37 protein-coding genes and 1 riboswitch are annotated in these 44629 nt (G+C 71.9%); of the genes, 16 read left to right on the top strand and 21 right to left on the bottom strand.

The features are described from left to right. Nucleotides 1–173: 173 nt before the first annotated feature. From ACIO5E_RS17475 to ACIO5E_RS17450, 6 genes are all read left to right on the top strand, one after another. Complete coding sequence (locus ACIO5E_RS17475) at nucleotides 174–1202, top strand: carbohydrate ABC transporter permease (protein ID WP_400668314.1); 1029 nt, start codon at nucleotides 174–176, stop codon at nucleotides 1200–1202. After that, nucleotides 1199–2026, top strand: a complete 828-nt coding sequence (locus tag ACIO5E_RS17470) for a carbohydrate ABC transporter permease (RefSeq protein WP_400668312.1) — start codon at nucleotides 1199–1201, stop codon at nucleotides 2024–2026. Before ACIO5E_RS17475 ends, ACIO5E_RS17470 begins: the two co-directional genes overlap by 4 nt. A 6-nt stretch (nucleotides 2027–2032) precedes the next feature. Beyond that, complete coding sequence (locus ACIO5E_RS17465; protein ID WP_400668308.1) at nucleotides 2033–3586, top strand: glycoside hydrolase family 3 protein; 1554 nt, start codon at nucleotides 2033–2035, stop codon at nucleotides 3584–3586. Nucleotides 3587–4016: 430 nt separating this feature from the next. Beyond that, entirely contained in the window at nucleotides 4017–5312 is a 1296-nt protein-coding gene (locus ACIO5E_RS17460) for an extracellular solute-binding protein (protein ID WP_400668305.1), read from the top strand. Between the two features lie 192 nt (nucleotides 5313–5504). Continuing rightward, complete coding sequence (locus ACIO5E_RS17455; protein WP_400668302.1) at nucleotides 5505–6563, top strand: SIS domain-containing protein; 1059 nt, start codon at nucleotides 5505–5507, stop codon at nucleotides 6561–6563. Between the two features lie 473 nt (nucleotides 6564–7036). Continuing rightward, nucleotides 7037–8557, top strand: a complete 1521-nt coding sequence (locus ACIO5E_RS17450; protein ID WP_280676162.1) for a PAS domain-containing sensor histidine kinase — start codon at nucleotides 7037–7039, stop codon at nucleotides 8555–8557. Nucleotides 8558–9005: 448 nt separating this feature from the next. Here ACIO5E_RS17450 and ACIO5E_RS17445 read toward each other — a convergent pair whose 3' ends face one another. Further along, nucleotides 9006–9257: a WhiB family transcriptional regulator gene (locus ACIO5E_RS17445; RefSeq protein ID WP_014138019.1), complete on the bottom strand. Its 252-nt coding sequence runs from the start codon at nucleotides 9255–9257 to the stop codon at nucleotides 9006–9008. 369 nt (nucleotides 9258–9626) lie between these two features. Beyond that, complete coding sequence (locus ACIO5E_RS17440; protein ID WP_400668298.1) at nucleotides 9627–10598, bottom strand: diacylglycerol/lipid kinase family protein; 972 nt, start codon at nucleotides 10596–10598, stop codon at nucleotides 9627–9629. Between the two features lie 50 nt (nucleotides 10599–10648). On the opposite strand from ACIO5E_RS17440, the gene ACIO5E_RS17435 reads away from it, so the two are divergent. Beyond that, a complete protein-coding gene (locus ACIO5E_RS17435; protein ID WP_400668296.1) occupies nucleotides 10649–11077 on the top strand; it encodes a hypothetical protein in 429 nt (142 codons plus the stop codon). A gap of 47 nt (nucleotides 11078–11124) precedes the next feature. Here ACIO5E_RS17435 and ACIO5E_RS17430 read toward each other — a convergent pair whose 3' ends face one another. From ACIO5E_RS17430 to sodN, 7 genes are all read right to left on the bottom strand, one after another. After that, nucleotides 11125–12003, bottom strand: a complete 879-nt coding sequence (locus tag ACIO5E_RS17430; RefSeq protein ID WP_400668740.1) for an RNA polymerase sigma factor SigF — start codon at nucleotides 12001–12003, stop codon at nucleotides 11125–11127. Nucleotides 12004–12278: 275 nt separating this feature from the next. Beyond that, nucleotides 12279–12689, bottom strand: coding sequence for an anti-sigma regulatory factor (locus tag ACIO5E_RS17425; protein ID WP_400668293.1), 411 nt, complete (start codon nucleotides 12687–12689; stop codon nucleotides 12279–12281). Nucleotides 12690–12939: 250 nt separating this feature from the next. Continuing rightward, entirely contained in the window at nucleotides 12940–13416 is a 477-nt protein-coding gene (locus ACIO5E_RS17420) for a GNAT family N-acetyltransferase (protein WP_400668292.1), read from the bottom strand. Between the two features lie 86 nt (nucleotides 13417–13502). Next, entirely contained in the window at nucleotides 13503–14498 is a 996-nt protein-coding gene (locus ACIO5E_RS17415; protein ID WP_400668289.1) for an ABC transporter substrate-binding protein, read from the bottom strand. Nucleotides 14499–14552: 54 nt separating this feature from the next. Further along, nucleotides 14553–15335: an ABC transporter ATP-binding protein gene (locus tag ACIO5E_RS17410; RefSeq protein ID WP_400668286.1), complete on the bottom strand. Its 783-nt coding sequence runs from the start codon at nucleotides 15333–15335 to the stop codon at nucleotides 14553–14555. Further along, nucleotides 15335–16420 carry a FecCD family ABC transporter permease gene (locus ACIO5E_RS17405; RefSeq protein ID WP_400668284.1) on the bottom strand — a complete coding sequence of 362 codons (1086 nt, stop codon included), beginning with the start codon at nucleotides 16418–16420 and terminating at the stop codon, nucleotides 15335–15337. Before ACIO5E_RS17405 ends, ACIO5E_RS17410 begins: the two co-directional genes overlap by 1 nt. A 123-nt stretch (nucleotides 16421–16543) precedes the next feature. Further along, nucleotides 16544–16682, bottom strand: a riboswitch (cobalamin riboswitch). An 89-nt stretch (nucleotides 16683–16771) separates the two neighbouring features. Further along, a complete protein-coding gene (gene sodN, locus ACIO5E_RS17400) occupies nucleotides 16772–17167 on the bottom strand; it encodes a superoxide dismutase, Ni (protein WP_280676144.1) in 396 nt (131 codons plus the stop codon). 277 nt (nucleotides 17168–17444) lie between these two features. Between sodN and sodX the strand changes: the two genes are divergently transcribed. Continuing rightward, on the top strand, nucleotides 17445–17828 hold the full coding sequence (gene sodX / locus ACIO5E_RS17395; RefSeq protein WP_400668738.1) for a nickel-type superoxide dismutase maturation protease: 384 nt from the start codon (nucleotides 17445–17447) through the stop codon (nucleotides 17826–17828). Nucleotides 17829–17837: 9 nt separating this feature from the next. On the opposite strand, the gene ACIO5E_RS17390 is transcribed toward sodX, so the two are convergent. The 4 genes from ACIO5E_RS17390 to ACIO5E_RS17375 all read right to left on the bottom strand — a co-directional run bounded on the left by ACIO5E_RS17390 (nucleotide 17838) and on the right by ACIO5E_RS17375 (nucleotide 21283). Next, nucleotides 17838–18428 carry a CGNR zinc finger domain-containing protein gene (locus tag ACIO5E_RS17390; RefSeq protein WP_280676142.1) on the bottom strand — a complete coding sequence of 197 codons (591 nt, stop codon included), beginning with the start codon at nucleotides 18426–18428 and terminating at the stop codon, nucleotides 17838–17840. A 113-nt stretch (nucleotides 18429–18541) separates the two neighbouring features. Beyond that, a complete protein-coding gene (locus tag ACIO5E_RS17385; RefSeq protein WP_400668279.1) occupies nucleotides 18542–19345 on the bottom strand; it encodes an amino acid ABC transporter ATP-binding protein in 804 nt (267 codons plus the stop codon). Further along, nucleotides 19342–20316: an amino acid ABC transporter permease gene (locus ACIO5E_RS17380; protein ID WP_400668277.1), complete on the bottom strand. Its 975-nt coding sequence runs from the start codon at nucleotides 20314–20316 to the stop codon at nucleotides 19342–19344. The genes ACIO5E_RS17385 and ACIO5E_RS17380 overlap by 4 nt, the downstream gene beginning before the upstream one ends. A gap of 37 nt (nucleotides 20317–20353) precedes the next feature. Continuing rightward, nucleotides 20354–21283: an ABC transporter substrate-binding protein gene (locus ACIO5E_RS17375; protein WP_400668275.1), complete on the bottom strand. Its 930-nt coding sequence runs from the start codon at nucleotides 21281–21283 to the stop codon at nucleotides 20354–20356. A gap of 952 nt (nucleotides 21284–22235) precedes the next feature. On the opposite strand from ACIO5E_RS17375, the gene ACIO5E_RS17370 reads away from it, so the two are divergent. Next, nucleotides 22236–23432 (top strand): NADP-dependent malic enzyme, encoded by a 1197-nt coding sequence (locus ACIO5E_RS17370; protein ID WP_280676134.1) that lies wholly within the window; start codon nucleotides 22236–22238, stop codon nucleotides 23430–23432. 91 nt (nucleotides 23433–23523) lie between these two features. After that, on the top strand, nucleotides 23524–24486 hold the full coding sequence (locus ACIO5E_RS17365; RefSeq protein ID WP_400668271.1) for a zinc-binding dehydrogenase: 963 nt from the start codon (nucleotides 23524–23526) through the stop codon (nucleotides 24484–24486). 130 nt (nucleotides 24487–24616) lie between these two features. Here the strand turns inward: ACIO5E_RS17365 and ACIO5E_RS17360 are convergent, their stop codons facing one another. The 7 genes from ACIO5E_RS17360 to ACIO5E_RS17330 all read right to left on the bottom strand — a co-directional run bounded on the left by ACIO5E_RS17360 (nucleotide 24617) and on the right by ACIO5E_RS17330 (nucleotide 35229). Further along, nucleotides 24617–25648, bottom strand: coding sequence for a PadR family transcriptional regulator (locus ACIO5E_RS17360; protein ID WP_400668268.1), 1032 nt, complete (start codon nucleotides 25646–25648; stop codon nucleotides 24617–24619). Between the two features lies 1 nt (nucleotide 25649). After that, on the bottom strand, nucleotides 25650–26558 hold the full coding sequence (locus tag ACIO5E_RS17355) for a DUF4097 family beta strand repeat-containing protein (RefSeq protein WP_400668266.1): 909 nt from the start codon (nucleotides 26556–26558) through the stop codon (nucleotides 25650–25652). Between the two features lie 210 nt (nucleotides 26559–26768). Then, entirely contained in the window at nucleotides 26769–26948 is a 180-nt protein-coding gene (locus tag ACIO5E_RS17350; RefSeq protein WP_030057990.1) for a DUF6104 family protein, read from the bottom strand. 50 nt (nucleotides 26949–26998) lie between these two features. After that, on the bottom strand, nucleotides 26999–28924 hold the full coding sequence (locus tag ACIO5E_RS17345) for a protein kinase (RefSeq protein WP_400668263.1): 1926 nt from the start codon (nucleotides 28922–28924) through the stop codon (nucleotides 26999–27001). Nucleotides 28925–29181: 257 nt separating this feature from the next. After that, entirely contained in the window at nucleotides 29182–32931 is a 3750-nt protein-coding gene (locus ACIO5E_RS17340; protein WP_400668258.1) for a multifunctional oxoglutarate decarboxylase/oxoglutarate dehydrogenase thiamine pyrophosphate-binding subunit/dihydrolipoyllysine-residue succinyltransferase subunit, read from the bottom strand. Nucleotides 32932–33267: 336 nt separating this feature from the next. Beyond that, a complete protein-coding gene (locus tag ACIO5E_RS17335) occupies nucleotides 33268–34398 on the bottom strand; it encodes a sensor histidine kinase (RefSeq protein ID WP_400668256.1) in 1131 nt (376 codons plus the stop codon). 93 nt (nucleotides 34399–34491) lie between these two features. Further along, nucleotides 34492–35229 carry a response regulator transcription factor gene (locus ACIO5E_RS17330; protein ID WP_280676118.1) on the bottom strand — a complete coding sequence of 246 codons (738 nt, stop codon included), beginning with the start codon at nucleotides 35227–35229 and terminating at the stop codon, nucleotides 34492–34494. A gap of 562 nt (nucleotides 35230–35791) precedes the next feature. Between ACIO5E_RS17330 and ACIO5E_RS17325 the strand changes: the two genes are divergently transcribed. The 4 genes from ACIO5E_RS17325 to ACIO5E_RS17310 all read left to right on the top strand — a co-directional run bounded on the left by ACIO5E_RS17325 (nucleotide 35792) and on the right by ACIO5E_RS17310 (nucleotide 41109). Then, nucleotides 35792–36577 carry a rhomboid-like protein gene (locus ACIO5E_RS17325; RefSeq protein ID WP_400668254.1) on the top strand — a complete coding sequence of 262 codons (786 nt, stop codon included), beginning with the start codon at nucleotides 35792–35794 and terminating at the stop codon, nucleotides 36575–36577. Nucleotides 36578–36723: 146 nt separating this feature from the next. Further along, nucleotides 36724–39120, top strand: a complete 2397-nt coding sequence (gene lon, locus ACIO5E_RS17320) for an endopeptidase La (RefSeq protein WP_400668252.1) — start codon at nucleotides 36724–36726, stop codon at nucleotides 39118–39120. A 148-nt stretch (nucleotides 39121–39268) separates the two neighbouring features. Beyond that, nucleotides 39269–39847, top strand: coding sequence for a GtrA family protein (locus ACIO5E_RS17315; protein ID WP_400668250.1), 579 nt, complete (start codon nucleotides 39269–39271; stop codon nucleotides 39845–39847). Between the two features lie 38 nt (nucleotides 39848–39885). Next, nucleotides 39886–41109 carry an ROK family protein gene (locus tag ACIO5E_RS17310; RefSeq protein WP_400668248.1) on the top strand — a complete coding sequence of 408 codons (1224 nt, stop codon included), beginning with the start codon at nucleotides 39886–39888 and terminating at the stop codon, nucleotides 41107–41109. Nucleotides 41110–41158: 49 nt separating this feature from the next. On the opposite strand, the gene ACIO5E_RS17305 is transcribed toward ACIO5E_RS17310, so the two are convergent. Continuing rightward, a complete protein-coding gene (locus ACIO5E_RS17305) occupies nucleotides 41159–42196 on the bottom strand; it encodes an ABC transporter permease (RefSeq protein WP_400668246.1) in 1038 nt (345 codons plus the stop codon). A gap of 112 nt (nucleotides 42197–42308) precedes the next feature. Between ACIO5E_RS17305 and ACIO5E_RS17300 the strand changes: the two genes are divergently transcribed. Together ACIO5E_RS17300 and ACIO5E_RS17295 are read left to right on the top strand one after the other, a co-directional pair. Then, nucleotides 42309–42758 carry a MarR family winged helix-turn-helix transcriptional regulator gene (locus ACIO5E_RS17300; RefSeq protein ID WP_400668244.1) on the top strand — a complete coding sequence of 150 codons (450 nt, stop codon included), beginning with the start codon at nucleotides 42309–42311 and terminating at the stop codon, nucleotides 42756–42758. A 203-nt stretch (nucleotides 42759–42961) separates the two neighbouring features. Continuing rightward, complete coding sequence (locus tag ACIO5E_RS17295) at nucleotides 42962–44515, top strand: MDR family MFS transporter (protein ID WP_400668242.1); 1554 nt, start codon at nucleotides 42962–42964, stop codon at nucleotides 44513–44515. Nucleotides 44516–44629: the final 114 nt, after the last annotated feature.

Genomic DNA, 44629 nt, shown 5'->3' with positions numbered 1-44629 from the left:
CGTGGCCGCGGGGCCCCCCCCCCCCCACACCTACACATTAACCCCCAATCCACCCCCCCCCCCCCACACCCCCCCCCCCCCCCCCCGCGGCCGCCCCCCCCCCCCCCGCCGGGGGGGGGGGCCCCCCCCCCCACGCCTGTCCGTCGTGGTCGGGTTGTGAGGAAGTGAGAACGATGGCTGTGCATTCAGAGCGGGTGCAGACACAGTCCCCGGCGTCGGGGAAGGCTGTTGTGGCCAGTATTGAGACGAGTGCCGCGGGCGGCGGTGCCAAGGGCTCCGCCCCGAAGGGCACCAGATCCGCGGACGGCCCCGGCCTGGGCTCCCGTCTCGCCCCGTACCTGCTGCTGCTGCCGGCCACCGTGGCGACCGTCGCCCTGCTGGGCTGGCCGCTGGTGAAGACCGTCCTGCTGTCGTTCCAGAACCTCAACAAGCGCCAGCTGGTCCTGCACCTGACCGAGTGGAACGGCTTCGACAACTACAAGGAGCAGCTGACCGACCCGGAGTTCTGGTCGGTCACCGGACGCACCGTCGTCTTCACCCTGGTCAACGTGGTGCTGATCATGGTCGGCGGCACCCTGATCGGCCTGCTGCTCAACCACCTCGGCAAGAAGATGCGCCTGGTGCTGTCGATCGGGCTGCTGATGGCCTGGGCCATGCCGGTGGTCGCCGCGACCACCGTCTACAGCTGGCTGTTCGACCAGCAGTGGGGTGTCGTCAACTGGGTCCTGGACCAGCTGGGTTGGCACTCGATGGCCGACTACAACTGGATGAGCGACCAGTACTCGACCTTCTTCGTCGTCATCCTGCTGATCGTCTGGCAGTCGGTGCCGTTCGTGGCGTTCAACATGTACGCCGGCCTGACCACCATCCCCAGGGAGCTCTACGAGGCCGCCCGGATGGACGGCGCCGGCTCCTTCAAGATCTTCGGCTCGGTGATCTTCCCCAGCCTGAAGCCGTTCTTCCTGGCCACGACCTTCCTGGAGATCATCTGGGTCTTCAAGGCCTTCACCCAGGTGTACGCGATCAACGCCGGCGGTCCCGAGAAGCTGACCCGCACCCTGCCCGTGCACGCCTTCCTCGAAGGCTCGTCCGGCCAGCACTACGGCGTCGGCTCCGCGATCGCGGTGCTCACCATCCTGATGCTGGGCGCGCTGATGGCGTACTACTTCCGCATCATGATCAAGCAGGAGGACGAGCTGTGAGGCGCTCTCTCTTCGGACGTACCTGGCCGAACGTGATCGCGGTCGTCCTCTTCGTCTTCTTCATCTTCCCCGTCTACTGGATGGTCGCGACTGCCTTCAAGCAGAACAACGACATCATCAGCAAGACGCCGGTCTTCATCCCGTTCAACGGCACCTTCGAGCACTTCACCACTGCGGTGAACGCGCCGAACTTCTGGACGTACGTCACCAACAGCCTCATCGCCACCGTCGGCGCGGTGCTGGCCTCGCTGGTGATCGCGACCCTGGCGGCCTTCGCCATCGCCCGGATGAAGTTCCGCGGCCGCAAGTCCTTCGTGCTGGTCGTCATGATCGCGCAGATGGCGCCGTGGGAGGTCATGACCATCGCGGTGTACATCATCTCCCGCGACAACGGCATGCTGAACAGCCTGATGCCGCTGACCTTCTTCTACATGATGATGGTCCTGCCCTTCACCATCTGGACGCTGCGCAGCTTCATCGCCGCCGTGCCGAAGGAGCTGGAGGAGTCGGCCATGGTGGACGGCTGCACCCGCACCCAGGCCTTCGTGAAGGTGATCTTCCCGCTGCTGGCCCCCGGTCTGATGTCGACCTCGCTGTTCGGCTTCATCACCGCGTGGAACGAGTTCCCGCTCGTCCTGATCCTCAACAAGGAGGAGGGCAAGACCCTCCCGCTCTGGCTGTCCTCCTTCAAGACCGCCTTCGGCAACGACTGGGGCGCCACCATGGCGGCGTCCACGATGTTCGCCATCCCCGTGCTGATCCTGTTCGTCTTCCTGCAGCGCAAGGCGGTCGGTGGACTGACCGACGGCGCCGTGAAGGGCTGAGTCATCGTGAGCATCCTCGTTCCCACCGTGCCGGACAGCGACCAGCTGCACCGCGACGCCCTGACCGTCCTGCAGCCCGGCTTCGTCGGCACCCAGGTGCCGCAGTGGCTGCGCCGCCACCTCGCCGCCGGGCTCGGCTCGGTCGCGCTGTTCGACCGCAACGTGGTCGACCTCGACCAGCTCGCCACGCTCACCAGGGCGCTGCGCGAGGAGAACCCCGACCTCCTGATCGCGATCGACGAGGAGAGCGGGGACGTCACCCGGCTGGAGGCGGGCTCCGGCTCGTCCTGGCCCGGCAACCTCGCGCTCGGCGCGATCGACGATCCGGCGCTGACCCGGGACGTCGCCCGCGAGCTGGGCCGGGCGCTGGCCGCGGCCGGCGTCAACTACAACTGGGCGCCCACCGCGGACGTCAACTCCAACCCGCGCAACCCGGTGATCGGCGTCCGCTCCTTCGGCGCCGACCCGGAGCTGTGCGCCCGGCACACCGCCGCCTGGGTGGAGGGCCTGCAGTCGGCCGGCGTGGCCGCCTGCTCCAAGCACTTCCCCGGCCACGGCGACACCGCGGTCGACTCGCACCACGGCCTGCCGGTCATCGACGTCGACCTGGACGTGCTGCGGGCCCGCGACCTGGTCCCGTTCCAGGCGGCGATCGCGGCCGGCACCAAGGCCGTGATGACCGCCCACATCATGATCCCGGCGCTCGACCCGAAGCTGCCGGCCACCCTCAGCCCCACCGTGCTGCGCGACCTGCTGCGCGCCGCCCCGGCCGACGGCGGCCTCGGCTACCAGGGCCTGATCGTCAGCGACGCGATCGAGATGGGCGCCATCGCCGACACCTTCGGGATGGGCGAGGGCACCGTGCTGGCCCTGGCGGCCGGCGCGGACGCGATCTGCGTCGGCGGCGGGCTGGCCGACGAGGAGACGGTGCTGATGCTGCGCGACGCCATCGTGGCGGGCGTGCGGGCCGGCCGGCTCTCCGAGGAGCGGCTGGCGGACGCCGCCGACCGGGTCCGCGCGCTCGGCAGCTGGGGCCGGATCTCGGCCCAGGGCGAGCGGCCGGAGCCGGACCTCGCGGTCGGCCTGCGGGCCGCCCGCCGGGCGCTGAGGGTGGTCCGGGCGCCGGGCCACGAGCCGCTGCCGGTGTCCGAGCGCCCGTTCGTGGCCTCGTTCTCGGACGAGCCGAACATCGCCGTCGGCGACGTCACCCCGTGGGGCGTGGCCGGCATGCTGGCCGACCGCTTCCCCGGCACCCGCACCCGCGCGGTCTCGGCGGCCGAGGCCGCCCCCGAGCTGCTGGACGCGCTGGTCGCCGAGCTGGTGGCCACCGCCGAGGGCCGTCGCCTGGTGCTGGTGGTCCGCGACGCGCACCGGCACGCCTGGATGTCCGCCGCGCTGGGCCGCCTGGTGGCGGCCCGGCCGGACGCCGCGGTGGTCGAGATGGGGCTGCCGCAGTCCGAGCCGGTCGGCGCGCTCTACATCGCCACCCACGGCGCCGCCCGGGTCTGCGGGCTGGCGGCCGTGGAGGTGCTCACCGGGCAGCCGGGAGCGATCGGCTGAGCCGAGGGGGAACGTCACCGGCTGTGTCCGGAGGGCGTTGGCAGACGGGCCCGTCATGCGCATGCCGCATGGCGGGCCCGTCCCGTTTTCCCCGCGTTGACCTGCGGGTTCACCAGATGACCGTGATCCCTCAAGTGAGCCTTAAATCCACCTTAAGTTCCACTGAGGGTGACGGAACGGCGACGGTTGGCCACGGGGTACAACGGCTCTGCAACGGCCTTGGCGACGAGGGCTTTTGGCCGTTGACACCACCTTTGGTCTAGGCCAGAGTCCAGTCATCCGGTTCGAACTTCAACCTCACCGGATGTGGTACCGGCCCTCCCCGAAGCTCCTCGCCCTGCCCGGACTCTCCGCTGCGGGCGCCATCACGCTGCCGGCGGGCAACACGGCTCTAGCACCCTCGGAGGATGGCGTGAAGAAGCGTCAGCTCATGTCGACGTTCGGAATCACGGCCCTGGCGGTCGGCCTGACGGCCTGTTCCTCGGCCGGCACATCGTCGACGGACGGCAAGAGCCCCGCCGCCGATCCGAAGGCCGCGACCGGCACCGTCACCGTCTGGCTGATGGACGACGCCCAGAAGAACTGGCCCGACCTGGTGCAGCAGGTCAACGACCAGTTCGCCGCGAAGTACCCGAACGTCACCCTCAAGCTCTCGTACCAGGGCTGGGCTGACAAGGTGACCAAGCTCGACAAGGCCATCGCCGAGGGCGGCGCCCCCGACGTGGTCGAGCTGGGCAACACCGAGACCATGAAGTACGTGCTCTCCGGCGCGCTGGCTCCGGTCGACCGGACCAGCTTCGACAACTCCGACAGCTGGATCAAGGCGCTCGCCAACACCTGTACGTACCAGGACAAGCTCTGGTGCGTGCCCTACTACGCCGGTGCCCGGGTCGCCATCTACAACTCCGCCGGCTTCCAACAGGCCACCGGCAGCGCGGAGTTCCCCAAGACCGAAGCCGACCTGCTGACGGCCCTGGACAAGGTCGCCGACAAGAACAAGGCCGACAAGAGCTTCTCCCCGCTCTACCTGCCCGGCCCGTACTGGTACGCCGCGATGAGCTACGTGGCCGCGTACGGCGGCAGCATCGCCAAGTTCGACAGCTCCGGCAACTGGCACGGAACCCTGCACGACGCCAAGTCCCAGCAGGGCGTCAGCCACTTCGTCGACCTGGTCCGCAAGTACAACAAGGGCGACCTGAAGGTGAACGAGCAGAACCAGTTCGAGTCGATGGCCCGAGGGCACGCCGCGTCCTTCTACGGCAACGGCTACGAGGCGGCCAGCGTGACCGCGCCGGGCACCGGAGACCCGGGACTCAAGGACGCCGTCAAGGTGGCCACCATGCCCGGCCCGGACGGCAAGCCGCTGCCCACCTTCATCGGCGGCTCCGACCTCGCCGTCACCGCCAAGTCCGCGCAGGTCGCGCTGGCCACCGACTGGGTGCGGATGTTCACCGGCACCAAGTCCCAGCAGGCGCTGGCCGACAAGGACATCCTGCCGAACAACCTCACCCAGCTGAACCCGCTGAAGAACAAGCCGAGCACCTCCGCCGCGGCCAACGCGGTGCCGGACGCCTGGTTCACCCCGCTGGCGCCCGGCTGGGGCGCGATCGAGAAGCAGAAGATCCTGCCCGACATGCTGAGCGCCATCCTCAAGGGCAAGTCGGTGGACCAGGCCACCAAGGAGGCCGACGCCGCGATCGACCAGCTGATCAACAAGCCGTCCTGACCGTCCGTCCCGTCCCCGGGCGCCGTCGCCGAGCGTCCGGTCCGGGGCGGTTCGGGTGTGCCCGCCCGGGGCGTCCACCGTAGGATTGCGGCAGGAAACCACCGCAGCGAGTGTGCGGACTCGCCGCCGTAGAGGTCCCCGCCGGGCACCTGCCCGGTCGGGGTCGAACCATCTCATCGGAGGCACATCCTGATGTCCGACCCGCAGACTGTTTCCGTCCCCGGCCGGATCATGGCGGCGGAGATGGCCGAGCAGCCGGCCGTCCTCCAGCGCATCCTCGACGAGGGCGCTCCGAAGATCCGCGAGATCGCCGCCGAGATCGCCGGCCGCAACCCTCGCTTCGTCCTGCTGACCGCGCGCGGCACGTCCGACAACGCGGCGCTGTACGCCAAGTACCTGATCGAGATCCTGCTCGGCAAGCCCGCCGGCCTGACCTCGATGTCCACCACCACCGCCTACGGTGCCAAGCCGGACCTCACCGACGTGCTGGTGATCACCGTCAGCCAGTCCGGCGGCTCGCCGGACCTGGTGGCCTCCACCAAGGCCGCCCGCGAGGCCGGTGCCATCACCCTCGCCGTCACCAACAACGCGGCCTCGCCGCTGGCCGACGTCTCCGAGTTCCACATCGACGTGCTGGCCGGGCCGGAGAAGGCGCTGCCCGCCACCAAGACCTACACCGCCGAGCTGCTGGCGCTCTACCTGCTGGTCGAGGGCCTGCGGGGCGGCGACGGGTCGGCGGCCAAGGAGCTGCCGGGCCTGGCCGCCGGCATCCTGTCCCGCCATGCCGAGGTGAAGGCGCTGGCCGAGCGCTACCGCTTCGCCCAGCGCCTGGTCATCACCTCGCGCGGCTACGGCTACCCGACCGCCCGCGAGGCGGCGCTGAAGCTCATGGAGACCACCTACATCCCGGCCTCCCCGTTCTCCGGCGCCGACCTGCTGCACGGCCCGCTGGCCATGGTGGACAACGTCTCGCCGGTCATCGCGATCGTCCCGGACGGCAAGGGCGGCGAGGCCCTGCAGCCGGTGCTGGACCGCCTGCGCGGTCGCGGCGCGGACCTGGTCGTGGTCGGCCGGCAGTCGCAGGTGGACGCCGCCTCGGCCGGCTTCGCGCTGCCGGCCGGCGTGCCCGAGGAGGTCCAGCCGATCCTGGAGATCCTGCCGCTGCAGCTGCTGGCCTACGAGGTCACCATCGCCCGTGGTCAGGACCCGGACGCCCCGCGCGCCCTGGCCAAGGTCACCGAGACCCACTGACGTACGGCGCCACGCGTCGGGCCCCCGTCCACAGCCTGTGGACGGGGCCCGACGCGTTGAGCGGCGGAACATGGCTCCGGTGGGGGAGCCCCGTGGTGCTTCGTCGTGCTTCCCGGCCGCGAACGGAACCGGCCCCGGAAAGCACTACGGGCCACGGCGCCGACACGGGACCCTCAACCCATGCGGCACCGTAGCCCGGAGCTGTCGTCGGGCACCGGAGTCAATCGAGAACTGTGCGGGGTCCTCGTTCGGCGGCGTCCGACCGAGGAAAGGCCTCGCGCGGTCAGGGCAGTTGCGCGGTGGGCCTCTCCTTGGTGCCCTTTCATTGTGGACTAGACCAATCTGGGTTGTCCAGGCCTCTCCAAAAATTGGTCTGGACAACTTCGCCCACAAGGTCCCGCCGCAGGCCCGGAGCATGATCCGCTCCCCGGTCCGCCGCGCCCCGCGCGGACCGGCGGCGCTACCCTCGCCATGTGCCCTCGCTGAACGAACTCGTCCGCCGCCACACCACCCTCACCGGGGCCGACGTGGAATGGCTCCACATGCTGGTCTCGGAGTGGCAGCTGCTCTCCGACCTCTCCTTCGCCGACCTCGTCCTGTGGATCCCCACCTGGGACGGCATCCGCTACGTCTCGGTGGCGCAGATGCGGCCCAACACCGGCCCCACCTCCTACCAGGACGACATGGTCGGCCACCTCGTCCCGCGCGGGCGCCGCCCGCTGCTGGACGCCGCCTTCGACGAGGGGCGGATCGTGCGCGAGGGCGACCCGGAGTGGCGTGAGGAGGTGCCCGTCCGGGTCGAGTCCATCCCGGTCCGGCGCGAGGGCAAGGTGCTCGGGGTGATCGCCCGCAACACCAACCTGCTGACCGTCCGCACCCCCAGCCGGCTGGAGCTCACCTACCTGCAGAGCGCCTCCGACCTGGCCCAGATGATCGCCGCCGGCAGCTTCCCGTTCCCCGGCGTCGAGCAGATCGACATGGACGCCGCCCCCCGGGTCGGCGACGGCCTGATCCGGCTCGACGCGGACGGCATCGTCACCTACGCCAGCCCCAACGCGCTCTCCGCCTACCACCGCCTCGGCCTCACCACCGACCTGGTCGGCAGCCACCTCGGCCGCGCCACCGCCGACCTCGTCCCGCCCTCCCGGGCGGCCGTGCACGAGGCGCTGGTGAAGCTGGCGAGCGGCTGGGCGCCGCGGCAGACCGAGGTCGAGGTCCAGGGGGGAGTGGTGACCCTGCGGGCGATCCCGCTCAAGCCCAAGGGCACGCTGACCGGTTCGCTGGTGCTCTGCCGGGACGTCACCGAGCTGCGCCGCCGCGACCGCGAGCTGATGACCAAGGACGCCACCATCCGGGAGATCCACCACCGGGTGAAGAACAACCTGCAGACCGTCGCGGCGCTGCTGCGGCTGCAGTCCCGCCGGATGGAGTCGGAGGCCGGCCGGGCCGCGCTGGACGAGGCGGTGCGCCGGGTCGGCTCGATCGCGATCGTGCACGAGACGCTCTCCCAGGCGCTGGACGAGCAGGTGGCCTTCGACGAGATCGCCGACCGGGTGCTGGCGATGGTGATGGAGCTGTCCCAGGACGGCCGGGTGGCGACCCGCCGCAGCGGCAGCTTCGGCATCCTGTCCGCCGAGGTCGCCACCCCGCTGTCGATGGTGCTGACCGAGCTGCTGCAGAACGCCCTGGAGCACGCCTTCGGTCCGACCGCCTCCGGGAACCTGGAGGTCAGCGCGCTGCGCGGGCGGGCGCCGGCGACCGGGATGGGCTGGTCGGACAGCTGGAACGGCGGTGCCCGCCCGGAGGAGTACCTGCTGATCACGGTGCAGGACGACGGCCGCGGCATGCCCGAGGGGTTCGACCCGCAGACGGCGGGCAACCTCGGCCTGCAGATCGTCCGCACGCTGGCCACCGGGGAGTTGGGCGGCACCTTCGACATGGTGGCCGGCCCGGACGGCGGCACCAAGGTGATCCTGGAGATCCCGGTCCGCTGACGCCGACGGCTCGGCGGATCGGTGCACCGGTGCGGATCGGTGCATCGAGGAGCGCGGCGGGGGCGTGCGCGCGGCGAAGGCGCCGGGCGCCCGCCGCGCGAGCCCCGCGCACGGCCGGTCCGCTTGGGCGCGGAAACAAAAACGAGGCCCTGTCGACCGGGGGGGGGTGGGTCGACAGGGCCTCTCAACCCGTTCCGGCCGTCGGGGGGAGTCGGCCGGAACGGGGGCTCTAGGTGGTGCGACACCTCGCCGGTGCGTTGCACACGGTGAGCGCCACAGCTCCACAATATTGCTCTAAGTGAACAGTATCAAGTGGCTGGACGGTCCGGTGTCGCGGGACCTCGCCAGGCAAGGCCCTTTGTACGGAAGGCTTCACCAGGAAGTGCAGGGAAGCCTTTGATCATGTGTTGATCGGTGCTGCGGTTACTGCTGGTACTACGGCGTGTGATCAGGCGGTGCGGGCGCGGTTGCGGGCGGCACGGCGCTTCATCGCGCGACGCTCGTCCTCGCTCATGCCGCCCCAGACGCCGGCGTCCTGGCCGGTCTCGAGAGCCCACTGCAGGCACTGCTCCATGACCGGACAGCGGCGGCACACGGCCTTGGCTTCCTCGATCTGCAGCAGAGCGGGACCGGTGTTCCCGATCGGGAAGAACAGCTCCGGGTCCTCTTCGCGGCAGACAGCGCGGTGGCGCCAGTCCATGGTCGTCCAACTCCTCCTGCCGGCGGGGGTCACCCGATCGGCATAATCGATGGCTTGTGAATGTGAACGCTTTCACGAATCCCGCAACAGCAAAAGAGACCAAAGGCCCACCGGGCCCGGGTGGTCTGTGCTGAGGAGGGATTCGGCAATTCGAGGGACGTTCCGCGGTCGGCACCCGTCAGGATCTGAGGTTGCCGTCGCTGCGATGCGTCCCGATCGCCATGTAGAGGTTCGCAAACCTCGGGCCCGGATACAACCCCCTTCAGGGAGGAATTTTTGATTCTTCGGTGTCGCCTAGCTCACAGCCAGTACTTCTATGGAGTGAAGGGGGCTTGTGCGTTCGAGAAGAAGGGTGAAACCCCCTTCCGGTCACACAATCACACGCAGTGCCCGCCGTACGCCTGTGAAACTGACGCGACTCCTGTCTCCAAGGTGATCCCCGTCAACCTGGAACGGGGCGGGTTCCTCTGAAACCAAGGTGAAGTGTCTGACGTCGTGATAGGTGACGACGTGCTTGCCGGACGGGCCGGCCGGCGGGGCGCCGTCGCCCGAAGGCGTGTACGACCGCAGGATCTGACGGATCGTTCGAGCGGTGCCGAACGCCGTCATCCGGGTGATGCCGAAGACGTCGAGATCAGTGTCGAAGGAGGCGAGCGGCGAGGGGTACACCGGACGGTTGCCGAGGAACGTCCACGGCGAGGTGTTGCTGACTATGGTCAGCGCCAGGCCCGGCAGGTCCTGGTGGCCCGGCAGTTCCAGGGTCACCGGGCCGGAACGGCGCTGCTCACGCTGAGTGACGTAGTGCCGCAGCGCCTGCCCCACGTAGAGGGCGTGGGTGGACTTGCGCCCCGCCCGGCGCTGCTCCTCGACCCGGCCGACCACCCCGGCGTCGAAGCCGAGGCCGGCGGTGAAGGTGAACCAGCGGTCCGGCAGCCCCTCGGTCATCGCCTTGCCCAGGCCGATCGGCCGCTCGCGCCCGTGCTCCAGCGCGTCCAGCAGGGCGCCGGTGGCCTCCACCGGGTCGTTGGGCAGGCCGAGCGCGCGGGCGAACACATTGGTCGAACCGCCCGGCACCACGGCCAGTCGCGGGACCTTCTCGCCCGGGCCGTGCGCCAGCAGCCCGTTCACCACCTCGTTGACGGTGCCGTCACCGCCGAGCGCGACCACCAGGTCGACCGTGCCGTCCTCGGAGGCCGCGCGGGCCAGGTCGCGCGCGTGGCCCCGGTACTGCGTCTCGGCCACGTCCAACTTGAGGTCGCTGCGCAGCGCGTGGATCAGCACGTCCCTGGTGCGGCCACTGGTGGTGGTGGCGTTGTGGTTCACGACCAGGAGAGCGCGCATGGGGAAAGCCTACGGGTCGGTACGGACCAACCGGCGGCTACCCTGCTGGAGTGACCGCAGAATCCTCCGCACCCGTACCCACGGCGGCCCCGGCCCGCCCCCTGCCGCTGACCGTGGGCGCCGCCATCACCGCCCTGGAGGGCGCCGCGCTGGCCGTCGTCGGCGTCTGGGACATGGTGTCCGCGCTGTCCGGCCAGTCCAAGCAACTCGCCCTGAACGAGTTCGGTGGCGTGGTCATCGTGCTGCTCGGCGTGCTGCCGGTGCTGGCCGCCCGCGCGCTGCTCAAGGAGCGTCGTTGGGGCCGCAGCCCGGCCGTGCTCACCAACTCGATCTGCCTGCCGATCGGGTACTACATGCTGGAGAGCGGCGGCGCGATGATCGGCGTCGGCGTGCTGGTCGGCCTGCTCGGGCTGGTGGGCATCGGCTCGCTGCTGAACCCGAAGTCGACGGCGGCCCTGTACGCTCCGCGCGAGGGCTGAGCACACAGGGCCGCCGGGACCGGCCGCCGGTTCGGCGGCCGTCGGTCCTACTCCTCCACGAGGAGCTTCTCCCGCAGCTGGGCCAGGGTCCTGGCCAGCAGGCGGGACACGTGCATCTGGGAGATCCCCACCTCGGCGGCGATCTGCGACTGGGTCATGTTCCGGAAGAACCGCAGCACCAGGATCTTCTGCTCCCGGGGCGGCAGTTGGGCCAGCAGCGGCTTGAGCGACTCGCGGTACTCGACGCCCTCCAGCGCCTCGTCGGTGGCGCCCAGGGTGTCCGCCACGGCCGGCGACTCGTCGTCGCTGTCCGGCACGTCCAGGGACAGCGTGGAGTACGCGTTGGCGGACTCCAGGCCCTCCAGGACGTCCTCCTCGGAGATGCCCAGGTGCTCGGCGAGCTCGTGCACCGTGGGGGAGCGCCCGTGCCGCTGGGAGAGCTCGCTGGTCGCCGTGGTGAGCGACAGTCGCAGCTCCTGGAGCCGGCGCGGCACCCGGACCGCCCAGCCCTTGTCGCGGAAGTGCCGTTTGATCTCGCCGACGATGGTCGGCGTGGCGTAGGTGGAGAACTCGACCCCGCGCTCGTGGTCGAAGCGGTCCACCGACTTGATCAGGCCGATGGTGGCGACCTGGGTCAGGTCGTCCAGCGGCTCGCCCCGGTTGCGGAACCGCCGGGCCAGGTGCTCGACCAGCGGGATGTGCATCCGCACCAGCTGGTTGCGCAGCTCGACGCGCTCCGGGGAGCCCTCGGGCAGCGCGGACAGCCGGACGAACAGCGCACGGGCCGCCTCCCGGTCCGGGGCGCCCGAGCGGTGCGGGGCCTGGGTGGGCACCGCGCCGCGCAGGTCCCCGGTCCCGTCCGCCGGATCGGGCGGGGGCGGGGAGGCGGGCGACGGATCAGACGTCGGCTCGGTCGGGTGGCTCATCCGGTGGGCGTCCTTCGGGTGCGCTTCGTCGTTGGCGGCGAGGCCAGGAACGCTCGCCTGGGTCGGTACGGCAGGTCCCGCCGTCGCGAGGCCGGTACGGTCCAGATCACTCACGGCCATTCCCCCGTTCCGTTCCGGGAGCACCGGGGCCTCGGGGCCCCGGCATCGTCTCGTTGGTCGTACCGCGTGGGGGCGGTACCGGGCGCCGCCCGCCCGGCCCCGGATCGGGTGCCGGGCGGACGGCCCTTGTGCGGTGCTGCTGTTCGACGTCCCGCCTAGTGGGTGGCGGGGCCGCCGCGCTTCTTGTGCAGGCTGATCGACACGGTCTTGTCCTCGGCGACCGAGGAGTCGACCTCGCCGGCCAGTGCGGAGAGCACCGTCCAGGCGAAGGTGTCCCGTTCGGGCGCCTTGCCGTCGGTGGTCGGGGCGGCGACGGTCACCTTCAGCGAGTCGCCGACCAGCCGGAACTCGCAGGACAGGACGGAGCCGGGCACCGCCTGCTGGAGCAGGATGGCGCAGGCTTCGTCCACCGCGATCCGCAGGTCCTCGATCTCGTCGAGGGTGAAGTCGAGCCGCGCCGCCAGGCCGGCCGTCGCTGTTCGCAGGACCGAGAGGTAGGCCCCCGCCGCGGGCAGCCGGACCTCCACGAAGTCCTGCACTCCGGGCTCGCCGTCGATCTGGGACACCCTCACCTCCTGGGTGACGCGCTGTGCTTCCGGGCCGGTGGCCGCGGCACTGTCTGTTGCTTGGCTCAACTGCTTCGCCCCAACTGTCCAGAGGGGTGGTGCGGTACGTACCGGTCATACCCTTCGCAGGGCGACCGGACGCCGCGTATCCGCCTGAGACCTTACCGCTTTCCGCACGCCGGCCGGGGCTCGGGAGTCACTCATGGTAAGCCATCGCGACGCAGGGTGGCAGGGGTTCAAGGCGGTCCGTTCAGCGGCCGCCGGCGGCGGCGAGGGCCTCGCCGGTGAGCCGGTAGACGCTCCAACCGTCCATCGGCACCGCGCCGAGGGACTTGTAGAAGTTGATCGAGGGCAGGTTCCAGTCGAGCACCGACCACTCCATCCGGGAGTAGCCGCGCTCGACGGCGATCCGCGCCAGTTCCAGCAGCAGCGCCTTGCCGTGGCCGCCGCCGCGGGCCTGCGGGCGGACGTACAGGTCCTCCAGGTAGATCCCGTGGGTGCCGCGCCAGGTCGAGAAGTTGAGGAACCAGATCGCGAAACCGACCGGCTCGCCCGTGGTGTCGTCCTCGGCGATCAGGCCGAACACCGCCGGGGCGGCGCCGAACAGGGCGTCGCGCAGCTGTTCCTCGGTGGCCACGGCCTCGTGCGGGGCCTTCTCGTAGTCCGCGAGCTCGCGGATCAGGGCGTGGATGACGGGAACGTCGGTCACAACGGCGGTGCGGATCATGCTGCGAGCCTACTGCGCGGGCCCCGTCCCGGCCCAGGACCGGACGGGGTCCGTTCGGCGATCCGCCGGCCCGGGCGGCGGACCGGTCAGCGGGCGGGGACGGTGCCCAGGTAGGCGGCCAGCGCGGAGATCGCGGCCGGGTTGCGCGGGCTCTCCACCAGGTCGACGTAGTCCAGCACGAAGATCCGGTCGTTCCTGATCGCGGAGACGCCGGCCAGCGGCGGGAAGGACCTGAGGAAGTTCCGCTTGGCCTCCGCACCGGTCTCGCCGTAGTTGTTGATCACGATCACCTCGGGATCGCGCTGGACAACGCTCTCCCAGCCGGTGGTGACCCAGGAGTCCGCCAGGTCGCCCATGACGTTGGTGCCGCCGGCCCTGGTGATGATCTCGTCGGCCGCGGCGAACCTGCCCGCGGTGTACGGCTTGTCCTGCCCGCTGTCGTACAGGAACACGGAGGGCCGGCGCCCGGGCTGCGGGACGGCGGCGACCTGCGCCCTGAAGTCGGCGATCAGCTTGTCGGCCCGGTCCCGGACGTCGAAGACCTCGCCGAGATTGGCCAGGTCGGTGTAGAGCGCGTCCAGCGGGGACATCACGCCGCGCTCGGTGCCCTTGCCGCTGCGGCAGGACTCGCTGAGCACGTACGAGGCGATGCCGAGGTCCTTGAGCGCCTGCGGGGTGAAGCCGCGGCCCTCGTCGAAGCCGTAGTGCCAGCCGGCGAAGACCAGGTCGGCCCTGGCGCCCAGCACGATCTCCTTGGTGATCTCCTTCTTGGAGAGCCAACCGGTCTGCTGGTAGCCGTCCTTCCAGGCGACCTGGTCGACCTTGCCCTTGTCGTCGGGCATCACGTAGCCGGCCATCCGGTCGGCGAGGCCGAGGGCGAGCATCAGCTCGGTGATGCCGACGTCGTTGGTCACCGTCCGGGCGGGCTTCTGCGGAAAGGTGAGCTTGGTGCCGCAGTTCTCCACGGTCACCGGGTAGTGGGCGGAGGCGGCGGTGGAGTCGGCGCTCGGGGCGATCTCGGCGCCGCAGGCGGTGAGTCCGAGGGCGAGCAGGGCGGTGGCGGCAACGGCCTTGGTACGCACGGGCCTTCTTTCGAGGTCGAGCAGTTTTCGGGGTCGATCGGTCCGCGGGGTCGATCAGTCTTCGGGGGTGGGCCGGATCCGGTCGAAGAGCAGTTGGGCGGCGCCGGTCACCGGGTGCCGCACGGGAGCGGCCCGGACGCCGAACACCTCGGCCAGCAGGTCGGGGCGGAGCACCTCGGCGGGCGGCCCCGAGGCGACGATCCGGCCGGCCCGCAGCACGTACAGCAGGTCGCAGTGGCCGGCCGCCAGGTTGAGGTCGTGCAGCGCGGTGAGCACCGTCGGTCCGGCCTGCCGGACCAGCGCCAGGACGTCCAACTGGTGGGCGATGTCCAGGTGGTTGGTGGGCTCGTCCAGCACCAGCAGCCGGGGCTCCTGGACCAGCGCGCGGGCGATCAGCACCCGCTGCTTCTCGCCGCCGGACAGGCTCAGGAAGCCCCGCCCGGCCAGGTGTTCGGCGCCGACCCTGCGCAGCGCCCCCGTGCAGCGCGCGTGGTCGCCCGCGCCCGGGCCGCCCAGCCCGCGCCGGTGCGGCAGCCGGCCCATGGCGACCACCTCGGCGACCGTGAAGTCGAACTCGGCGGAGTGCTCCTGGGGCAGCGCGGCCACCCGTCGGGCGGCCGCGCGCGCGGTGAGCGCGTGCAGGTCGTCGCCGTCCAGCCGGACGGCCCCGGCGGCGGGCCGCAGCGCCCGGTAGACGCAGCGCAGCAGGGTCGACTTGCCGCTGCCGTTCGGCCCGACCAGCCCGACCACCTGCCCGGCGGCGGCGTCCAGGGTGACGTCGTGGACCAGCCGGGCGCCGGCCAGTTCGACCGAGACGGAGTCCAGGGCGAGGTCCATCAGCGGCCTCCGAAGGAGTAGCCGCGACGGCGCATCAGCAGCAGGAAGCATGGCACTCCGAGGACCGCGGTGACCACCCCGACCGGCAGTTCGGCGGGCGCCAGCAGGGTGCGCGAGACGATGTCCACCCAGACCAGCAGCAGCGCCCCGGCGAGCGGCGCGACCAGCAGTACCCGGCGGTGTCCGGCGCCGACCAGCATCCGGGCCAGGTGCGGCACCATCAGCCCGACGAAGCCGATCGCCCCGCTGACGGCGACCACCGTGCCGGTGACGGCGGCGGTCACCACGAACAGCTCGCGGCGCAGCCGGTCCGGGTCCACGCCGAGCGAGGCGGCCGTCTCGTCGCCCATGGCGAGCGCGTCCAGCCGGCCGGCCGCGCAGGCCAGGTACGCCAGACCGGCCAGCACGGTGGCGGCGGCGATCGGCACCGAGCCCCAGGTGGCGCCGCCGAGGCTGCCGAGCAGCCACATCATGGCGTCCCGGGCGGCCTCGCCGCGGGCGGCCGCGAAGACCATCAGCGCGGTGAGCGCGGAGAAGCCGTAGGAGAGCGCGGTGCCGGTGAGCACCAGCCGCAGCGGGGTGAGCCCGTAGGCCGTCCGCGCCGCGAGGTAGACCAGCACCATGGCGAGCAGCGCGGAGCCGAACGCGGAGACCGAGATGGCCCACACCCCGAGCGAGGCGAAGGCGCCGAGCAGCAGGACGGCGTTGGCGCCGACGGCCGCGCCGGAGGAGACGCCGAGCACGAAGGGGTCGGCCAGCGCGTTGCGCACCAGGGCCTGGACGGCGACCCCGGTGGCGGCCAGCCCGGCGCCGACCACGGCGGCCAGCACGGTGCGCGGCAGCCGGATCTCCCAGACGATCGCGTAGGCGGCGGCCTCGCCCGCCTCCAGCCGTCCGCCCGTCAGTCCGGCGGCCAGCAGCCGCAGGGCGCGGGGCAGGCCGATCCCGGCGGCGCCCAGTGCGACCCCGCAGACCAGTGAGAGCAGCAGGGCGGCGGCCAGACCGACGGTGAGGGGTGCGGCGGGTATGCGACGGGCGGGCGGGCTCACCGCGCCGCCGCCCACGGGTGCGGTGCTCACGCGCACCTCCGGGTGGTTCTCTCGCTCCGCTCGTCCACGGGTGCGCCTTGCCTCGGGCCGCGGGTGTGCGGGGGCGGGCGCCGGACGGGCGCGGGCCCGGGCGCCGTCCCCTCGCAGTCCACGGCGAGTTGTCGGGAGGTCGGCGGCCGAGGGCGATCGGGCTGGCACGGCCGACGGGCCGCGCTCACCGTTGCGGGTCAGCGCCGGATTCACACCGGACTTCCCCCTCGGACGCCCTGGCAGCATAACAGCCACTCAGGCCAGGCAACCCTTACCTGGGCCGCGATCGGGCGTGGACGCACGACCGCCCCCGTCCGGCGCTGCGGACGGGGGCGGTCGGGTGGCGACGCGTCAGGCTCAGGCCTGCTTGGTCTCCCAGAAGATCTTGTCGACCTCGGCGATCAGGTCCAGCAGGGCCTGGCCGGTGGCCGGGTCGGTGGACGCCTTGGCGGCCGAGGCGGCCTTCAGGGTGTCGTTGACCAGCTGGTGCAGCTGCGGGTACTTCTCGAAGTGCGGGGCCTTGAAGTAGTCGCTCCACAGCACCGAGATGTGGTGCTTGACGGCCTCGGCGCGCTGCTCCTTGATGATGATGGCGCGGGCGCGGAAGTGCGGGTCCTCGTTGGCCTGGTACTTCTCCTGGGTGGCCTTGACCGACTCGGCCTCGAGCCGCGCCTGCGCCGGGTCGTACACGCCGCAGGGCAGGTCGCAGTGGGCGTGGGCGGTGGCGCGCGGTGCAAACAGACGAGAGAACATGGGAGTCCTTCCTTAGATCGTCTTCCCGCGCCCGAGATTACCCTTCCGCCCCCGTCGTTTCGCGATCGGGCGGTGGGCCTAGGGCAAAAGGCGGACCCGCAACCGGGGTATTCCGGACATCGAACAGGGTGACGGTCCGTACGGCAGACTGGGACCGGGTGGTCCGGGAGGAGGAGTCGTGGCGCGGAGCACGGAACCGGAGGGCACGGAACCCCAGGGGCGGGGCCGGCGCGGCGGCGCGGTGCCGTTCGGGCTGGTCGACGTGGCGGGCCCGTCGATGGTCCCGACCCTGCGCGAGGGCGACCAGCTGCTGGTGCGCTACGGCGCGCCGATCCGGCCCGGCGCGGTGGTGCTCTTCCGGCACCCCTTCCAGCAGGACCTGCTGGTGGTGAAGCGGGCCGCCGAACGGCGCCCGGGGGGCTGGTGGTTGCTGTCCGACAACCGGCCGGTGGACAGCGACAGCCGCAGCTACGGCCCGGTGCCGGACGAACTGGTGCTCGGCCGGGTGCTGCTGCGGCTGCGCCCGCGCCCGGCCTGGCTGGCGCCGGGGCGCCGGCTGGAGCGGCTGCTGCTGACCACCCGGCTGGCCCGGGTGCCGGGCCTGGCCCGCCGCCTGGGCGTCTGGGCGGAGGAGCTCCAGGGCGTGTCGGACAAGCCCTAGAACGGGCGCCTACCCTGCGGCGCCGAGGGCCGCGGCCTCCGCCTCCTGGCGCTTGCGGGCCCGGTACGCGGCGACGTTGGCGCGGGTCGCGCAGCGGTCCGAGCAGTACCGGCGGGAGCGGTTGGTCGAGGTGTCCAGGTAGGCGTTGCGGCAGGGCGCGGCCTGGCAGATGCCGAGCCGGTCGGCGCCCAGCTCGGTCAGGTGGACGGCCAGGCCCATGCAGGCGACCGCGCTGAAGTGCGCGGTGGCGGTCGGGGAGTTGTCGGCCAGGTGCAGGTGCCAGCGCGGCCGGCCGGCGTCGTCCAGGAAGTCGTGCCCGGAGACCAGCGGGCTGACCGGGTACTCCATCAGCAGGCTGTTCAGCAGGTCGACGCCCCGGATCTCGTCGCCCTCGGCGGCGGCCTCGAAGACCCCGCGCAGCCTGGTGCGCACCGCCCGCAGCCGGGGCAGGTCGGATTCGTCGGCCTGCGCGGCGGCCCGTGAGGAGTCGGAGAACAGGGCGCGCACCGCGTCCACGGACGTCAGCGCGTCGGTGCCGCGCTCGGGCTCCTCGGTGTTCACCAGCCGAACGGCGAGATCGGCGTACGAGGCGAGCTCCACGGAGGTCCTTCCAGAAGGTCGGTAACGGGCTGACTGCGTCCAGCCTATTACCTGGGTGGGGAAAACGTCGGCGCCCGGCAGGAGCAGCCTGCCGGGCGCCGACGGTACGGGCTCTACAGCACCTTGGAGAGGAACGCCCGGGTGCGCTCGTGCTGGGGGTCGGTGAGTACCTCGCGGGGGTTGCCGGACTCGACCACCACGCCACCGTCCATGAACACCAGCGCGTCGCCGACCTCGCGGGCGAAGCCCATCTCGTGGGTGACGACCACCATGGTCATGCCCTCCTCGGCGAGGCCGCGCATGACGTCCAGGACGTCGCCGACCAGCTCGGGGTCGAGCGCCGAGGTCGGCTCGTCGAAGAGCATCAGCTTGGGCTTCATGGCCAGCGCGCGGGCGATCGCGACGCGCTGCTGCTGGCCGCCGGAGAGCTGGGAGGGGTAGTTCCTCGCCTTGTCGGCGAGACCGACCCGCTCCAGCAGGCCCATCGCCCGCTCCCGGGCGACGGCCTTGCTCTCGCCCTTGACCTGGACCGGGGCCTCCATGACGTTCTCGACGGCCGTCATGTGCGGGAACAGGTTGAAGCGCTGGAAGACCATGCCGATGTCGCGCCGCTTGACGGCGACCTCGCGGTCCTTGAGCTCGTGGAGCTTGTCGCCCTTCTGCTGGTAGCCGACCAGTTCGCCGTCCACCCAGAGGCGGCCGGCGTTGATCTTCTCCAGGTGGTTGATGCACCGCAGGAAGGTCGACTTGCCGGAGCCGGACGGGCCGATCAGGCAGAACACCTCGCCCTGCCGGACCTCCAGGTCGATGCCCTTCAGCACGTGCACGGCGCCGTAGGACTTGTGGACGTTCTCGGCACGGACCATCGGGTGGCCGGTGGCGGTGGCGTCGGCCGGGGTCTTGCTCAGATCGGTCATACGTGACCACCTCCCTCAAGCCCCGGGACGACGTCGGCGCCGGTCTTCGGGGTGGGCCTTCCGGCGAACAGGCCCCGCAGCCGCTGCAGCGGGGTGGGCGGGAGGGTCCGGTTGGAGCCGCGGGCGTAGTAGCGCTCGATGTAGTACTGGCCGATGGTCAGCACCGAGGTGAAGAACAGGTACCAGAGGCTGACCACGATCAGCAGCGGGATGTTCTGGTAGTTCCGAGAGTAGATGACCTGGCCGGCCCGGAAGATCTCCTCCAGGGAGATCACGCTGACCAGCGAGGTGGTCTTGAGCATCGAGATGGTCTCGTTGCCGGTCGGCGGGATGATCACCCGCATGGCCTGCGGCAGGACGATCCGCCGCATGGTCTGGAACCGGCTCATGCCCAGCGCGTGGGCGGCCTCGGTCTGCCCCTCGTCCACCGACTGGATGCCGCCGCGGACGATCTCCGCCATGTAGGCGGCCTCGTTGAGGCCGAGGCCCAGCAGGGCGGCGACGAAGGTCGGGATCAGCACGTTGGTGGACTCGGACCAGAACTCCGGTCCCCACGGGACGCCGATCGACAGCTTGGCCCAGATCAGGCCGAGGAAGTTCCAGAACACCAGCTGCACCAGCACCGGGGTCCCGCGGAAGATCCAGATGTAGAGCCAGGCGGTGCCGGAGAGCAGCGGGTTCGGGGACAGGCGCATGACGGCGAGGACGATGCCGCCGACCACGCCCATCAGCATGGCGAGGACGGTCAGTTCCAGGGTGACGATCATGCCGTGCACGATGCTGTCGTGGAACAGGTACTGCCCGACGATGTCCCACTTGAAGGCGGGATTGGTGAAGAGGGCGCTCAGCAGCATCGCCGCGAGCAGGGCGATGACGACGGCGCCCGCCCAACGTCCGGGGTGGCGGACCGGGATGGCCTTGATGGTCTCAGGCCGTCCCTCCTCCGCCCGCCCCTTGTCCAGAGAGTTCACGGTGTGGCCTCGGGTGAGAGATGAAGCGGGGGGACGGTCAGCTCGCGGCGCCGTTGATGACCGACTTGTCGAGGGCGCCGGCGTCGACGCCCCACTTGGTGAGGATCTGCTTGTAGGTGCCGTCGTCGATCAGCGACTGGACGGCGCCCTGGATCGCGGGGGTGAGCTTGGAGCCCTTGGCGACGGCGACGCCGTAGGGGGCCACGCCGTAGGTGGAGCCGAGCTTCTCCAGCTGGCCGCCGGACTGCTTGATCGCGTAGTCGACGACCTGGGAGTCGGCCATCAGGGCCTGGTCGCGGCCGGAGACGACGGCGTTGGTGACGTCCGTCTGGAGGTCGAACTTGTCGCCGTCGTTCTGGATGCCCGGCTTCCCGGCCTTGGCGCACTCCGGGTTGCGGGTGTCCTTGATCTCGTCGGCCTGGGTGGTGCCGGTCTGGACGGCGACCTTCTTGCCGCAGAGGTCGTTGGGGTCGACCTTGTCGGGGTTGCCCTTCTTGACCGCGACGGCGCTGCCGGAGTTGAAGTAGGTCACCATGTCGACGATCTGCTCGCGCTCCTTGTTGTCCGTGAAGGACGACATGCCGAGCTGGAACTTGTTCGACTGGATGCCCGGGATGATCGCGGTGAAGCCGGAGTCCTGGACGTCGGCCTTCAGGCCGAGCTTGGCCGCGATGGCGTTGGCCAGGTCCACGTCCATGCCGATGACCTTGCCGCTGTCGTCCTTGAACTCGTCCGGCGCGTACGAGGCGTCCGAGCCGACCACGAGCTTGCCGGAGGACTTGACGTCGGCGGGGACGAGGGCGGCCAGCTTGTCGTCGGCCTTCACCTCGTTGACGGTCGCGGAGGCGTTGGGCGCGCCGCCGCCGTTGTCGCTCTTGCTGCTGCTGCAGCCGGTCAGGACGAGGGTCACGGAGGCGGCAACCGCGCCGGCCGCGAGGAGCCGGGTGCGCTGGGTACGGGCGGTCATGAGGGGGATCTCCTCCTGAGGGAGAGGTCGGGCGGAGCGCGCCGCGGGGGGCGGCACACCGGGGTACGGCGCTGTACGGGTGTATTTCGCTGTACGTCGTCGTACGTGCGGGCCGGGTGGTGCGGTGCCTGTGCGGGCGAACCGCGCAGGTTGGTGCGGGGTACTGCTTGCGCCACCCTCCGCCGAGGTGGACGTCGAGCGAACCGCCTCGACCAGGGGCCGGCTCGATCCGAGATGGGGGGAATCCTGCCATCTGAGGACGGTCAGATGGCCCTCATCCAGGTCAAAATCGGATAACGAGGGTTCGGGTTGTCCGCTATTCGGACTTATTCAGCGTCGCTGTCACTCCGTGCATAAGTATGCAGATCCCTCTGTCAGGTGGCCGGAGGCCCGCCGTCCGGCGTGACGGTGGAGCGCGGGTGGACGCGACATGGCGGACGGGCGATCCCGCCATCCCGCCCTGCCGGGCCCGGCGGCGGGTGTGTCAGAATTCGGTACCGGGTGACCCCCGAACGCTCGAACCAGACCGACGAGTCCCGACAGGCTCGGGGTGTCCGGGAACGGAAGTCATCACGTGGCTCCGTATCCGGGGCGCCGACTCCCCTTCGCGTCTGCGTTCACTCCTGCGGGTGCGCGTGCGCCATCGCCGTCGCCGCCGCCGGAGCCCGGCGCTTCCGACGCCGGGCCCCAGTGACGCGACAGCTCGGCGATGAACTGCACGTGACGAGGACGAAAAGGCATAGGTGCGATGCCTTTGTCCGTCCTACGCTCGGCCCGGAAGCACAACGCGGACAAACAAGACCCATAAACCCTCATCCGAGGGCGCCGCCCGACGGCAGCGCCCCGACCCAGCCCCCGGGTCCGCTTCGGCGTACCCGGTTTCCGGTTTCCGGACGGGTCGTCCTGCCCGTCGGCCGTGCACCCTCGCCAGATCAATGACGAAGAGGTCATCGTGGCAGCGGAGATCATGCACAGCAGCACCCAGGACACCGACGATCCGATCGACGCCGTCTTCGCGCTCCACCGCGGCGGCAAGATGGAGATCCGGGCGACCGTCCCGGTGCGCGACGCGGACGACCTGTCCCTCGCCTACACCCCGGGTGTCGCCCGCGTCTGCACGGCCATCGCCGAGCAGCCGGAGCTGGTCAACGACTACACCTGGAAGTCCAACACCGTCGCCGTGGTCACCGACGGCACCGCCGTGCTGGGCCTCGGCGACATCGGCCCGGAGGCCTCCCTGCCCGTGATGGAGGGCAAGGCCATCCTGTTCAAGCAGTTCGGCGGCGTGGACGCGGTGCCGATCGCGCTGGCCTGCACCGAGGTCGACGAGATCGTCGAGACCGTGGTCCGGCTGGCCCCCTCCTTCGGCGGCGTCAACCTGGAGGACATCTCCGCCCCCCGCTGCTTCGAGATCGAGCGCCGGCTCCAGGAGGCCGTGGACATCCCGGTCTTCCACGACGACCAGCACGGCACCGCGATCGTCACCACCGCCGCCCTGTGGAACGCGGCCGCGGTGACCGGCCGCGAGATCGGCTCGCTGCGGGCCGTCATCTCCGGCGCCGGCGCGGCCGGCATCGCCATCGCCAAGATGCTGGTGGCGGCGGGCATCGGCGACGTCGCGGTCTGCGACCGCAAGGGCGTGGTGTACGACGGCCGCGGCGACCTCACGGACGTCAAGGCCGAGATCGCCGAGCTGACCAACCGCACCGGCCTCAAGGGCTCGCTGGCCGAGGCGCTGGCCGGCGCCGACGTGTTCATCGGCGTCTCCGGCGGCACCGTGCCGGAGGAGGTCGTCGCGACCATGGCCGAGGGCGCGTTCATCTTCGCGATGGCCAACCCCACCCCGGAGATCCACCCCGAGGTCGCGCACAAGTACGCGGCGGTCGTCGCCACCGGGCGCAGCGACTTCCCGAACCAGATCAACAACGTGCTGGCCTTCCCCGGCATCTTCGCCGGCGCCCTGCAGGTGCGGGCCAGCCGGATCACCGAGGGCATGAAGCTGGCCGCCGCCAAGGCGCTGGCCGGCGTCGTCGCCGACGAGCTGACGCCGCAGAAGGTGATCCCGTCGCCGTTCGACGAGCGGGTCGCCCCGGCGGTCACCAAGGCCGTCGCCGAGGCGGCCCGGGCCGAGGGCGTGGCCCGGATCTGACGGTCCGAACCCCGCCGACGGCCGGGGCCGGGACGCGCGTCACACCTGCGCGTGGTTCCCGGCCCCGGCCGTCGCGGCTATCGTCCGCAACATGTTTGCTGCCTACGCCGCACGTATCGACGCCGACGACCCGCTCAGCGGGCTGGAGTTGGGCGAACTCCCCGAGCCGCAGGCCCGCCCCGGGTGGAGTCTGGTCACGGTCAGGGCCGCCAGCCTCAACCACCACGACCTGTGGTCGCTGCGCGGGGTCGGCCTGCCCGCCGGGAAGCTGCCGATGATCCTCGGCTGCGACGCCGCGGGCGTCGACGAGCACGGCAACGAGGTGGTCGTCCACTCGGTGATCGGCCAGACCGGCCACGGGGTGGGCCCGGACGAGCCCCGCTCCATCCTGACCGAGCGCTACCAGGGCACCTTCGCCCAGCAGGTGGCCGTGCCCACCTGGAACCTGCTGCCCAAGCCCGCCGAGTTGAGCTTCGAACAGGCCGCCTGCCTGCCCACGGCCTGGCTGACGGCCTACCGGATGCTGTTCACCAACGCCGGGGTCAGGCCCGGTGACACCGTCCTGGTGCAGGGCGCGGGCGGCGGCGTGGCGACCGCGCTGATCGTCCTCGGCAAGGCCGCCGGGCTGCGGGTCTGGGTCACCGGCCGGGACGAGGCCAAGCGCCGCCGGGCGGTCGAACTCGGCGCCGACGCCGCCTTCGAGAGCGGTGCCCGGCTGCCCGCCCGGGTGGACGCGGTGATGGAGACGGTCGGCGCCGCCACCTGGTCGCACTCGGTGAAGGCGCTGCGCCCGGGCGGCACCATCGTCATCTCCGGTGCCACCTCCGGCTCCAACCCGAGTGCCACCGAGCTGAACCGGATCTTCTTCCTGGAGCTCAAGGTGGTCGGCTCGACCATGGGCACCAAGGAGGAGCTGGCCGGGCTGCTCTCGCTCTGCGCGACCACCGGCGTCCGGCCGGTGATCGACTCGGTGCTGCCGCTGGCCGAGGCCCGGGACGGCTTCGCGCGGCTCGCCAAGGGCGACGTCTTCGGCAAGATCGTGCTGACGCCGTGAGGCGCTGACGTCGTGCGTCCCTGACGTCGGACGGTCTCGACCTCGTGCGGCGCTGACGTCGTGCGTCCCCGACGCGGACCGGCCCGGCACGCTCCGCGGAGCGTGCCGGGCCGGTGATGCGGTCCGGTGTTCAGCCGAGCAGGCGCTTCAGCCGCTCGCCGGCCGCGCCCAAGACCGAGCGGGCCTCGGCCAGCCCGTCGGCGCTCACGCCGCCGTCCCGGGCAGCGTCGCGGACCTGGTCGCGGAAGCGGTCGAGCAGCCGCTCCAGCTCGCGGGCCGGGTCGCCGGCCGGGTCGGTCCGTGCCCACGGCGGCAGGTCGGCCGGGGCGGTCGGGGTGGCCGGCCCGTCCTTGTCCAGGTCGATCCGGGTGACGGTGACCTGCTCGGCCGGCTCGTCGGACGGGTGGCCCCAACGGGCCGCGTCGGCCAGTCCCGACAGGCCCTTGGTCAGCTCCGACAGCCCCTCGGCCAGGCCGGTCGGCCAGTCGCCCTTCGCGGCGTGCTCGCGCACCTGCTGCTCGACCCGGCGCTTGATCCGCAGCGCCTCCTGCTGCGCGGCCGTCCGTGAGGCCTTGGCCTGCTCGCGCAGCCGGCGGGCCTCCTCCTCGGCGGCCTTCGCCTTGGCCTTGGCCGCCTTCTCCTGCTCCCGGGCGCGCTTGGCCTGGTCCTTGGCCTGCCGCTTGAACTGGGCGAACTCCTCCTTGGCGCGCTGCCAGGACTCGTTGTCGCCCCACGGGCCGGACCACGGGTCCCCGCCCTCGGCGCGGTCGGGCCGGGGGGCCTGCTTGGCGGCCTGCCACAGCTCCTCGCGCAGGTCCTTGGCGCTGTCCCGGACGTCCTCGCGGATCGCCCCGGCCAACTGCGCCACGGAGTCGTGGATCTCCAGCTCCAGGTCGTCCAACTCGCCCTGGCGGGCTTCCAGTTCGGTGCGCCCGGCGTCGGTCAGCCGGTAGACCTTGCGGCCGCCCTCGGTGCTGTGGGTGACCAGGCCCTCCTGCTCCAGCTTCGCGAGCCGGGGGTAGACCGTCCCGGCGGAGGGCGCGTACATGCCCTGGAAGCGCTCCTCCAGCAGGCGGATCACCTCGTAGCCGTGCCGCGGGGCCTCGTCGAGCAGCTTCAGCAGGTAGAGCCGGAGCCGGCCGTGGCCGAACACGGGCGTCATCTCAGGCCTCCTTGGTGAGGTCGGGCTTGCCGAGGCCGGCCGGGAGCTCCTTGACGACCACCGGCGCGTCGTCCTCGGGGTCGGGGCGGCGCAGCACGGTGACGCCGCCGGAGACGGTGGTCACGGAGAGGCTGCCCCGGCCGTCGCCGAGCTGGCCGGACAGGCGCTTGGCGCCCCAGCTGCCGCTCAGCTTGAGCCCCTCGAAGGTGCTGGAGATGTCACCGCTGGTGGAGCCGGCCTCGACCTTGGCGTCGGTGACCGAGGGGATCCGGATCACGACCGGGCCGCTGACGGTGGCGACCTTGACGTCGGCCGGGCTGGAGACGTCGAGGTCCAAGGTGACCGCGCCGGTGACGGCGTTGGCCTGGACCCGGTCGGCGGTGCCGGCGACCACGGTGAGCTGCCCGGAGACGGTGTTCACCTTGAGCTGGCCGGCCACCGACTGGGCGTCCACGTCGCCGGTGACGGTGTTGGCGTCGGTGCGGCCGGTGAGCCCGACCAGGGTGGCGTCACCGCTGGCGCTCTGCACCGAGACGTGCCCGGTGATGCCGGAGACGGTGGCGTCGGCCGAGACGGTGCCGACCTTGACCTCGGCGTCGGCCGGGACGGTCAGGGTGATGCCGGCGACCCGCTTGCGCTTGAAGGAACCGAAGAAGCCCTTGACGGCGTCGACCGACTTGAGCCGGTCGCCGAACTCGCTCCAGCTGTTGATGTCCTTGTAGGTGATCGTCAGGACGCCGTCCACCAGGGTCACGTGCAGCGGCTCGCCCTGGAGCTCGGTGACCTCCAGGCGGGCCGGGCCCTCGGCCGCCACCACGTTCACCGTGCCGTCGATGATCCGCACGTGCAACGCCCGGACCGCCTCGTCGATGGTGATCCTGTCGGGTCCTTCGACCGTCCACTGACTCATCTCTGCCGCCTCCCGTTGTCGATCGCGATGTATCGCGTCCTCTGCTAAAGACGATATATCGCGTGCCGCGCAAGTCAAGCGTGCCCGCCCCGATCGCGGCCCCGACTCGTCCCTGAACCGCCCCCGAGGCGCCCCCTACGGGGAGGCCGGGGTATGCGAGGGGCCCGGGAGGCGATCGCCTCCCGGGCCCCTCACCAGCGGTTCACCGGGTCACTCGTCGTCCTCGTCGTCGAGCCGCGCCAGCCAGGTGGCCAGCCGCTCGACCGGGATCTCGAAGTCCGGGTTGAGGTCGACGAACTCGCGCAGTCGCTCGGCCAGCCACTCGAAGGTGACCTCCTCGTCGCCGCGCCGGTTCTCCAGCTCCTCGATGCCGCGGTCGGTGAAGTACACGGTTCACTCCGGTCCGGTGGGGATTGACCTGGTCAGGATAGTCGGGGCGGTCAGCTGGCACGCCAGGTGCTGACGGTGACCTTGGCGGCGCCGGTGGTCGGATCCGCCGCCTCGATCGCCGCGACGGCGACGTTGCGGGTGACCCGGTCGCGGACGCACAGCAGGCGGCCGGGCGCGACCCGGTTGTACGAGAGGTCGGTGTCCGGCCGGGAGTCGATCGCGGCGGCGCACTGCTCGGCGGTGACGGACGCCTCGGTGATCACCGCGAAGTCCGACCGGTCGTCCCCGGTGCTGGCGAAGGAGTTGGCCTTGCTGCCGTTGGCGTTGTTGGTCACCCCCAGGCCCCACTTCAGGTCGTTGGAGTGCGGCACCACGGCGCCCGCGTCCAGGTCGATCCGGTAGGCGTCGGAGGAGTAGTCGGCGCCGGGGATGGCCAGCGACTTCTTGTCCAGCATCGGGGTGTAGCCGGTCGGCCGGGCGGGGGCCGAGACGGAGCTCTGGGCGGACTTCGAGGGCGCGGCCGTCACCGGGGTGTCGGAGGCGGTGGCGCTCGGGCTGGGGCCGGTCGGGGCGGGCGCGGGCGGCTTGGGCTGCCCGGTGGGCTGCTGCGAGGTCGTCGCGGCGGCGTCGCTCTTCCTGCCGTCGTCCAGCTTCTTCATCAGCACCACGCCGCCCGCCGTGCCGCCGATCGCCATCACCAGGGCGACGGTGAGCAGCACCTTCCAGGAGACCCCGCCCTTGCGCCTGGGCTCCGGCTCGGGCTCCGGGGTGCCGGTGACCACCGGGCCGGGCGGCGGGGTGTCGTAGGACGGCGGCTCCGGGTGGAGCCGCGCGGTCGGCGGGGCGGACAGCACCGGCGCGGTCGGCGTCTCGGTGGGCGGCTGCGGGGCGCCGTACGCGCCGAGCGGCGGCGGTACGAAGCCCGGCGGCGGCCCGGCCGGCGGCTGCGGTGGCCGGGCGGGCGCGGTGGCCGGGTGGGTCGGCGCGGCGGCCGGCGGCGGGGGAGCGGCGGGGGCGGCCGGCAGCGGGGTGGGCGGAGTCTGCGGGAGGTTCGAGCGGCGGGTGATCTCGGTGTTGACCTGCCGCGGCAGCCAGTCGTCGCCGAACCGCAGCTGGCCGCCGACCTCCGGGTGGTTGCGGGCGATCCGGATGATCTCGGCGGGCAGGGGCCGGTCCTCCGGGGACTTCGCCAGGCAGCGCTCGACCAGCTCGCGCAGGTCCGCCGGGACGGCCGTCAGGTCGGGCTCCTCGTGCACCACCCGGTAGAGCACCGCGGTGTCCGGCCCGTCGCCGAACGGCGCGGTGCCGCCGGCCACGTACGCGGCCAGCGCGCCGAGCGCGAAGACGTCGGTGGCCGGGGTGACCGGGCGGCCCTGGGCCTGCTCGGGGGACATGAAGGCGGGGGAGCCGATCCGGTAGCCGGTGCCGGTCAGTGCGGTGGCGTCGGCGGCCCGGGCGATGCCGAAGTCGATCACCCGCGGGCCGTCCCCGGCGACCAGCACGTTGGCGGGCTTGAGGTCGCGGTGCACCACCTCGACGCTGTGGATCGCCTGCAGCGCCTCGGCGATGCCGCCGATCAGCAGCAGCACGGTGCGCACCGGCAGCGCGCCGTGCTCGCGCACCACCTGCTGCAGGGACGGGCCCGGGACGTACGCGGTGACCAGCCAGGGGGCGTCCGAGTCCAGACCGCCGGAGTCGATCACCTGCGCGGTGTAGAGCCCGTGGATCCGCTGGGCGTTGCTGACCTCCTGGGCGAAGCGGCGGCGGAACTCGCCGTCCTCGGCGAACTCCGGGCGGACCACCTTGAGGGCGACCGGGCGCCCGCCCGGCGTGTACGACAGGTAGACCCGGCCCATGCCGCCGGCGCCGAGCCGGGCGAACAGCCGGTAGCCGCCGACCTCCCGGGGGTCGTCCGGGTGCAGCGGCTGGAAGACCGGTGGGAGCGGGCCGGCGTCCCGTGGCGTGTCGGCGGTCATGCGGTGTTCCCCCTGGGAGAGCGGTGCGGTCGTCCGACCAGGGCCGGGGCGCGATGACGGGCGCCCGGCGGCGATCTGGCGAGGCATAACCTATCGATCCGCCAGGTGAGCGTGCACGGCGGTGCCGGATTGGTTGCGGAGCTGCGACCTCGGCACGGTGGCGGCGCGAAGCGCGAACGCCCGCGGCCCCCGTCCTCCCGGGTGGGAGGGGCGGGGGCCGCGGGCGTCGGTGCTTCAGCGCCTCGGGGCGTACGGCCTCAGAGCGAGTAGACCTCTTCGATCAGCGCCTGCTGCTCGGCGGCGTGCCGCTTGGCCGAGCCGACCGCCGGGGACGAGGCCGCCCCGCGGGCGACGCGGCGCAGCCGCGAGCCGTTGGCGCTGCGGCCGATGACGACCTGCAGGTGGTCGACCAGATTCATCGCGATGAACGGCCAGGCGCCCTGGTTGGCCGGCTCCTCCTGCGCCCAGACGAACTGGACGTTCTCGCCGTAGCGGGCCAGCTCCTCCTGGAGCTCGGCCACCGGCAGCGGGTAGAGCCGCTCGACCCGGACGATCGCGGTGTCGGTGACGCCGCGCTCGGTGCGGGCCGCCGCCAGGTCGTAGTAGAACTTGCCGGCGGTGATGACGACCTTGCGCACCTGTGCCGGGTCGACGGTGTTGTCGCCGATGACCGGGCGGAACGAGCCGGACAGGAACTCCTCGGTCGCACTCGCCGCGGCCTTGAGACGCAGCATCGACTTCGGGGTGAAGACGACCAGCGGCTTGTGGTGCGGGTTGTGCGCCTGCCAGCGCAGCAGGTGGAAGTAGTTCGACGGCAGGGTCGGCATGGCGACCGTCATGTTGTTCTGCGCGCACAGCTGCAGGAAGCGCTCCGGGCGGGCGGACGAGTGGTCCGGGCCCTGGCCCTCGTAGCCGTGCGGCAGCAGCAGGGTGACGCCCGAGTGCTGGCCCCACTTCTGCTCGGCGGAGGCGATGTACTCGTCCACCACGGTCTGCGCGCCGTTGACGAAGTCGCCGAACTGCGCCTCCCACATGACCAGCGAGTTCGGGCGGGTCAGCGAGTAGCCGTACTCGAAGCCCATCGCCGCGTACTCCGACAGCAGGCTGTCGTAGACGGTGTAGCGGGCCTGGTCCTCGGTGAGGTACTGCAGCGGGGTGTAGTCCTCGCCGGTGTTGCGGTCGATCAGGACGGCGTGCCGCTGGCCGAAGGTGCCGCGGCGGCTGTCCTGGCCGGCCAGGCGGACCGGGTGGCCCTCCATGAGCAGCGAGCCGATGGCGAGGGTCTCGCCCATCGCCCAGTCGATGGTGTTGTCCTCGACCGAGGCGGCGCGGCGCTGCAGCTGCGGCAGCAGGCGCGGGTGGACGGTCAGCCAGTCCGGCAGGTTGACCTGGGAGGCGGCGATCCGCTTGACCATCTCCTGGGAGATGCCGGTCTGGATGTTGACCGGGAAGTCGGCGACCGGCTTGCCGGCGGGGGCCACGGCCGGGGTCTGGGCGGCGTCGCGGACCTCGGCGAAGACCTTCTCCAGCTGGCCCTGGAAGTCCTGGAGCGCCTGCTCCGCCTCTTCCATGGTGATGTCGCCGCGACCGATCAGGCCCTCGGTGTACAGCTTGCGCACCGAGCGCTTCTTGTCGATCAGGTCGTACATCAGCGGCTGGGTGAACGACGGGTTGTCGGCCTCGTTGTGACCGCGGCGGCGGTAGCAGATGAGGTCGATCACGACGTCCTTGTGGAACGCCTGACGGAACTCGAAGGCGAGCCGCGCGACGCGGACCACGGCCTCCGGGTCGTCGCCGTTCACGTGGAAGATCGGGGCCTCGATCATGCGGGCCACGTCGGTGCAGTACATCGAGGAGCGCGAGGACGCCGGGGCCGCGGTGAAGCCGACCTGGTTGTTGACCACCAGGTGGATCGTGCCGCCGGTGCGGTAGCCGCGCAGCTGCGACATGTTCAGGGTCTCTGCGACGACGCCCTGGCCGGCGAAGGCCGCGTCGCCGTGGATCTGGATCGGCAGCACCGGGAAGGTGGTGCCGCCCTGGTCCAGGATGTCCTGCTTGGCGCGGGCGATGCCCTCGACGACCGGGTCGACCGTCTCCAGGTGGGAGGGGTTCGCGGCGAGCGAGACCTTGATGGTCTCGCCGTCCAGGCCGGTGAAGGTGCCCTCGGAACCGAGGTGGTACTTGACGTCGCCGGAGCCGTGCATCGACTTCGGGTCGAGGTTGCCCTCGAACTCGCCGAAGATCTTGCCGTACGGCTTGCCGACGATGTTGGCCAGCACGTTGAGGCGGCCGCGGTGGGCCATGCCGATCACGGCCTCGTCGAGGCGGTGCTCGGCGGCGGCGTCGATGGTGGCGTCCAGCAGCGGGATGAGCGACTCGCCGCCCTCCAGCGAGAAGCGCTTCTGCCCGACGTACTTGGTCTGCAGGAAGGTCTCGAAGGCCTCGGCCGAGTTCAGCCGGCGCAGGATGCGCAGCTGCTCCTCGCGCTCCGGCTTGGAGTACGGCTTCTCCAGGCGCTCCTGCAGCCACTTGCGCTGCTTCGGGTCCTGGATGTGCATGTACTCGACGCCGACGGTGCGGCAGTAGGTGTTGCGCAGCAGGCCGAGGATGTCGCGGAGCTTCATCATCTTCTGGCCGCCGAAGCCGCCGACCGCGAACTCGCGCTCCAGGTCCCACAGGGTGAGGCCGTGGGTGGTGACGTCCAGGTCGGGGTGCTTGCGCTGCTTGTACTCCAGCGGGTCGGTGTCGGCCATCAGGTGGCCGCGCACGCGGTACGCGTGGATGAGCTCCATGACGCGGGCGGTCTTGTTGACCTCGTCGTCGTGGGTGGTGGCGACGTCGGTGGCCCAGCGGACCGGCTCGTACGGGATCCGCAGCGACTCGAAGATCTCGTCGTAGAAACCGCTCTCGCCGAGCAGCAGACGGTGGATCTCGCGCAGGAACTCGCCGGACGCCGCGCCCTGGATGACGCGGTGGTCGTAGGTCGAGGTCAGCGTCATGATCTTGGAGACGCCCAGGCGGGACAGGGTCTCCGGGGCGGAGCCCTGGAACTCGGCCGGGTACTCCATGGCGCCGACGCCGACGATGGTGCCCTGGTTCTGCATCAGGCGCGGCACGGAGTGCACGGTGCCGATGCCGCCGGGGTTGGTCAGCGAGACCGTGACGCCGGTGAAGTCGTCCATGGTCAGCTTGTTGGCGCGGGCCCGGCGGACGATGTCCTCGTAGGCCTGCCAGAAGCCGAAGAAGTCGAGCGTCTCGGCCTTCTTGATGGCCGCGACGACGAGCTGGCGGTCGCCGTTCGGCTTGACCAGGTCGATGGCCAGGCCGAGGTTGACGTGCTCGGGCTTGACCAGGAAGGCCTTGCCGCCCTCCACCTTGTAGCTGTAGTTCATCCCCGGGGAGGCCTTGATGGCCTGGACCAGGGCGTAGCCGATCAGGTGGGTGAAGGAGACCTTGCCGCCGCGGGCGCGCTGCAGGTGGTTGTTGATGACGATGCGGTTGTCGATCAACAGCTTCGCGGGCACCGCGCGGACCGAGGTCGCGGTCGGCACCTCCAGCGAGGCGTCCATATTGGTGGCGACGGCCTTCGCCGGGCCGCGCAGCTGGACCAGCTCGGGGCCGGCGGTCGCGGCCGGAGCTTCAGCGGCGGCCGGGGCGGCGGCCTGGGGGGCCGGGGGCGCGGCGGGAGCTGCGGCGAGCGGCGCGGGGGCCGGCGCCGGAGCGGCCGGAGCGGCCGGTGCGGCGGGGGCGGGCGCGGCCGGAGCAGCAGCGGCGGGCGCGGGGGCAGCGGCAGGGGTCGGCGTGGGGCCGGCCTGGGTCGCGGCCTGGGTCACTGGAGTCACCTCGGTACCGGGCTTGTAGTCGGCGAAAAAGTCCCACCAGGCTCGGTCGACCGAGTTCGGGTCCTGGAGGTACTGCTGGTAGATCTCATCGACGAGCCACTCATTGGGGCCGAAGCCAGTGGAGCTTGCCGAGCTATTGGGGGTTTCAGGGGACTGTGGCGACACGGCGGCAACCGCCCTCTTCCGCTTCCTTTTGGGATGTTTGGACAGCGGGGATTAAGGCTACGCCCCTGACCAGTGATCGCGCAGTCCCCGGGGGTCCGGCGTCGCCCAGATCACAGTCCTGACCTGCAGATTGGCTGAAAACGTACGTTAGAAAGCCGTATCTGAGGGGAACCGATCGCGCCCGATCGCGTGACAAATCGGGATGAAAACGGACAAAGACCCGGCCGGATCGTCGAATGATCTTCGTATACGCCTGTGTCGGTTCTGTGACACAGCCCTCCCCGCATACGGTTGGACGATCCGACCAGGGGAGGGGCCGGCCCGGCCGTCCACGGCTCAGCGCTGCCCCGGCAACCGGACCTCGATCCGGCAGCCGCGGGGCGACTCGGCGACCGCGATCCGGCCGCCGTGCAGGTCCACCGCCCAGCGGGCGATGGCCAGGCCGAGGCCGGTGCCGCCGTCCGAGCCGGGCCCCTGGGCGGTCGCGGTGCCGCTGCGGCTGAACCGCTCGAACACCCGGCCGCGGTCCGCCGGCGGGATGCCCGGACCCTCGTCCTCGACCTCCAGCAGCAGGCCGCCGGGCCCGCCGTCGGGCCGGGCGCGGACCGTCACGGTGCCGCCGGGCGGGGAGTGCTTGCAGGCGTTGTCGACCAGGTTGGCGACCACCTGGTGGAGCCGTTCAGGATCCGCCACCCCGGTCAGGCCGGTCGGGCTGACCTCCAGGGCCAGCCGGACGTCGCCGCGCCGGGAGAACGCCCCGCCGGCCGTCGCGCCGTCCACGGTGACCCCGCGCAGCACGCCGTCCAGGAACTCGCGCACCTCGAAGGGGCGGGCGTCCAGGTCGACCACGCCGTCGTCGATCTTGGAGAGGTCCAACAGGTGGGTGACCAGGCGGCCGAGCCGCTCGGTCTGCTCCAGCGCGGCCCCCAGGGTCGCCGGGTTGGGCTGGACGACGCCGTCCACCACGTTCTCCAGGACGGCGCGCAGTGCGGCGATGGGTGTGCGCAGCTCGTGCGAGACGTTGGCGACCAGCTCGCGGCGGTGCCGGTCGGCGGCTCCCAGGTCGGCGGCCATCTGGTTGAAGGCGGCCGCCAGCTCGCCGATCTCGTCGCGCGAGTTCACCTCGACCCGGCGGCTGTAGTCGCCGGAGGCCATCGCGCGGGCGGCGGCCGTCATCTCGCGCAGCGGGGCGGTCAGCCCGTGTGCGAGGAACTGCATGAAGAGCAGCGAGGCGATCATGGAGAAGACCATGATGATCCGGATCTGGGTCTCGGACCGGATCGCCACGACCACCATGCCGGTGGCCAGGAAGACGGAGACGATCACCAGCAGGGCGAGTTTGCCCTTGATCGAGCGGACCGGGTCGAGCGGCCGGATGTCGGCCCAGACCCGGCGGGCGGCGCGGGCGGCCAGCGTCTGCGACCGCGTCCTGCCGGTGTCCCCGTTGCGTTGCTGTGGAAAGGTCATTGGTCCCCTGTGATCCCCGCGTACGTCCCTCGCGTGGTGTGCGCGGCGGTTCGGGACACGGGCCCCCCGGAGGCCCGTCGCCCGAGGCGCGCGCTACGAGAGCGGGGCCTCCAGCGCGTACCCGACACCGTGGACGGTACGGATCCAGCTCGCCCCGATCTTGCGGCGCAGCGCCTTGACGTGGCTGTCCACGGTGCGGGTGCCGGACGCGTCCGTCCAGTCCCAGACCTCGGCCAGCAGCTGCTCGCGGGTCAGCACGGCGCGCGGTTGGGCGGCCAGGCAGGCGAGCAGGTCGAACTCGGTGGGCGTCAGGTGGACGTCGCCCGAGGCGAGCCGGACCCGGCGCTGCACGTGGTCGATCTCCAGCTCGCCGAAGCGCAGCGAGCCGAGCGCGGGCGTACGGGCCGCCTGCTGGGCGCGCTCGACGCGGCGCAGCAGCACGTTGACCCGGGCGGCCAGTTCGCGCATCGAGAACGGTTTGGTCATGTAGTCGTCCGCGCCCACGCCGAGGCCGACCAGCAGGTCCGTCTCGTCGTCGCGCGCGGTCAGCATCAGCACCGGCACCGGGCGCTGGGCCTGGATCCGGCGGCACACCTCAAGGCCGTCGAAGCCGGGCAGCATGATGTCGAGGACCACCAGGTCCGGCTGCCAGGTGTGGAAGCCGTCGACCGCGCCCGGCCCGTCGTGGGCCACGGCGACCTTGAAGCCCTCCGCGCCCAACCGGGCCGCGATCGACTCCGCGATCGTCGGTTCGTCCTCCACCACCAGCACTCTGCGCTGGCTGCTCACCGTGCCGCCGCTGTTGTTGTTGTCCTGCTGAAGTTCTGTCACGGTCACGCCACCGCCCCCAGGGCTGCGGGCCGGCCACCTGTGGGGATGGCGGGGCTCCGCTCGTAGTCTTGTTCCGTCGTGGACTGTGCCGGGTCCGCCGTCCCGTCGCGCGCCCGGGTCGGTGGGCGGATTGTCGGCCGCCCACTTCTCCCGCGCACTTCGCAGCGTACGGACAGTGGATGCTTCCCGGCAGGTGGACCGGACGTTTCCGGCCCGTGGGCCGGCCGTCGGGCCGCCCGCGGACCCACTGCACGAGTGGGCACGGGCCGATACCTTACCCGGCGATTTTTCTCTGCGTAACGGTACGTATGCAGTCGAGTTGGCACCAAGTCGCCGGTCAGAGCCCCTGCCGGCGGGTTGGTCGGAAGAAGGTCTGGACCAATAACGGGAATCCGGCCGACCGGTTTCCCGATGGTCTTCACCGGCTTTTCTCAGGTGCCTCTCAGAACCTCGACGTAACGTGGTCACGACAACGCCCCGCCGGGTGGGATCCGCGGCGCGCGCCGGTACGTTGGGCACCTGGGTGAGGGGCCGGTGGCTGCGGGCGTGGAGCGGAGGCGGCATGGCTGGGGTGCGGCGAGGCGCCGGACACGTCGGGGCGCCGTCGGCGGGCCCGCCGTACGGGATGCTGCGGCACGGCCTGCGCACCGGCGTCGTCGAATGGCTGCTGGCACGGGTGCCGACCCCCCGGCGCAACCCCTTCACCCTCGGCTACCTCGCGGTGGTGGGCGCCACCACGACCTTTGCCAAACTCGCCGATCCGGAACTCGTGCAGCGGCTGCAGGAGGCCTCCAGTTCCGACGGTCACAACCTCTTGCAGCATCCGCTGCGCGCGCTGCTGCTCAGCGGTTTCTGGGTGGCCGGCGAGGTGTGGATGCCGTACCTGTGGGGATTCGCCGTCACCCTCGCGCCGCTGGAGCGCCGGATCGGCTCGGCCCGGGCGGCGGCGGTCTTCGCGATCGGGCACGTCACGGCCACCCTGCTGTCCCAGGGCGTGGTGATCGTCGCGGTGGAGACCGGACGGCTGGAGACCCGGGCGCTGGACTACCTGGACATCGGCGTCAGCTACGGCGTGCTCGCCTGCCTGGGCGCGGTGGCCGGACTGCTCCCCTGGCGCGGCCGACTGGTGGCGCTCGGCGGCGCCGGGCTGCTGATCGCCGAGCAGATCCTCACCGACCGGGACGTGGTCACCGCCGTCGGGCATCCGACCGCGGTGCTCGCCGGGGTGGTGCTGTGGCGCTGGTTGCGCCGGGCCCAGGCGCGTCGGCCGCGGCCGCGTCGTACCGGGGCGGAGGCCGCGGGCTCCGCGCCCGCACCGGGTGGCGCCCCGGTCCTGGACGCGCGCTGACCCCTTCGGGTGCTTTCCCCGGACGCTTTTGACGGCGCGGCCCGCCACTCCCTCCCGTTCGCTCACGGCGAACAAGTCCGCGGGAACATCCGGCGGGCGCCAGGCCTTAGTCAGGTCGACTCAACTTCACTGACTGGGGAGAGATCATGGCATCGACGTCCACACCGCTCACCCTGCCCGTGCTGCCGCTCGACGACGAGGTCGTCCTGCCGGGCATGGTCGTTCCGCTGGACCTGAAGGACACCGAGGTGCGGGCCGCGGTCGAGGCAGCCCGCGCGGCGGCCACCGGCGCCGGCAAGCCGCAGGTCCTGCTGGTCCCGCGGGTGGACGGCTCGTACGCGGCGGTCGGCACCCTGGCCACCGTCGAGCAGGTCGGCCGGCTGGCCGACGGGGAGCCGGCGGCGCTGGTGCGCGCCGTGCGCCGGGTCCGGATCGGGGTCGGCACCACCGGCCCCGGTGCCGCCCTGTGGGTGGAGACCACGCCGTTCCGGGAGTCCTCGGTGGGCACCCCGGTGGCCGGCCGGGCCGCCGAGCTGGTCAAGGAGTACAAGGCGCTGTCCACCCAGTGGCTGCGCCGGCGCGGCGCCTGGCAGATCGTCGACCGGGTGGCCCAGATCGAGGGCGTCGGCGAGCTCGCCGACAACATCGGCTACGCGGCCTTCGTCACCGCCGAGCAGAAGCTCAAGGTGCTGCTGGAGGCCGACCAGGTCGCCCGCCTGGAGTACGCGCTGACCCTGCTGCGCGACCACCTCGCCGAGGAGGAGGTCAACGACACCATCCGCAAGGACGTCGAGGAGGGGGTGGCCAAGCAGCAGAAGGAGTTCCTGCTCCGCCGCCAGCTGGAGGCCGTCCGCAAGGAGCTGGCCGAGCTGAACGGCGACCCGGCCGACGAGGAGGGCGACTACCGCGCCCGGGTCGAGGCCGCGGAGCTGCCCGAGAAGGTCCGGGAGGCGGCGCTCAAGGAGGTCGACAAGCTGGAGCGGTCCTCCGACCAGTCGCCCGAGGGCTCCTGGATCCGCACCTGGCTGGACACCGTCCTGGAGCTGCCCTGGAACGAGCGCACCGAGGACGCGTACGACATCGCCGGCGCCCGCGCGGTGCTGGACGCCGACCACGCGGGCCTGGCGGACGTGAAGGACCGCATCGTCGAGTACCTCGCGGTGCGCAAGCGCCGGGCCGACCAGGGGCTCGGGCTGGTCGGCGGGCGCCGCGGGGGAGCGGTGCTGGCACTGGTCGGCCCGCCCGGCGTCGGCAAGACCTCGCTCGGTGAGTCGGTGGCCCGCGCCATGGGCCGCAGCTTCGTCCGGGTCGCGCTCGGCGGGGTGCGGGACGAGGCCGAGATCCGCGGCCACCGGCGCACCTACGTCGGCGCGCAGCCCGGCCGGCTGGTGCGGGCGATCAAGGAGGCCGGCTCGATGAACCCGGTCGTCCTGCTCGACGAGATCGACAAGGTCGGTTCGGACTACCGGGGAGACCCGGCCGCCGCACTGCTGGAGGTGCTGGACCCGGCGCAGAACCACACCTTCCGGGACCACTATCTGGAGGTCGAGCTCGACCTCTCCGACGTCGTCTTCCTCGCCACCGCCAACGTGCTGGAGGCCATCCCCGAGCCGCTGCTCGACCGGATGGAGCTGGTCCGCCTCGACGGCTACACCGAGGACGAGAAGGTCGTCATCGCCCGCGACCACCTCCTCCCGCGCCAGCGGGAGAAGGCCGGGCTGGGCGGCGAGCAGGTCAGCGTCGACGAGGCGGCGCTGCGCCGGCTGGCCGGGGAGTACACCCGGGAGGCCGGAGTGCGGAACCTGGAGCGCTCGATCGCCCGGGTGCTGCGCAGGATCGCCGCCCAGGCCGAGCTCGGCGAGCGCGAACTGCCCGTCGCGATCGGCCCGGACGACCTGCGCGCCCTGATCGGGCGGCCCCACCACGTGCCGGAGGCCGCCCAGGAGCCGGCCGAGCGGCGCACCGCCGTCCCGGGCGTGGCCACCGGCCTCGCGGTCACCGGCGCCGGCGGCGACGTCCTCTACATCGAGGCCTCGCTCGCCGACGCGGAGACCGGCGGCACCGGACTGACCCTCACCGGGCAGCTGGGCGACGTGATGAAGGAGTCCGCGCACATCGCGCTCTCCTACCTGCGTTCGCGCGGCGCCGAACTGGAGCTGCCGGTCACCTCGCTGCGTGACCGCGGCGTGCACCTGCACGTCCCGGCCGGGGCCGTCCCCAAGGACGGGCCGAGCGCCGGCATCACCATGACCACGGCGCTGGCCTCGCTGCTGTCCGGCCGCCGGGTGCGCACCGACGTGGCGATGACGGGCGAGGTGTCGTTGACCGGGCGGGTGCTGCCGATCGGCGGGGTGAAGCAGAAGCTGCTCGCCGCCGACCGGGCCGGTGTCACCACGGTGATCATCCCCAAGCGCAACGAGGCCGACCTGGACGACGTCCCGGCCGAGGTGCTGGAGCGGCTCACCGTCCACCCGGTGGCGGACGTGCGCGAGGTGCTGACGCTGGCCCTGGAGCCGGCCGAGGTCCTGGTCGCGGCGGCCTGACGGGCGCTCACGGGGCCCTCCCGGCGGATCGGCCGCCGGGAGGGCCCCCGCCCGTGCGCTCCACGGCCCCTCCTCGAACGAACGGGCGGATTCACCCGCGCAGTGACGGTGACGGGAGGGACGGCGGCACCCGTGCGAGACTGCGAAGATGCCGTCCCCCACGCAGCGCGCCCTGGCCCGGGTGCCGGCCCGGCTGCGCCCGTTCCTGCTCCGGCACCGCAGGCTGGTGAAGTTCCTGCTGGTCGGCGGCCTCTGCTTCACCCTCACCCTGGTGATCGACTTCGAGCTGAAGTTCACCGTGCTGGAGCACAAGCCGGTGGTCGCGCTGACCGTCGCCACCGTGATCGGGACGGGGGTCTCCTACGTGCTGAACCGGCGGTGGTCCTTCCGGGCCGCCGGCCGCCACCGGGAGGCGCTGCTGTTCTCCCTGGTCAGCGTGGTGGCGATCGCGGTGAACGACCTGCCGCTGGTGGTCTCCCGCTACGTCCTGGACCTGCGCGAGCCGTACGTCGGCCCGTTCGCCCAGGAGGCCGCGGACTTCCTCAGCGGGATGGTCGTCGGCACCTTCGTCGCCATGCTGTTCCGTTTCTGGGCGATGCAGCGCTGGGTCTTCACCTGCCCCGCCGAGCTCCCCCGCACCGTACTGTCCGCCGCGTCCGCCCTGGTGAGGACGCCGTCCCCGGAACCCGGTTACGCTGCACCCGAGATGCCACCGGACATGCCTTAGGGCGTGAGCGAGCGGCGCGAGCGAAGCGAGGTGGGCGCATGAACGTGATGCGTGAGCCGGACGGCCTCCGGCGCGGGCCCGCCAGCCAGCAGGGGATGCGCCGGGCCAACCTGGCCCTGGTGCTCGGGGTGATCGCGCGGGCCCCGCGCTCGCGGGCCGAGGTGGCCGCCGAGACCGGGCTGACCAGGGCCGCCGTCTCCTCGCTCGCCGAGCAGCTGATCGCCGACGCCCTGGTCGTCGAGGAGGGCCCGGCCGCGCCCAGCGGCAAGGTCGGCCGCCCCGGCACCGCGCTCGGGCTCAACCCGCTCGGGCCCGGCGGCCTCGGCGCCGAGATCGGCGTGGAGCACCTCGGCGCCTGCGTGGTCGACCTGCGCGGTGAGGTCCGGGCCTGGCGCCGCCGGGAGGTCAGCAACCGGGGCCGGCAGCCCGCCGCCGTCATGGCCGACCTCGCCGAACTGCTGCGCTCGGCCGTCGCCGAGTCGGGCCTGCGCCCGGCCGGGCTGACCCTGGCCGTCCCCGGACTGGTCGGCACCTCCGGCGGAGTGCTCCAGCGGGCGGCCAACCTGGGCTGGCAGGACGTCCCGCTGGCGGCCGAACTGCGCCCGGCCCTGCGCGCGGCCGGCGCGGCCGACCTGGCCGAGCTGCCGGTGGAGGCGGACAACGAGGCCAACCTGGGCGGCCTGGCCGAGCGGTGGCTGGACGACGGGCCGGAGGACTTCCTGTACGTCTCGGCGGAGGCCGGTGTCGGCGCGGCGATCGTCGTCGGCGGGCGGCTGTTGCGCGGGTCGCGCGGCTACGCGGGGGAGTTCGGCCATGTGCCGGTTCACCCGGACGGGCCCCGCTGCGCCTGCGGCGCGCACGGCTGCCTGGAGCAGTACGCGGGGGAGGCGGTGCTGCGGGCGGCCGGGTCGGCGAACGTGCGGGGCGACTGGGTGACGCTGCTCGCCGAGCGCGCCGAGGCCGGGGACGAGCCGGCGCGGGCGGCCTTGGCCGGGGCCGGATCGGCGCTGGGCACCGCGGCCGCCGGGGCGGTCAACCTGCTGGACCCGGCCGAGGTGGTGCTGGGCGGCGGATACGCGCGGCTGGCGCCCTGGCTGCTGCCGGCGATGCGGGCCGAGCTGGCCGCCCGGGTGACGGTACGGCCCTGGTCGGACGAGCGGCTGACGGTGTCCCGGCTCGGCCGGCGCGGACCGCTGCTGGGTGCCGCGGTGGGCGTGGTGCGCGCCGTCGTCGCCGACCCGGGCCGGCTGGCCGGCGGCTGAGACCGCGCCCCGGCCGAGGGCCGGGGCGCGGTCGTCCGTACCGGGAGGCTCAGGCCTCCTTGACCAGCTCGCGGCCGCCGGAGCGGGGTCCGCGCAGGACGGCCAGGAAGGTGACGGCGACGCCGGCCACCGCCCAGACCACCAGTACCACGATCGGCATCGCCAGGTTGGTGGAGCCGAAGTAGGCGATCGACCGGGCGGCGCTGGTGCCGGCGCCGTTCGGGATCACGGAGCCGATCGCCCGCCAGAAGGCCGGCATCATCGGCGGCGGGTAGACCCCGCCCGCGCTCGGGTTGCCCAGCACCACGAAGATCAGCACCGCGATGCCGATGCCGACGATGTCGAACAGGCACTGCAGGGCCATGGTGAACGCGCCGACCGTGAACACCACCAGGGCGCCGACCGCGGACAGGCCCAGGATCGAGCCGGGCAGCGCGTCCAGGACCGGCCCGGCGATCACCGTGCCGCCGATGCCGGCCGCGATCGAGTACAGGGCCAGCACGCCGAGCCGGATCACCGCGCGGTGGGCGTTGGCGGGCTTGGAGCCGGCGCTGATGCCGAGGATCGAGGCGACCAGGTAGCCGCCGACGCACCAGCCGATCACCAGGTAGAAGGCGGAGAGGCCGTTGGTGTCGCCCTTGGCGAGCGGCACGACGTCCTCGACCTTGACCGTGCGGCCCTGGGCCTGCTCCACCGCGGTGGTGATGGTCTCGGCGGCCTTGGCGGCGGACGGGCCGCGGGCGCCGCCGACCAGCAGGGTGTCCTGGTTGCCGGCCGGGTTCACGACCAGCGCGGCGTAGATCTTCTGGTCCTTGATCTGCTGGGTGGCGCTCTCGGCGTCCGGCGCGGTGACGGCCTTGACGGCGTCGTTCGGCGCCGAGTCCAGCGCCTGGACCAGCTTGGGGGCGACCTGCGGCGGGGCGACCACCGCGATCGACAGGTTGTGCGGGGTCGGGTGGTGCAGCGCCCCGACGTACGAGGTGATGAAGCCGAGTTGGAGCAGCAGTACGGCGACCACCAACAGCGCCGCGCGCGGCGTGACCGCTCCCTTGAGTTCGGCGATGAAACCCTGCCCCGGGGCGGCCATCCACATCTCCTTGTGTATAGGGGGAAAACGGATACTTCATACCATGAACTAGTTGTCTTGTCTCACCTCGCGCGCCGGGTCCGGGCCCGGGCGACTGCGGGATACTGGCGCGGTGAGTGACGAGAAAGCCCTGCTGGCGGTGGAGCGCGAGGTCGCGCTGATGTTCCGGCGGGGCCGGGCCCGAGTGGCGGAGCTCTCACGCCGGGTGCACCCCGAGCTGGAGGGGATGGCGTACAGCCTGCTCGGCTACGTCGAGCAGGCCGGGCCGGTGCGGGTGACGGACGTCGGCGTGCACTTCGCGGTCGGCAAGGCGACGGTGAGCCGGCAGATCCGGGCGCTGGAGGAGCTGGGTCTGGTGGCCAGGGAGGCGGACCCGCAGGACGGCCGGGCCGCGCTGGTCTCGCTGACCGAGGACGGGCGGCGGCGCTACCTGGCGGCCCGGGACGCCCGGATGCGGCGGGTGCGCGAGCTGCTGGGCAACTGGTCCCGGGAGGACGTCGACCGCTTCGCGGACCTACTGCACCGCTTCAACGACGTGATCGGGGAGCCTCCGGTGGAGTGACCTGCGGCGACGGGGTGAGCCCGGCGGGCCCGTGCGGTGCGGGATCCGGCCGGGCTTTACGTGGCCTTGAAGAAAGTTGCCTAAGTCAACCATTGGTCTTATGGTTGCTTAAGGCAACGAATTTTCGCCGCGCGCGGACAGCGTCCGCGCCGCCGCCCGCGTACCCCGCCCGCGTACCCCGCACGCCTCGCCGAAGGACCCAGATGACCGTGACCACCGAGGCCGCGACCGGCACAGCCGCCGCCGTCGACGACCGACCGATGACCCACCGGCAGGTGATGGAGGCGCTGTCCGGCCTGCTGCTCGGCCTCTTCGTGGCCGTGCTCTCGTCGACCGTCGTGTCCAACGCCCTGCCGCACATCCTCACCGACCTGCACGGCGGCCAGTCCGCCTACACCTGGGTGATCACCGCCGCCCTGCTCACCCTGACCGCCTCCACCCCGATCTGGGGCAAGCTCTCCGACCTCGCCAGCAAGAAGCTGCTGCTGCAGATAGCCCTGGTGATCTACATCGCCACCTCGGCGCTGGCCGGCCTCTCCCAGAACACCGGTCAGCTGATCGCCTGCCGGGCCCTCCAGGGCATCGGCGCCGGCGGCGTCGTCGCACTGGGCCAGATCTGCCTGGCCGCGATGGTCCCGCCGCGCGAGCGCGGCCGGTACAGCGGCTACTTCGGCGCGGTCTTCGCGCTGGCCACCATCGGCGGCCCGCTGATCGGCGGCGTCATCGTGGACACCTCCTGGCTGGGCTGGCGCTGGTGCTTCTACGTCGGCATCCCGTTCGCGATCGCCGCGATCCTGGTGATCCAGCGCACCCTCAAGCTGCCGGTGGTCAAGCGCAAGGCGAAGATCGACTACCTGGGCGCGCTGGTCATCACCGGCGCCGTCAGCCTGCTGATGATCTGGATCACGCTGGCCGGCAAGAACTACGACTGGCTGTCCTGGCAGACCGCCGCGATGGTCGGCGGCGGCCTGCTGCTGGGCGCGCTCGCCGTGGTGATCGAGCGCCGCGCCGCCGAGCCGATCATCCCGCCGGACCTCTTCAAGTACCGCACCGTCAGCCTGGCCGCGCTCGCCAGCGTGCTGGTCGGCGTCGGGATGTACGGCGCGACCACCTTCCTCAGCCAGTACTTCCAGCTGGCCCGCGACAAGTCCCCGACCACGGCCGGACTGATGACCCTGCCGATGATCCTCGGCCTGGCGCTCTCCTCCACCGTGGCCGGCCGACTGATCACCAAGTACGGCAGGTGGAAGGCCTACCTGGTCTCCGGCACGGCGCTGCTCGCCATCGGTTTCGGCCTGCTCGGCACCGTGCGCGCCGACACCGACTACACGCTGCTGTCCGTCTACATGGCGATCACCGGCATCGGCCTCGGCCTGACCATGCAGAACCTCGTCCTGGCGGTGCAGAACACCGTGCCGCGGCACGAACTCGGCGCGGCCAGCTCGGTGGTCACCTTCTTCCGCACCATGGGCGGCGCGATGGGCGTCTCCGCGCTCGGCGCGCTGATGAACAACAAGGTGACCCACTACCTGACGGAGAACCTCGCCGCCGCGCACATCCCGGCCGGAGGCGCGGTCGGCGGCGGGGGCATCCCGGACCTGCACAAGCTGCCGGCCCCGATCGTCCCGCTGGTGACGGACGCGTTCGGGCACGGCGTCGGCATGGTGTTCCTCTTCGCGGCGCCGTTCGCGCTGCTGGCCTTCATCACGGTGCTGTTCATCCGGGAGACCGCGCTGAAGACCAGTCAGCAGGGCTGACCGCCGGCGGGGACGCGCGGGGGGGGCGGGGGGGGGGGGGGGCCCACCCCCCCCCCCCCCCCCCCCCCGCGCGGGGCCCCCCCCCCCCCCCCCCCCCCCGCGACGCCCCCCCCC

Source organism: Kitasatospora sp. NPDC087314, assembly GCF_044744365.1.
Taxonomy (GTDB): Bacteria; Actinomycetota; Actinomycetes; order Streptomycetales; family Streptomycetaceae; genus Kitasatospora.
This window is presented reverse-complemented; position numbering and strand designations above follow the sequence as displayed.

Bases quoted from the DNA above. Each gene is read 5' to 3' on its own strand.
- ACIO5E_RS17360 (WP_400668268.1), bottom strand. From the start codon at position 25,648: ATGACGCCCGTGTTCGGCCACGGCCGGCTCCGGCTCTACCTGCTGAAG.
- ACIO5E_RS17355 (WP_400668266.1), bottom strand. From the start codon at position 26,558: ATGAGTCAGTGGACGGTCGAAGGACCCGACAGGATCACCATCGACGAG.
- ACIO5E_RS17335 (WP_400668256.1), bottom strand. From the start codon at position 34,398: ATGACCTTTCCACAGCAACGCAACGGGGACACCGGCAGGACGCGGTCG.
- ACIO5E_RS17410 (WP_400668286.1), bottom strand. From the start codon at position 15,335: ATGGACCTCGCCCTGGACTCCGTCTCGGTCGAACTGGCCGGCGCCCGG.
- ACIO5E_RS17345 (WP_400668263.1), bottom strand. From the start codon at position 28,924: ATGACCGCCGACACGCCACGGGACGCCGGCCCGCTCCCACCGGTCTTC.
- ACIO5E_RS17375 (WP_400668275.1), bottom strand. From the start codon at position 21,283: ATGACCGCCCGTACCCAGCGCACCCGGCTCCTCGCGGCCGGCGCGGTT.
- sodX (WP_400668738.1), top strand. From the start codon at position 17,445: ATGGTCCCGACCCTGCGCGAGGGCGACCAGCTGCTGGTGCGCTACGGC.
- ACIO5E_RS17430 (WP_400668740.1), bottom strand. From the start codon at position 12,003: ATGAGCCACCCGACCGAGCCGACGTCTGATCCGTCGCCCGCCTCCCCG.
- ACIO5E_RS17385 (WP_400668279.1), bottom strand. From the start codon at position 19,345: ATGACCGATCTGAGCAAGACCCCGGCCGACGCCACCGCCACCGGCCAC.
- ACIO5E_RS17445 (WP_014138019.1), bottom strand. From the start codon at position 9,257: ATGGACTGGCGCCACCGCGCTGTCTGCCGCGAAGAGGACCCGGAGCTG.
- ACIO5E_RS17305 (WP_400668246.1), bottom strand. From the start codon at position 42,196: ATGGCCGCCCCGGGGCAGGGTTTCATCGCCGAACTCAAGGGAGCGGTC.
- ACIO5E_RS17325 (WP_400668254.1), top strand. From the start codon at position 35,792: ATGGCTGGGGTGCGGCGAGGCGCCGGACACGTCGGGGCGCCGTCGGCG.
- ACIO5E_RS17440 (WP_400668298.1), bottom strand. From the start codon at position 10,598: ATGCGCGCTCTCCTGGTCGTGAACCACAACGCCACCACCACCAGTGGC.
- ACIO5E_RS17310 (WP_400668248.1), top strand. From the start codon at position 39,886: ATGAACGTGATGCGTGAGCCGGACGGCCTCCGGCGCGGGCCCGCCAGC.
- ACIO5E_RS17460 (WP_400668305.1), top strand. From the start codon at position 4,017: ATGTCGACGTTCGGAATCACGGCCCTGGCGGTCGGCCTGACGGCCTGT.
- ACIO5E_RS17475 (WP_400668314.1), top strand. From the start codon at position 174: ATGGCTGTGCATTCAGAGCGGGTGCAGACACAGTCCCCGGCGTCGGGG.
- ACIO5E_RS17420 (WP_400668292.1), bottom strand. From the start codon at position 13,416: ATGATCCGCACCGCCGTTGTGACCGACGTTCCCGTCATCCACGCCCTG.
- lon (WP_400668252.1), top strand. From the start codon at position 36,724: ATGGCATCGACGTCCACACCGCTCACCCTGCCCGTGCTGCCGCTCGAC.
- ACIO5E_RS17295 (WP_400668242.1), top strand. From the start codon at position 42,962: ATGACCGTGACCACCGAGGCCGCGACCGGCACAGCCGCCGCCGTCGAC.
- ACIO5E_RS17315 (WP_400668250.1), top strand. From the start codon at position 39,269: ATGCCGTCCCCCACGCAGCGCGCCCTGGCCCGGGTGCCGGCCCGGCTG.
- sodN (WP_280676144.1), bottom strand. From the start codon at position 17,167: ATGTTCTCTCGTCTGTTTGCACCGCGCGCCACCGCCCACGCCCACTGC.
- ACIO5E_RS17455 (WP_400668302.1), top strand. From the start codon at position 5,505: ATGTCCGACCCGCAGACTGTTTCCGTCCCCGGCCGGATCATGGCGGCG.
- ACIO5E_RS17365 (WP_400668271.1), top strand. From the start codon at position 23,524: ATGTTTGCTGCCTACGCCGCACGTATCGACGCCGACGACCCGCTCAGC.